Annotated in this window: 54 protein-coding genes, 2 tRNA genes and 1 pseudogene (1 of these 57 only partly in view); 27 read left to right on the forward strand and 30 right to left on the reverse strand. The window is 62.8% G+C overall.

Annotated elements, in window-relative coordinates; translation table 11 throughout:
- Nucleotides 1–108 precede the first annotated feature (108 nt).
- Together AB7F49_RS15140 and AB7F49_RS15145 are read right to left on the reverse strand one after the other, a co-directional pair.
- Nucleotides 109–310: pseudogene (locus AB7F49_RS15140) on the reverse strand (DNA primase); the annotation flags it as partial.
- Nucleotides 311–312: 2 nt separating this feature from the next.
- A complete protein-coding gene (locus tag AB7F49_RS15145) occupies nt 313–4,665 on the reverse strand; it encodes a strawberry notch-like NTP hydrolase domain-containing protein (protein ID WP_428523712.1) in 4,353 nt (1,450 codons plus the stop codon).
- A gap of 167 nt (nt 4,666–4,832) precedes the next feature.
- Here AB7F49_RS15145 and AB7F49_RS15150 point away from each other — a divergent pair, with 167 nt between their 5' ends.
- Together AB7F49_RS15150 and AB7F49_RS15155 are read left to right on the forward strand one after the other, a co-directional pair.
- Nucleotides 4,833–5,147: a type II toxin-antitoxin system RelE/ParE family toxin gene (locus tag AB7F49_RS15150; protein ID WP_428523714.1), complete on the forward strand. Its 315-nt coding sequence runs from the start codon at nt 4,833–4,835 to the stop codon at nt 5,145–5,147.
- A 5-nt stretch (nt 5,148–5,152) separates the two neighbouring features.
- A complete protein-coding gene (locus AB7F49_RS15155; RefSeq protein ID WP_428523716.1) occupies nt 5,153–5,419 on the forward strand; it encodes a helix-turn-helix domain-containing protein in 267 nt (88 codons plus the stop codon).
- A 92-nt stretch (nt 5,420–5,511) separates the two neighbouring features.
- On the opposite strand, the gene AB7F49_RS15160 is transcribed toward AB7F49_RS15155, so the two are convergent.
- The 10 genes from AB7F49_RS15160 to AB7F49_RS15205 form a co-directional block, all read right to left on the reverse strand.
- A complete protein-coding gene (locus AB7F49_RS15160) occupies nt 5,512–6,105 on the reverse strand; it encodes a DUF6927 domain-containing protein (RefSeq protein WP_428523718.1) in 594 nt (197 codons plus the stop codon).
- 85 nt (nt 6,106–6,190) lie between these two features.
- Nucleotides 6,191–6,610, reverse strand: a complete 420-nt coding sequence (locus AB7F49_RS15165; RefSeq protein ID WP_428523720.1) for a hypothetical protein — start codon at nt 6,608–6,610, stop codon at nt 6,191–6,193.
- Complete coding sequence (locus AB7F49_RS15170) at nt 6,603–6,974, reverse strand: hypothetical protein (RefSeq protein WP_428523722.1); 372 nt, start codon at nt 6,972–6,974, stop codon at nt 6,603–6,605. The genes AB7F49_RS15165 and AB7F49_RS15170 overlap by 8 nt, the downstream gene beginning before the upstream one ends.
- Nucleotides 6,975–7,064: 90 nt before the next feature.
- Complete coding sequence (locus AB7F49_RS15175) at nt 7,065–7,373, reverse strand: DUF4326 domain-containing protein (protein WP_428523724.1); 309 nt, start codon at nt 7,371–7,373, stop codon at nt 7,065–7,067.
- Nucleotides 7,374–7,606: 233 nt separating this feature from the next.
- The gene (locus AB7F49_RS15180) at nt 7,607–8,110 is read right to left on the reverse strand and encodes a hypothetical protein (RefSeq protein WP_428523726.1); all 504 of its coding nucleotides are present in this window, start codon (nt 8,108–8,110) and stop codon (nt 7,607–7,609) included.
- An 81-nt stretch (nt 8,111–8,191) separates the two neighbouring features.
- Nucleotides 8,192–8,386 (reverse strand): hypothetical protein, encoded by a 195-nt coding sequence (locus AB7F49_RS15185; protein WP_428523728.1) that lies wholly within the window; start codon nt 8,384–8,386, stop codon nt 8,192–8,194.
- Nucleotides 8,386–8,769, reverse strand: coding sequence for a DUF6915 family protein (locus tag AB7F49_RS15190; protein WP_428523729.1), 384 nt, complete (start codon nt 8,767–8,769; stop codon nt 8,386–8,388). Before AB7F49_RS15190 ends, AB7F49_RS15185 begins: the two co-directional genes overlap by 1 nt.
- 10 nt (nt 8,770–8,779) lie before the next feature.
- Entirely contained in the window at nt 8,780–9,259 is a 480-nt protein-coding gene (locus tag AB7F49_RS15195; RefSeq protein WP_428523731.1) for a DUF6878 family protein, read from the reverse strand.
- Between the two features lie 104 nt (nt 9,260–9,363).
- Complete coding sequence (locus AB7F49_RS15200; protein ID WP_428523733.1) at nt 9,364–11,493, reverse strand: ParB/RepB/Spo0J family partition protein; 2,130 nt, start codon at nt 11,491–11,493, stop codon at nt 9,364–9,366.
- Nucleotides 11,494–11,599: 106 nt separating this feature from the next.
- Entirely contained in the window at nt 11,600–12,562 is a 963-nt protein-coding gene (locus tag AB7F49_RS15205; RefSeq protein WP_428523735.1) for an ArdC family protein, read from the reverse strand.
- A gap of 1,050 nt (nt 12,563–13,612) precedes the next feature.
- On the opposite strand from AB7F49_RS15205, the gene AB7F49_RS15210 reads away from it, so the two are divergent.
- Complete coding sequence (locus tag AB7F49_RS15210) at nt 13,613–17,155, forward strand: AAA domain-containing protein (RefSeq protein WP_428523737.1); 3,543 nt, start codon at nt 13,613–13,615, stop codon at nt 17,153–17,155.
- Nucleotides 17,152–18,912: a phospholipase D-like domain-containing protein gene (locus AB7F49_RS15215; RefSeq protein WP_428523738.1), complete on the forward strand. Its 1,761-nt coding sequence runs from the start codon at nt 17,152–17,154 to the stop codon at nt 18,910–18,912. Before AB7F49_RS15210 ends, AB7F49_RS15215 begins: the two co-directional genes overlap by 4 nt.
- 68 nt (nt 18,913–18,980) lie before the next feature.
- On the opposite strand, the gene AB7F49_RS15220 is transcribed toward AB7F49_RS15215, so the two are convergent.
- Genes AB7F49_RS15220 through AB7F49_RS15230 form a run of 3 tightly spaced genes read right to left on the reverse strand, consistent with a single transcriptional unit; the run spans nt 18,981 to nt 21,282 of the window.
- Nucleotides 18,981–20,393 (reverse strand): exonuclease domain-containing protein, encoded by a 1,413-nt coding sequence (locus tag AB7F49_RS15220; RefSeq protein ID WP_428523740.1) that lies wholly within the window; start codon nt 20,391–20,393, stop codon nt 18,981–18,983.
- Nucleotides 20,394–20,407: 14 nt separating this feature from the next.
- Nucleotides 20,408–20,932, reverse strand: coding sequence for an ImmA/IrrE family metallo-endopeptidase (locus AB7F49_RS15225; protein ID WP_428523742.1), 525 nt, complete (start codon nt 20,930–20,932; stop codon nt 20,408–20,410).
- Nucleotides 20,929–21,282, reverse strand: coding sequence for a helix-turn-helix domain-containing protein (locus tag AB7F49_RS15230; protein WP_428523744.1), 354 nt, complete (start codon nt 21,280–21,282; stop codon nt 20,929–20,931). The genes AB7F49_RS15225 and AB7F49_RS15230 overlap by 4 nt, the downstream gene beginning before the upstream one ends.
- A gap of 164 nt (nt 21,283–21,446) precedes the next feature.
- Here AB7F49_RS15230 and AB7F49_RS15235 point away from each other — a divergent pair, with 164 nt between their 5' ends.
- The 7 genes from AB7F49_RS15235 to AB7F49_RS15265 all read left to right on the forward strand — a co-directional run bounded on the left by AB7F49_RS15235 (nt 21,447) and on the right by AB7F49_RS15265 (nt 27,685).
- Nucleotides 21,447–21,668 (forward strand): DUF2188 domain-containing protein, encoded by a 222-nt coding sequence (locus tag AB7F49_RS15235; RefSeq protein ID WP_428523746.1) that lies wholly within the window; start codon nt 21,447–21,449, stop codon nt 21,666–21,668.
- Nucleotides 21,669–21,748: 80 nt separating this feature from the next.
- Nucleotides 21,749–22,672, forward strand: coding sequence for an AAA family ATPase (locus AB7F49_RS15240; protein WP_428523748.1), 924 nt, complete (start codon nt 21,749–21,751; stop codon nt 22,670–22,672).
- Nucleotides 22,669–23,145, forward strand: a complete 477-nt coding sequence (locus AB7F49_RS15245; RefSeq protein ID WP_428523750.1) for a hypothetical protein — start codon at nt 22,669–22,671, stop codon at nt 23,143–23,145. Before AB7F49_RS15240 ends, AB7F49_RS15245 begins: the two co-directional genes overlap by 4 nt.
- Nucleotides 23,142–23,642, forward strand: a complete 501-nt coding sequence (locus tag AB7F49_RS15250) for an HORMA domain containing protein (RefSeq protein ID WP_428523751.1) — start codon at nt 23,142–23,144, stop codon at nt 23,640–23,642. The genes AB7F49_RS15245 and AB7F49_RS15250 overlap by 4 nt, the downstream gene beginning before the upstream one ends.
- Nucleotides 23,642–24,538: a CBASS oligonucleotide cyclase gene (locus AB7F49_RS15255; RefSeq protein WP_428523753.1), complete on the forward strand. Its 897-nt coding sequence runs from the start codon at nt 23,642–23,644 to the stop codon at nt 24,536–24,538. The genes AB7F49_RS15250 and AB7F49_RS15255 overlap by 1 nt, the downstream gene beginning before the upstream one ends.
- A 34-nt stretch (nt 24,539–24,572) precedes the next feature.
- Nucleotides 24,573–25,298 (forward strand): CBASS effector endonuclease NucC, encoded by a 726-nt coding sequence (nucC, locus tag AB7F49_RS15260; protein ID WP_428523755.1) that lies wholly within the window; start codon nt 24,573–24,575, stop codon nt 25,296–25,298.
- 137 nt (nt 25,299–25,435) lie between these two features.
- The gene (locus tag AB7F49_RS15265; protein ID WP_428523757.1) at nt 25,436–27,685 is read left to right on the forward strand and encodes a DUF2235 domain-containing protein; all 2,250 of its coding nucleotides are present in this window, start codon (nt 25,436–25,438) and stop codon (nt 27,683–27,685) included.
- Nucleotides 27,686–27,977: 292 nt separating this feature from the next.
- On the opposite strand, the gene AB7F49_RS15270 is transcribed toward AB7F49_RS15265, so the two are convergent.
- The 3 genes from AB7F49_RS15270 to AB7F49_RS15280 form a co-directional block, all read right to left on the reverse strand.
- A tRNA-Arg gene (locus AB7F49_RS15270) sits at nt 27,978–28,054 on the reverse strand.
- Nucleotides 28,055–28,199: 145 nt separating this feature from the next.
- Nucleotides 28,200–29,876: a hydantoinase B/oxoprolinase family protein gene (locus AB7F49_RS15275; RefSeq protein ID WP_428523759.1), complete on the reverse strand. Its 1,677-nt coding sequence runs from the start codon at nt 29,874–29,876 to the stop codon at nt 28,200–28,202.
- Between the two features lie 9 nt (nt 29,877–29,885).
- Nucleotides 29,886–31,946, reverse strand: a complete 2,061-nt coding sequence (locus AB7F49_RS15280; RefSeq protein WP_428523761.1) for a hydantoinase/oxoprolinase family protein — start codon at nt 31,944–31,946, stop codon at nt 29,886–29,888.
- A gap of 166 nt (nt 31,947–32,112) precedes the next feature.
- Between AB7F49_RS15280 and AB7F49_RS15285 the strand changes: the two genes are divergently transcribed.
- From AB7F49_RS15285 to AB7F49_RS15300, 4 genes are all read left to right on the forward strand, one after another.
- Complete coding sequence (locus AB7F49_RS15285) at nt 32,113–32,781, forward strand: helix-turn-helix domain-containing protein (RefSeq protein ID WP_428523763.1); 669 nt, start codon at nt 32,113–32,115, stop codon at nt 32,779–32,781.
- A 66-nt stretch (nt 32,782–32,847) separates the two neighbouring features.
- Nucleotides 32,848–34,059 (forward strand): FAD-dependent monooxygenase, encoded by a 1,212-nt coding sequence (locus AB7F49_RS15290; protein WP_428523765.1) that lies wholly within the window; start codon nt 32,848–32,850, stop codon nt 34,057–34,059.
- Between the two features lie 119 nt (nt 34,060–34,178).
- Nucleotides 34,179–34,640 (forward strand): MarR family winged helix-turn-helix transcriptional regulator, encoded by a 462-nt coding sequence (locus AB7F49_RS15295; RefSeq protein WP_428523767.1) that lies wholly within the window; start codon nt 34,179–34,181, stop codon nt 34,638–34,640.
- A 40-nt stretch (nt 34,641–34,680) separates the two neighbouring features.
- Entirely contained in the window at nt 34,681–35,502 is an 822-nt protein-coding gene (locus tag AB7F49_RS15300; protein WP_428523769.1) for a DUF1398 domain-containing protein, read from the forward strand.
- A gap of 187 nt (nt 35,503–35,689) precedes the next feature.
- Here AB7F49_RS15300 and AB7F49_RS15305 read toward each other — a convergent pair.
- Nucleotides 35,690–35,766 (reverse strand) — tRNA-Arg (locus tag AB7F49_RS15305).
- A 166-nt stretch (nt 35,767–35,932) separates the two neighbouring features.
- Nucleotides 35,933–37,393, reverse strand: a complete 1,461-nt coding sequence (locus tag AB7F49_RS15310; RefSeq protein ID WP_428523771.1) for a sensor histidine kinase — start codon at nt 37,391–37,393, stop codon at nt 35,933–35,935.
- Nucleotides 37,394–37,863: 470 nt separating this feature from the next.
- Between AB7F49_RS15310 and rpmH the strand changes: the two genes are divergently transcribed.
- The 6 genes from rpmH to argB all read left to right on the forward strand — a co-directional run bounded on the left by rpmH (nt 37,864) and on the right by argB (nt 42,365).
- Entirely contained in the window at nt 37,864–37,998 is a 135-nt protein-coding gene (gene rpmH, locus AB7F49_RS15315) for a 50S ribosomal protein L34 (RefSeq protein ID WP_428523773.1), read from the forward strand.
- 29 nt (nt 37,999–38,027) lie between these two features.
- The gene (rnpA, locus tag AB7F49_RS15320) at nt 38,028–38,399 is read left to right on the forward strand and encodes a ribonuclease P protein component (protein ID WP_428523775.1); all 372 of its coding nucleotides are present in this window, start codon (nt 38,028–38,030) and stop codon (nt 38,397–38,399) included.
- 6 nt (nt 38,400–38,405) lie between these two features.
- Nucleotides 38,406–40,307, forward strand: a complete 1,902-nt coding sequence (gene yidC / locus AB7F49_RS15325) for a membrane protein insertase YidC (protein WP_428523777.1) — start codon at nt 38,406–38,408, stop codon at nt 40,305–40,307.
- Nucleotides 40,308–40,392: 85 nt separating this feature from the next.
- Nucleotides 40,393–41,043 carry a ribosome biogenesis GTP-binding protein YihA/YsxC gene (yihA, locus tag AB7F49_RS15330; RefSeq protein ID WP_428523779.1) on the forward strand — a complete coding sequence of 217 codons (651 nt, stop codon included), beginning with the start codon at nt 40,393–40,395 and terminating at the stop codon, nt 41,041–41,043.
- Between the two features lie 9 nt (nt 41,044–41,052).
- A complete protein-coding gene (locus AB7F49_RS15335; RefSeq protein WP_428523781.1) occupies nt 41,053–41,412 on the forward strand; it encodes a DUF423 domain-containing protein in 360 nt (119 codons plus the stop codon).
- 77 nt (nt 41,413–41,489) lie between these two features.
- Complete coding sequence (argB, locus tag AB7F49_RS15340) at nt 41,490–42,365, forward strand: acetylglutamate kinase (RefSeq protein WP_428523783.1); 876 nt, start codon at nt 41,490–41,492, stop codon at nt 42,363–42,365.
- A 102-nt stretch (nt 42,366–42,467) separates the two neighbouring features.
- On the opposite strand, the gene AB7F49_RS15345 is transcribed toward argB, so the two are convergent.
- From AB7F49_RS15345 to metX, 3 genes are all read right to left on the reverse strand, one after another.
- Nucleotides 42,468–43,259 (reverse strand): TIGR02594 family protein, encoded by a 792-nt coding sequence (locus tag AB7F49_RS15345; protein WP_428523785.1) that lies wholly within the window; start codon nt 43,257–43,259, stop codon nt 42,468–42,470.
- A 238-nt stretch (nt 43,260–43,497) separates the two neighbouring features.
- Complete coding sequence (metW, locus tag AB7F49_RS15350) at nt 43,498–44,160, reverse strand: methionine biosynthesis protein MetW (protein ID WP_428523835.1); 663 nt, start codon at nt 44,158–44,160, stop codon at nt 43,498–43,500.
- A gap of 22 nt (nt 44,161–44,182) precedes the next feature.
- On the reverse strand, nt 44,183–45,370 hold the full coding sequence (metX, locus tag AB7F49_RS15355; protein ID WP_428523787.1) for a homoserine O-acetyltransferase MetX: 1,188 nt from the start codon (nt 45,368–45,370) through the stop codon (nt 44,183–44,185).
- A gap of 175 nt (nt 45,371–45,545) precedes the next feature.
- Here metX and AB7F49_RS15360 point away from each other — a divergent pair, with 175 nt between their 5' ends.
- From AB7F49_RS15360 to AB7F49_RS15370, 3 genes are all read left to right on the forward strand, one after another.
- Entirely contained in the window at nt 45,546–46,412 is an 867-nt protein-coding gene (locus AB7F49_RS15360; RefSeq protein WP_428523789.1) for a chorismate mutase, read from the forward strand.
- Between the two features lie 96 nt (nt 46,413–46,508).
- A complete protein-coding gene (locus tag AB7F49_RS15365; protein WP_428523791.1) occupies nt 46,509–47,609 on the forward strand; it encodes a pyridoxal phosphate-dependent aminotransferase in 1,101 nt (366 codons plus the stop codon).
- 78 nt (nt 47,610–47,687) lie between these two features.
- Nucleotides 47,688–48,725, forward strand: a complete 1,038-nt coding sequence (locus AB7F49_RS15370) for a prephenate/arogenate dehydrogenase family protein (RefSeq protein ID WP_428523793.1) — start codon at nt 47,688–47,690, stop codon at nt 48,723–48,725.
- A 128-nt stretch (nt 48,726–48,853) separates the two neighbouring features.
- Here the strand turns inward: AB7F49_RS15370 and AB7F49_RS15375 are convergent, their stop codons facing one another.
- On the reverse strand, nt 48,854–49,153 hold the full coding sequence (locus AB7F49_RS15375; RefSeq protein WP_428523795.1) for a type II toxin-antitoxin system HicB family antitoxin: 300 nt from the start codon (nt 49,151–49,153) through the stop codon (nt 48,854–48,856).
- Nucleotides 49,154–49,203: 50 nt separating this feature from the next.
- Nucleotides 49,204–50,313, reverse strand: coding sequence for a DUF2125 domain-containing protein (locus AB7F49_RS15380; protein WP_428523797.1), 1,110 nt, complete (start codon nt 50,311–50,313; stop codon nt 49,204–49,206).
- A gap of 99 nt (nt 50,314–50,412) precedes the next feature.
- On the opposite strand from AB7F49_RS15380, the gene AB7F49_RS15385 reads away from it, so the two are divergent.
- Nucleotides 50,413–50,982 (forward strand): gamma-glutamylcyclotransferase, encoded by a 570-nt coding sequence (locus AB7F49_RS15385; protein WP_428523799.1) that lies wholly within the window; start codon nt 50,413–50,415, stop codon nt 50,980–50,982.
- 34 nt (nt 50,983–51,016) lie between these two features.
- Here AB7F49_RS15385 and AB7F49_RS15390 read toward each other — a convergent pair whose 3' ends face one another.
- The 4 genes from AB7F49_RS15390 to ftsE all read right to left on the reverse strand — a co-directional run bounded on the left by AB7F49_RS15390 (nt 51,017) and on the right by ftsE (nt 54,100).
- Nucleotides 51,017–51,733 carry a lysophospholipid acyltransferase family protein gene (locus AB7F49_RS15390; RefSeq protein WP_428523801.1) on the reverse strand — a complete coding sequence of 239 codons (717 nt, stop codon included), beginning with the start codon at nt 51,731–51,733 and terminating at the stop codon, nt 51,017–51,019.
- 18 nt (nt 51,734–51,751) lie between these two features.
- Entirely contained in the window at nt 51,752–52,405 is a 654-nt protein-coding gene (locus AB7F49_RS15395; RefSeq protein WP_428523803.1) for a YdcF family protein, read from the reverse strand.
- 61 nt (nt 52,406–52,466) lie between these two features.
- Nucleotides 52,467–53,357, reverse strand: coding sequence for a cell division protein FtsX (locus AB7F49_RS15400; RefSeq protein ID WP_428523805.1), 891 nt, complete (start codon nt 53,355–53,357; stop codon nt 52,467–52,469).
- Nucleotides 53,358–53,440: 83 nt separating this feature from the next.
- Nucleotides 53,441–54,100, reverse strand: a complete 660-nt coding sequence (gene ftsE, locus AB7F49_RS15405; protein ID WP_428523807.1) for a cell division ATP-binding protein FtsE — start codon at nt 54,098–54,100, stop codon at nt 53,441–53,443.
- A gap of 174 nt (nt 54,101–54,274) precedes the next feature.
- Between ftsE and AB7F49_RS15410 the strand changes: the two genes are divergently transcribed.
- Both AB7F49_RS15410 and AB7F49_RS15415 read left to right on the forward strand, forming a co-directional pair.
- A complete protein-coding gene (locus tag AB7F49_RS15410) occupies nt 54,275–55,150 on the forward strand; it encodes an MJ0042-type zinc finger domain-containing protein (RefSeq protein ID WP_428523809.1) in 876 nt (291 codons plus the stop codon).
- A 7-nt stretch (nt 55,151–55,157) separates the two neighbouring features.
- Nucleotides 55,158–55,535, forward strand: coding sequence for a response regulator (locus AB7F49_RS15415; RefSeq protein ID WP_428523811.1), 378 nt, complete (start codon nt 55,158–55,160; stop codon nt 55,533–55,535).
- A gap of 42 nt (nt 55,536–55,577) precedes the next feature.
- Here AB7F49_RS15415 and AB7F49_RS15420 read toward each other — a convergent pair whose 3' ends face one another.
- Nucleotides 55,578–56,517, reverse strand: the end of a protein-coding gene (locus AB7F49_RS15420) for a TIGR02302 family protein (RefSeq protein WP_428523813.1). 1,637 nt of this gene lie beyond the right edge of the window; 940 of the gene's 2,577 nt are visible here — the last part of the coding sequence; the start codon falls outside the window, past its right edge; it ends in the stop codon at nt 55,578–55,580.

The raw sequence follows: 56,517 nt of genomic DNA on the forward strand, positions 1-56,517 counted from the left end.
CGGGCCATCACACGACCTCCCGCAGCACGCCGTTATGTTGCGTAGAATCGGCCAATCGGCTGCGGGACAACGCCCCCGTGCCAGGCCGCAACATAATCTTCGCCGCAACATAGTCGGTCCATTTGCCAGCCGCACCCTTGCCCGACTCCGGTCCGCTGAGCCGCACAAACATCGAGCGCCCCGGCGTGTTGTTCACGTCGCCGACCAGCCAGTACCGCCCCACGCGGCGACCGTTGGACAAATATTCGCGGCACACCGCCTCGGCGTCGCGCGCGAGGCGGCGCGCCAGTTCGCCCGCGTGTCCCGGCATGGTCAGGCCGCCCGCTCGGAGATGCGTGCAACGGGATATCGCTCCAAAACCTTGGCCAGCACATCGGCGCCGGCCGCGTCGGTCGGGACGAACATGCGCAGTTTCCAGGAGATGATCTCGTGGAACAGGCCATAAGCCGTGAGCCGCTCCCGCATGGCATCGGTGAATCCGGTCAGTTCGATGCGATTCGCACCCATGACACGCACGCGGCGAAGCTGAAGGCCTTCGGCAAGATCGAGAATGGTATTGCCGTCGAGCAATGCCGCAAGCGCGGCCTCCGGCGTGAGCGCGGAGACGCCGACCTCGGTCGCAGTCGCGACCCAAGCCGGCGAGACCTTGCGGCCGATGATGCGTTCGCCGGCATCGGTCTGGAGCCGATAGACGCGTGTCGACTCATTCGGCAGGCGCTTCCAGATCGGCAACAGGATTCCGGCGACGATGTGGATCTCGCTGTCGGTGAACGCCGGCACGTCTGCCAGCTCGGCTGACCAGGCGCGCGCGAAAGTGTCACGATCGACTTCGTGCCAATGGGTTTGCGGCATGGTCGCGAGCGCCATGACCGGATGTTCCATCGGCCGGATCAGTCGGACGCGGCGCTCGACCTGGCCGTCGTCGAGCATGACGCTGCGGGCCGGCACTTGCACCGCAGCACGGCCGGACTGCGTGTTGACGAGAAACACGGCGCGTGGATCGGCGCGATACGCCAGCGCCTCGTCGAGCGTGACCGGCCGGTTGCGCTGGCGCTGCGTGATCGTGAGGAGTTGCGTCTCGGCTGCGGTGCTGGGATGCGTATAGATCGTCTTCCGCGAGGTGACGGTGAAGCTCTCGGCCGTCAACGTCTCCAGACCGACATCATAGGTGCCGGATGCGATCGCGCCCTCGATGCGGGCCGCAAGCAATTGCTCGAAGGCGACGAACAAGATGTTCTGCAGGCCGATTGTCAGCGCCAGCAGACGGTTGAGGAACGTGGTGATCGGCGGCAACTCGTCCTTGATGCCGTTCGTGTCGGTCAGCTTCAGCCCGGTCGCGTCCTCGAAGGTCTGAAGGGAGCAGCCCTCGACCTTGCCCATGACCAGGAGGAGATAGAGCTGACGCAACGCGTCGCGCGCATAGTGGCTTTCGAGGTTGTCTTCGGCGCGGAACAGGCCCTGCCCGCCGGTCTGGCGCTGGCCCTTGGTGATGGCGCCCAGCGTGTCGAGACGACGAGCGATAGTCGAGAGGAAGCGCTTCTCCGCCTTCACGTTGGTGGCGATCGGCCGGAACAGCGGCGGCTGGGCTTGATTAGTTCGGTTCGTGCGGCCAAGGCCCTGGATCGCGGCATCCGCCTTCCACCCTGCTTCCAACAGATAATGTATGCGCAAGCGCCGGTTCCGCGCTGACAACTCGGCATGGTAGCTGCGTCCGGTGCCGCCAGCGTCGCTGAAGACCAGGATGTGCTTTAAGTCATCCATGAACGCCTGGGTTTCGGCGAGATTGGCGGAGCCGGCGCGGTTCTCGACCACAAGGCGGTCGATGCGATCGGAGCCAGTCTTGCGGATGATACGGCGCGACCGGCCGGTCACCTCCGCCACCAGGTCAGTTCCGAACCGCTGCACGATCTGATCGAGCGCGCCATGCACGGGCGGCAATGACGCGAGCTTCTCAATCAGCCGATCACGCCGTGCGACCGCATCCCGGCACCGGACGGGCTGGCCGTCGCGATAGACCGGGCGCGAAGACAGGTTGCCCTCGCTGTCCTCGAATGGCTCGTAGAGCTGGGTCGGGAAGCTGTGCGCCAGATAGTCGAGGACATATTCGCGCGGGGTGATGTCGACTTGCACGTCACCCCATTCCTCAGTGGGGATTTCGGCAAGCCGGCGTTCCATCAGCGCCTCGCCGGTCGAGACGATCTGGATCACGGCGGCATAACCCGCCTTCAGGTCGCGGTCGGCGGAGGCGATCAGCGTCGGCGTCTTCATGGCGGTGATGAGATGATTGAAGAAGCGCTGCTTGGCGCTCTCGAACGCCGAGCGTGCGGCAGATTTCGCCTGCGCGTTCAGCGTGCCGGTTTCGCCGGTAACGTTTGCCGCCCGCATCGCGGCGTCGAGATTATTGTGAATGATCGAAAATGCGCCCGCATAGGCGTCGTAGATACGGATCTGCTCGTCCGTCAGCTTGTGCTCGACCAGCTCGTACTCGACGCCTTCGTAGGAGAGCGAGCGTGCCGCGTAGAGGCCGAGCGCTTTCAGATCGCGGGCCAAGACTTCCATAGCGGCGACACCGCCTGCTTCGATCGCCTCGACGAACTCTGCGCGGGTGGCAAACGGGAAGTCCTCCCCGCCCCATAAGCCGAGGCGTTGCGCGTAGGCAAGGTTGTGAACTGTGGTCGCGCCGGTCGCCGAGACATAAAGAACGCGCGCGTTCGGCAAGGCGTGCTGCAGCCGCAGTCCGGTGCGACCCTGTTGCGAAGCGGCCTGGTCGCCGCGCTCGCCCTTGCCGCCGGCGGCGTTCTGCATCGCGTGGCTCTCGTCGAACACGATCACGCCGTCAAAGCCCGCGCCAAGCCAGTCGACGATCTGGCACACGCGCGACGCCTTGACGTCCTGGTCTTGAGTCCCCTGGCGCGCATCCGACCGCAGCGTTGCGTAGGTCGTGAACAGGATGCCCTCGGCGAGCCGGATCGGCGTGCCCTGCCGGAAGCGCGAGAGCGGCGTGACCAGGAGCCGCTCCATGCCGAGCGCCGACCAGTCGCGCTGGGCGTCCTCGATCAGCTTGTCCGACTTGCTGATCCAGACCGCGCGGCGGCGGCCTTTGAGCCAGTTGTCGAGGAGGACACCGGCGACCTGACGGCCCTTGCCGGCGCCGGTGCCGTCGCCCAGGAACCAGCCGCGCCGAAAGCGAACGGTGTTCTCGGCGTCGTCGGCCGCCGCGGTGACGAGGTCGAAGGTCTCGTCGACATTCCATGAACCGGCGAGGAAATCCGAATGGGCCTCGCCTGCGTAGATGACGGATTCGAGCTGAGCGTCCGAGAGCAGTCCGTTGGTAACGACGTTCGCCGGTAGATGCGGGCGATAGGTCGGCACGGGAGGTGCGACCGAAGCCATTGCCGCCGACTGCACGAGCTTGGTCGGATGCTCCTGCGCCCTGGAAATACGAATCGACTGAATCGCGTATTCCTCATAAAGCGCATCGGTGATTTTACGCTTTTCCGTCGGTGTCCATGTGACGGGTTCATAGGCGAGTTCGTTCGCCTCGGGTGCCGTTGTCGTTGCGGCAGGTGCGGACGCACGTTGCGCGAGATAGGCGCGGACGGTCCGTGCAGCTGCCGGCCGGTTGGACACCGGTGCGGAAACAACGCCTGCGATCGGCAGACGTGGCGGCACACGCTCGATGATCCAGCCCAGCAGCGTGGCTACGTCGGGCGCCACGCCCGGACTTTCGGGAAATGCCGCTGCATTGTCGGCAGGCAGTCGATCGATCACGGTCAGCCGCGTGTCGGTCGTGGTGCCGTGCTTGACATAGACGGTGCCGTCGATCGCCGCCGAGAACACGACGCGGCCGCGTTCCTGCAAATGCGCGAAGGCATCCGTCCAGGATGGATTATCGGGGGCAAAGCCGGCGCCGGTGATCGCAACCAAGCGCCCACCGTCGGGCAGCCGTGCCAGCGCTGACGCGACATGCCGCAAGGCCGCATCAGCCATGCGGCGATCGACATTGGCGACCGCCGAGAATGGCGGATTCATCAGAACGACGCTCGGCACGATACCGGCATCGAGATGATCGTCGATCTGCGCGGCATCGAACCGTGTCACCGGCGTGCCGGGAAAGAGCCGATCGAGGATGCCGGCGCGCGTGTCGGCGAGTTCATTCAGCACGAGCGACGCGCCGGAAAGCTCGGCGAGAATCGCGAGCAGGCCCGTGCCGGCGGACGGCTCCAGCACAACGTCGAGCGGCGTGATCGCGGCCGCGAGGCTTGCCGCATATCCCAATGCCATCGGCGTCGAGAATTGCTGAAGCGCCTCGCTTTCCTCGGACCTGCGCGTATGGGTGGGTAGAAGGTCCGTCACCTTCGCGAGCATCGGCAGCATCGCTGCCGGGGACGCCGCCTTCGCGCGCATGGCCGGACCGAACCGTCGTAGAAAGAGGATCGTGGCCGACTCGCAGGCGTCGTAAGCGGCCTTCCAGGTCCAGGCGCCGTCAGCGTCGGAGGCGCCGAACGCGCTTTCCATTGCCGCGCGTAGCAGCGCGGCGTCGATGCGGCGGCCGGATTCCAGATGCGGAAGGAGGAGCCGTGCGGCCTCGACGATGCCGGACGCGGAATCGGCGCCGGCGCGGACAAGGGCAGCCGCGATGGCTGACGCGGACGGATGCGACATGATGGGAGCCTCGGGAGAGCAGGGACGGATCGGCCGCCCGAACGCTCTCTCGATCCGCGGCGGCTCCAACCCGTCCCGGCCCGCCTCTTCCTCTCACTTGCTCACCAGCCGGGCGCACGCCGCAGCATCGCATTGACTGACTATGCCACTTTTGGCATATTCGCAGGATGAAGGAAGTGAAGTGGCACGGCAGCAGCCGATCCGATGTCGACGCATTTCCGAAGGACGCCCGGCGCGAAGCTGGATATCAATTGTTTCAGGTTCAGATCGGCGAAGAGCCATCCGATTGGAAGCCCATGACCTCGATCGGCCCTGGCGTTCGTGAGATCAGGATACGTCAGGCTTCCGGCGCCTACCGGATCATCTATCTCGCCACCATAGGCGATGCCGTTCACGTGCTGCACGCATTCCAAAAGAAAACACAGGCAACAGCCAAGCGGGACATCGACCTCGCCAAGGCACGGCTCAGACAGATCAGGTGACGACGATGGCAAAATCCGTATTTCACGACCTGTTCCCGGCGGAAGAAGCGGCGGAGCTTGAAATGCGCGCCAAGCTGCTGTCCGGGATCAATAAGTGGCTGAGCAAGTCCGGGCTGACGCAAATCGAGGCGGCGAAGCGCCTTGGCATCACTCAGGCTCGGGTGTCCGAGATCAAGAACGGAAAGATCAACCGGTTCAGCCTGAGCATGCTGGTTCGGCTTGCGGAGCGCGCAGGTCTGCGCCCCGGGATCAGGTTCCAGAAGGCAGCGTGAGGGCGCTGCCAGAGTTTGTGAGGGCTGTTTGGCCGAGACCCCTGTTCGAGCGCGCCGGGCGCTTCAAACAGAATCCGGGCTCCGATCCCGCATCAGCCCGGATCGATTAGCCGGTAAGTCAGCTTCTTGACGTTCCTGATCCGGTAGAGCCCACCGGTGTCCATGGCGCGGAACAGCACAGTGCGATGGCTGCGCGAGTTAGCCACCACTTCAAAACGATCGAAACTGCGTCCATCTCGGAACGACAGAGCCTGATCGAACACGATGGTCTGTCCGGGACGCGGCGACGGTTTGCGCGACAGGGCACGCCGTGCCGCTGCATTCTCCCGGCAGCGGGCGCGCCACGCCTTGGCGTAAGGATATTCGGTCGGCGTGAGCAGATCGAGGATTGCCTCGGGACAATTGGCTTCATTCGGCCCCACCGTCTCGTCCATGTCCTTGTAGCCGAAGATGTAACCCTCGCGGTCACGCGGGTTGTAGCGGACGAGACAGACCGCGGCGAAGACCATGCGTTCGTTCGTCTCGTGACGAATATGCTCGATGGCAGCGTAATAGACGTTCATGCCAACAAGCGCGGAGCGCAGCACCCTGGACGTCAGTTCCGGCTTTGTGAAGGTGAACTGCGCGTCGAGATACTGGCGCGGACCGGAATAGCCTTTGAGCGATTGCATATAGAGCCAACCCATGACGGGTCTCCTTTCGATATGATTGTTGAATGCGAAAGCCCGGCGCGGCGGCCGGGCTTGTAGTGATGGAGGATGGACGGGAGAGTCAGTTCGCGGGCTCACGCTCGTTGTCGAGCGGGGTCAGCGCGATGCCTTCGTCGGCTGCGTAGTCCTTGGCGAGACCAATCGCCCAGCGCCGCGCTTCCCACAGCTCATCGTTGTAGGATTCCCACTTGTCGGCGACGCGCGCGCAGCCGTCCGCAATCAGCCGCGGCAGCTCGGGATTGTCCACGATGTCCTCGCGCGCCTGTTCGAGCGTGTCTTCAACGGTGAGAACCAGGAGCGGATACCAGCCTGCCGGATTGCGGCAATCGAGCATCATGCGCTGGGCATCGTTGGTCGAGAGGCGGTCGACGGCGTAGCGCCAGGCCCGCTGCCATTGTGCAAGGCGGCAGCGGGTGCGGTAGCGGTGATCGCGTGTCCACAATTGGAGAGTGCGAGCTGTGCCGTGAGCGATGTCAAACATGGCACCGCTCCCGAATCCGCCGCGCCAGTTCCTCCGGGTTGTTGAGAAGGTCGAGCGGCGCGAAATTGTTTGGGCCGCCGACATAGTCCTTCCGTCCCTTGCAGGTACGGAACAGAATGCCGTTCGCGCTGCCCATTACTGATTGGGACACCTGCACATAGAGGCGATCGGTGTGCAGGGTGATTTCGCCGGAGACGGCGATGCCGGCCGGGTTCGATCGCAGGTCGTAGGAGCCTGGCCGCAGGTCGAGCGCTGTTGCAAGGCGGCGGAGTTGCGAACGGGCGCGGCTATGAAAGAGCCGCTTGGCATCCGGGTCGTAGGCGACCGGCTTGCCGAAGTCGAAGGTCGTGGACTTGTTGGGCATAGGAGAGACTCCGAGAGCGGAGCGGGACCATCCCGGCGGCTCGCTCTTTTCGCGCGCCGGGTCGCCCGCCTCCCGGCCTCCCTCTTCCTCTCATGCCGCGGCCTTCGTCGCGCGCCACCACGCGATGCGCTCCTCGCGCGTGGTGTTGGCGAGCCGCAACAACAGGTCGCCGTGGCACGCGCGCGGCGCGCAGAAGCAGACGAGATCGCGGCCGCGAAGCTCGTCGAGCGCGCGCAGCAATTGATGCTGGTCCGCCAGCCAGCGCGCGTATTTAGCGATGACGGTCGTGCGATCGCCGTCGCGGCCGATCCGGAACGGATTGCCCCATTTCGAGCCGCGGCCGATGTAGATTGCGCCGGCCGGAATGCCTGCGTGATGCTTGTTGAGAACGCTGCACATCGTCTGACCTCCTTCGCCTCGCGTTGCGGCGGACTGGCGAAGGGCGCGGAGCAGCATCGGCGGTCACGCGAGGCCGTCAGGCCGGCGCGGGAACGGCTTGCCCGTTGACGGCCGATCCGCCGCGCCCAGACAGGACGCGGCGCAACGCGATGGGACGGAGGAACGGGTGCGAGGGGTCTCACATGATCGCGCGAGGCTCCCGGCAATCGCCGTGCATGTGCGGCGCGCGGGCTTTAGGGCGCGACCTGCGCGATGAACTCCTCGAGGAGATCGCTCGTGGACTTGCCGATGATCTTGTCGGCGGCGATCACGACGACGGCGCCGCCGAAACCGTCGGGCCGCATCCTCGAGCAGGTGAAGGACGATACGGCCGACACGTAGCGAAGCGTCGGCGACCGGCGCACGATATCCTGCATGATAAATTCCCAGGACGTCGTGCTGAGGTCGAGATCGAGATGCGACGGCAGCGGGGCGCCGGATTGCGGGTCAGGTAGATGCTCCTTGACGAAGGAGTTGGCCACGCTCTCGCCGGCGCCCTCAGATGCCGCAAGTGCGGCTTCGAGTGCGGCCCGCTCGACATCGAGCATATCGGCCGGCCCCTGCTTGGAGAAGAAATACCAGTCCTCGCCGTCGCATTCGGCGTCGAAGATTTGAGAGAGAAGCAAACGTTCCAGCGGCGTCATGTCCGCATCGGGAATCGATGGCTGGAGTACGGTCGGGGTGTAGTAGTCGGCCATTGGGATTCTCCTGAAAATATGGCGGCCCGGTCCTCCTTCGACGGAGGCCGATGCCGCTACGGATGGAAACGGAAGTGCTGTTCAGAGCCGCCAGGTCGCAACGATCTCCTGCGCCTGTCGGTGATAGTCGAGCATCTGACGGTAAAACGCTTTGCGCGCCGCGCGACGGTTCGGGTCGCGCAGCGCCTGTCGGTTCAACTTGCGCGACGCGGCGCGCACAACGGCCCGCCAGCCGTCATGCACGGTGACGTCGAGCCGCAGATAGGTGCCGTACATCACGCGACCTCCGTGGCAGGCGGCGCCGCCGCGTGTGGTGCCCCGACCTCGCCCTCGAGCCGACGGGCCCGGCCCATCCACGGCTCGGGCCGGATGCACCTCACCCAGTCGGCGAAGGACGGGATGAAGCCGAGGTCTTCGATGACGTGCTGCTCGCCGACCCAGCGTGTCGGAATCATACGCCCGGTCGAGAGCGTGATGGTGGAGCCGAAGATGGTTTCGGCCATGAAGATGCCCTCGGCATGGTGCCGCAGCGCACGGTGCCGGAAGTCGGCGGTGATCGCCTTGCTGGCATCGAACCAGCTATGGATCGGCAGATAGTCCTCGACCGCCCCGCCCCATTTGCGCACGGAGGACAGCGAATGGTGATAAGGATGCGCCATCTTTGCCTCCTCAGAATACATGCTGGGTGTATTCGGAGGTCTCGACCCGCTCATTGTAGTTGAGCGTGATCGTGCGCTCGGCGACGTCGAAATAGAAATCGCCATAGGCGCCCTCGTTGTTTTCCCATCCGATATGGGTCTCGCGGAGAAAATCGTAGGCGAGTCGTTCGATCGCCTCCGCCATCGGATGGGTCGTGCGGACGATGTCGGAGCTGCCCCATTCGGCACGCGCCAGCTCCATGCTGACCGGGGGAAGCGCGACGTCTTTGTCGCCGGTCTTTGCGGCAACGTCTTCAATTTGGCCGCTGTCAGCGTAGCCGTCGAATGTCACCTCGACTCGGGTGATCCCTGCTCGGGCGAGCGCGTCGAACACGGCAGTCTTGTTCTCGGGGCGAATGGATTCGCACAGCTTGGCGAATGCCAGCTCCTTCGCGAGCCAGGAGGTCGGATCGAGTGCCGGTTCGGAGGCGGAGATGTTGTCGTCAGTCATGATGATGCTCCTGAAAACGATGAAGCCCGGCGCAGAGGCCGGGCTGAGGGATTGATGTTTGTGCGAGCAAGCGGGACGGCCGGAGCCGCCCCGCAAAGTGGGTGTTATTCGGCCGCGACGGCGTGCGGCTGCTCGTCCTCGCCCGCCTCGCCCGCTTCGTCGTCGTCATCGTCGAGGAATTCAGGGAGCGGTTCAGCCGTTGCACGGGAATCATTCGACGCGGAAGAGGCCTCGGCGAGACGGAGCGGCTCGGGGAGCCAGCCGGTGCCGTCGAGCAGCCGCTCGGCCTCCTTCGCCATCTCCGACTTCTTGAGATGGTCGATGAGTTGCGCGGACGACTCGCCCTTCGCCTCGAGCACCGCTTCGAGGATGCGGCTTTTGGTGACGCGGCCGAGATAATTCTCGACCGTCGGCCGCCAGCCGGCCTCCACCATGTCGAGATTGACGGCGCGTGCCAGGCGATCGGCCTGGTCGAGCCGGCGGCGCAGGCCGTGCGACGAGACGCCATTGCCGCCGTAGCGGTCAGCCTTCTCGAACAGCGCGTTCACGCCGTAGGAGACGCAATGAGCGAGCAGTGCCGAGCGGCTGACGTCGTCGAGTGCCGCAAGCCAATCCCACAGCGCGGTCTCGTCGTCCGGCATGTCGGCCACCCAGGCCTTGTGTCGCTCATCGACGGCCTTCGCCGAGGCGCTGTCTTTCAAACCCGGCGCTTGAACCGGCAACTGAACGTGCCGGACCAATGCCTCAACGCAGCCAGGTGTGTAGGCCGTGTAGAAAGCATCGGTGCAGAGCTTGTGCAAGAGCGCTGTCATCGCAACATGGGGATTGTTTGCGACGGCATCGCGCAGCGCGAGCGTGCGATGCGCCGTCAGCTCCATGACGAGGCGGTCGGGCAAGGGCTTGATGCCGTCGTCCTCCTCGTCCTCTGCTTCGGGCTGACTGCCGCCGACCGTGATAACGGTCCGGCGCACTGCGGACGAGCTGGGCTCGCCATCGACGTGGCTCTCGGGGTCGTTGCCCTCTTCGCCGCCGGTCTGATCGACCGGCGCTTCGTCCTCCGGCCGCACGAAGCCGCGTTCGACCAGGAGCGTGCCGTCGCCATCGATGCTGACGAAGGCGCCGGCGCGGGCGATCTCGGCCGGATCGAAGATATGCGGCCGATTGTCGAAGGCGGACAGCGCCTCCTCGATCTCGCCGAGGCGGGCATCGACCTCGTCGGGAAGCTCATCGGCGGTCTGATACTCGGCTTCGAGCTTGGCCTGTTCGGCCTGCAGGGCCTCGATCGTCGCCTGCTCCTCGGCCGTGAGGTCGGCGGGCGTGCCCTCGAGCTGCCGGAAGCCGTAGTCGTGATTGTATGGGAAGCTGACGGCGACCTCGATCCACTTCCAGCCCTCCGCGGCGATCGTATCGGCCTCGGCTTTCAGCTTCTCGGTGACGAGGCGATCGAGCAGCGGCACGTCCTGCAGCCAGCCGCCGTCGTCATGCTCGAACAGATCGCGCAGGACGATACCGCCGGCGGCTTCATAGGCGTCGATGCCGACGAACTGCGCCCGCTTGTCGGAGGCGCGGACCGTATCCTCGGTGAGCATGCGCCGGATCTGGTACGGTTCGTCGTAGCTGGACTTGCTGACGTTCTCCCACACCTGTTCCTGCCGCGCGTGATCGCCGTTGACGGTGAACGCCATCAACTGATCGAGCGTCATGCCGTCGTCGGCATAGATGTCGAGAAGGCTTGGTGACACCGACGCAAGTCGCAGCCGCTGCTTCACGACATTGACGGAGACAAAGAAAATGGCCGCGATCTCTTCCTCGGACCGCCCCTGCTCGCGCAATGTCTGGAAGGCGCGGAACTGATCGAGGGGATGAAGCGCCACACGCTGCACGTTCTCAGCAAGCGAATCCTCTTCGGCCGAGATCTCGGCGCCGGCCTCTCGCACGATGCACGGGATCGGTGCGGTCTTGGCGAGGCGCTTCTGTTTCACCAGCAGTTCGAGGGCGCGGTAACGCCGCCCGCCGGCGGGCACCTCGAACATGCCGGTCTCCTGGCCGTCAGCGTCGAGGACGGGCCGCACGTTGAGACTTTGCAGCAAGGTGCGCCGGGCGATGTCGTCGGCGAGATCCTCGATCGAGATACCGGCCTTCACCCGGCGCACGTTCGACTGGCTGAGCACCAGCTTGTTGAAGGGAATGTCACGCGATGGCGACAGCGTGATCTTCTGAACGGCCTTTGGCATATCAGTTCTCCGCGACGGGCGGCCGAAAGCCTCTCTCTCGACCTCCAACCCGCCGCGGAACCCGCTCCGCCCTCTCACTCTCTCTCGCATCCGCAACGGACGGGAATCACGCGGCCGCAACATCGGCAGCGGCCGTATCTGCTGCTACGCGCAGATCGGCCGTCGGCAGAAAGCCGAGCAGATAATTGGTCGCCTTGGTTGCCTGCGAGGCCGCCCGCACGATCGCGCGGTTATCCTCGCGCAACGCCTCAAGCCACGAGCCGATATAGTCGGCATGGTGCACGGTCGGCACGATGCCGAGCGACGCGCAGGAGAATGCTGCGCAAAGCTCAGCGATCAGCTCCTCGAAGGCGTATTTCTTCGAGCCGTGCGTGCCGGACAGATCGCGGTTCAGACGCGAATGATGACCGCTGGCATGACCGAGTTCATGCAGCGCAGTGCGGTGCCAGTTGATCGGCTCGAAGTACGCCGCCGGTGGCGGCACCTGCACATAGTCTTCAGACGGGATGTAATATGCGCGATTGCCGCCGATGCGGAAGTCGATACCAGTGGCTTTGATCAACGCTTCGACTTGCGGCTCGATAATGCCGGGCGGCGGCGGCGGCGCGACGGTGGCGATCTCCGCGGGCAGCTCGTCGCATTGATCGGTGTTGAAGACCGTGAAGCGCTTCAGGAATGGAATCGCCGGGGCGTCCTCGCCGGTCTCGGCCGCGCGCTTCTTTTCGTCGTTGGGAATGAAACGGTCGGCATAGACGACCGTCGTGCCGCGCTCGCCCTTCCGGACATGTCCACCAAGCGAGAGCGCCTGGCGGAAGGTCAGCCAGCTCTGGCCGGTGAAGCCATGTTCGATGACGGCGCCCCACAAGATGAGCACGTTGACGCCGCTATATTGCCGACCCGTCGAGGCGTTCTTCGGCATGGCGAGCGGCGCTTTCGCCGCCGCCGTGCCCCAGGGCTGGACCCAGGGCACGCGGCCGGCCTCCAGCTCAGCGATGATCTTTTCGGTGATTTCGTCATAGAGGTTCGCCCGGCTCTCGCCGGCGCGCGCCCGAACAGCATGTTTCGACATCGCAGGTCTCCGCGACGGGCGCCGCGAGACTCTTCCGCAGCTTCCAACCCGTCACAGCGGACCCGGCCAGCACTCTCACTCTCCTAAAGCACTCGCGTTAGCGGTCCTGAGACACCGAACGCTTCCGCGAGTTCCGCGTCAGGGATGGACGCCCGAAGGGTGAAGACCCGGCGTAGCCGGGGCTTCAGCGGAGCCGACAGCCCGGTCCCGCAGGGAGACGCCCACTCTTGCTCTCGTCTCGGTGCCATCGGCGCCCTACATTGTGCAATGAGTATGAGCAGCACGTCCGCTGGGCCGATACTGCAGGATGTTGCAGGATCTCGAGCTCGGCATTCCGACACGCCAGACCGAGCTGGACCTATCGGAAGCGGACGACATCAATTGAGCCAGGCTGTATCCTGCGGAGAGGCTTGACGCCTGGGATAAGAAAAAACTGGTGACTTGCCGACGGCCGAAGGAGCTCAGTTAGGTTGAGGACTGCAGCGTCAGGCCGGGTAGTATTGAGGTCTGGCAAAGGGCTACATCGCATGACCGCAGAGCGGGGGCATCTGCACTAATGATCGGAGCCGTTCGTCGCTGGATCGAACACAGGCGGACGCTTCGACTGCTTTGGCGGGCCGATGCAAGAAGATTGATCCAACAAAATGAGGATGGGGCCTACTACATGGCTCAGCGCCTGGCGGCTCGTGCTCGTGCCGCACGGGATCGAGCAGGATTCTTTCATTGGGCCAAAGTTGCCGCGGAGGTTGCGCGGCTCTCAAGCAGGGCGAAGATGGATCAGTTGGTCGTACAGTCGATCATCGACGACGAACTCCGGGCTGGACGTGCGGACCGAAGTTAGACCAAGAGCGGGTCCGGCAGGTGCCTGCCAGCAGCATAATCATGTGGCCGCGCAGTTCCCTCCACGCTATTCTCACACACGGTGGGGTTGAGGGACTCGAGCCTGCACGGTCGCTCAGGCAGACTCTAAGTCTCGAATAATCCGCATGCATTTTTGCTCTGGTCGGGGGCGTTTTCAGGATGGCATCGCGTCGGGCGGGAAAAGGCTTCTTGGCCGCGTACAGCGTCGATGACACCTACCTCTTGCGACCGGACCGTGCCGCAGGGCGGGCAGGAATCCGTTCTGCGCGCGACCGCGATTCACGAGACGTACTTATCAAGGTCTGGCCGCGGACGAAGGGTCTCGACGACAGCGATCTGGAAGATGTGTGGCGGAGCGAAATTCGACAGTTGCAACGTCTAGCGGCTGTACCGCGCGCGGACGACCTTTTCGTCCAAATGACAGCAAGTGGGAAAGATGCGGAAGGCTTCTATCTTACTCTTGATCCCGGTCAGGGCAGCCCGCTTGAAACCTTCCTTCAATCACGCCGAAAGCCGGAAGTATTGGCTCAGGCGAGGCAGGCGCGCTATCGGCGCCTCCTTTGGGCGAACGCACGACGATTGGCCGAAGCATTGGAGTTGCTACATTCGCAAGGAGCCATTCATCGTAATTTGGACCCGTGGGCAGTGATCACGTCGCTGACCGAAGAACCTGACTTCCGCCTTACGGGTTTCGAATGGTCGATGCGGATAGCTACCGTCGCTGGAAGGCATCGGAGAAAACTGGAAGCGCCTCGCAGCGATAACTCCTTTTCATTCGCGCGCGACTGGAGAGATCTGGCGCTGCTCTTTGCACTGTTCCTGGACATACCGAGCGGTCCGCTTGGTGACCTGAAAGTCATCCCGTCTCGGGTTGCCGACCATGCTTCGGCAGCAGAAATCCGACTGCTCAGAATAATGCTTGGTCTGGAGCGGGTCGAGAGGCTCAATGGCGAGTTTGTTTGCGGCCGGATTGACGAGATCACAAGTAGCATTGCGGCGGACGTGGCCGGTAAAGAAGCGCGGTTATGCCTCGCCTTGCGTCTCGGCCAGGATAGCCGGTTAGCCGAGGCAATTCGGCGCGCGTCAAATCAGCAGATCGAGACATCTGACGAACCGGAGCAACTTCGGTTCGTTGAAGATGATCTCGGGCGTCAGCCCCACCTTGTAGCGATCAAGGACGGGGATTCCACGCGGTACGCGCTTCTCGGCCAACTCCTCACTTATCGCCTATCCCCTTACAGACAGCCCGGGACAAACGAAGAGCCGCGTTGGGAGTTCGCGTTTTGCGAGCGAACCGATGCGGACGCCCCTGTATCCGCTGTTGTCGTCGGCGACACACACATTGACTCCGGCGCATTGGAGCTTGTGCGGAATGCTGAAGCGGCGCAGCGATTTCCCCGGCGCAGGGGCAAGGTCCAACGTTGGGACGAATATCAGGCACGCGCTGTTCGATCGGCTGCACGTAAGACAGATCTCGATCGCTTGCACCAATCATTTGCGCTGCTTCTCGTCCTTGAAATGGCCTATGCGGCCGCAGATGTTTTCCCCGTTGAGATCATCTCCAAAGCACCTAATCCGGGTTTGGACGTGCACATCATTCATCTTGTCTCAAGGCAGGATGCTGAACGCGCTAAACTCTCGGATCTTCTGAATTTGGACGCGCCAGCCGTTCGTCTCACGAAAATGCTCGATGGAGACGACGTCCGTGAAGAGGGTGCATGGACGCTCTCCGAACCAGGGATGCTCGGCGAGCGATCGCCCACAACGACAAGCTGGCGCTTCGTGGGCATGGAAGAGCTCGACGACGTTGAATGCCTGAAGTTCGAGGGCACCTCGGCCCCTCCACAGCGCGTTGTCGCGTTCCTGGCGCCGGCCGGACTTAATGGTCGTATAGCCCAATTCAAGCGTCGCTTGAAGGCATTAGCTGCCCTGAGGGAGCATGCCGAACTTCTGCGGATGTTGGTCGATCCTCGCCTTCGTATTCATGACAGCCAAGATCCGCTTGATGAGACCAGCGAGGCATTCAAGAATCTCGACCCTTCCAAGCAGAAGGCGCTGCGGGAAATTCTATCGACGATCCCTCTGTTCTTTCTGCAGGGACCACCTGGCGTCGGCAAGACGTACCTTGTGGGCGATGTCGTCCGGCGCAGGTTTGATGATGAGCCCACTACAAGAATTCTACTCTCAGCACAAAGCAACTCAGCAATCGATCATTTGATGAGTGAGGTACAGTCAATCTTCCGTGGTGTACATGCTGACGCCCGACCATTGATGGTGCGCGCACGCTCGGTCGATGATGATGAATCTGCTGGAGAGCTAGAGATCGACATCCAAGCAGACCGTCTCCTTCAGACCCTTGCCGACAGCGACCTCGTGGGAGAGGCGACAACACACGTTCGCGATCGCGTTCGGGAGCTTGCCGATGCTCGTGCCGTATCTGGGCGCAGCCGCCGCACCTCCGGTGGCACGCTGGGCCGCCGAGCATCGGCGGAATTGCGCGCATTCGAGGGAATGATTCTGCGTGCCGCAAATCTTGTCTTTGCAACGACTAACTCATACGCAGTCGAGCGACTAATCGACGAGCGAGGTCTGTTCGACTGGACGATTGTAGAGGAGGCCGGCAAGGCAACCGGTGGTGAGCTGCTGTCTCCGCTTTTGCTATCGCATCGTCGTTTGATGATCGGCGATCACAAGCAACTTCCGCCATTTGATATCGACAAGATCTCGAAGATTCTCGCGGCGACGGATAGGATCAAGCAGGTCGTGTTGCTCGTCGATGATCTAGTTTCTCGCTATCTCAGGGATCAAGGTATTGACGAGATGCTTCGCGAGATCGAGGCGAGCGAGAGCGATGATGATTTCGGGAGATCTTGCGCGGATACGCTCGAGATTCTTGTACTGTTTGAGACTTTTGTCGAAAGAGAGCTGAAACGCCAGAAAGTTAACGACAAGGCGCGTCCCATCGCCCGGCGGCTGAACGAGCAGTACCGAATGCACCCAGCTATTGCGCGCATTGTGTCGGACTGCTTTTACGATCAGGATCTCATCACCAACCCAAGGAAAGAGCGGGTCTTTCTCACGAGCGCACCTCCGATTGTGTCAACCGATGCGAAGCGACTTCCGGAGAGCCCTGTCATTTTCATCGATATGCCGTATTCAAGGGCAGAAGGGCCTGGCGGACGCGCCGGCGACCGACCGCCTCCCTGGTCCAATCCGCAGGAGGCGAACGCTGTCGTCGAGACCCTTCGCCTGCTCCGAGTCAGGCAATCGGAAAAGCCGTCTTTGGCTGTGCTGTCGCCTTATTGGCAGCAAGTGATGATGCTCAAGCAGCGGATCGAGCGCAACATTGACGGCACACTGTCGCACTTAAAAGAGTTCGCAGCAGCAATTGACTTGGCCGAATTCTGCGGCACGGTCGATTCATTTCAGGGAGGCGAAGCCGATGTTGTCGTTGTTTCGCTGGTTCGAAACAACGCACATTCCACGCCGGCGCGGGCACTTGGGTTTCTGCGCGACAACCGTCGTATGAACGTGCTGCTAAGCCGAGCCAAGTGGCGACTGATTGTTGTCGGAAGCCTTCAGTTTTACAAGGATGTGGTCGAGCGGTCTGCAAAGTTGCCCGACCAGGACGTCGGATTTCTGGGAAAATTCTTTGACTCACTGAATCGAGGGGTCGCAGCCAAGGAAGCGTCGATCGTGCCGTGGGCCCAGTTGAAGGGGAGCGCGTCATGAAGACTGTGTATGTCACATTTCCCGTCTTACGCGGCGCGCGGCGGTTCTTTATCGAGAAGGGGCCGCGATGGAGCTTAATTGAGCATCTCTTGCTCGACGCGGTATGTCGCAAGCCACGAGCGGTTGCGGAGCTTGCCTTGCAGTCCGGACTCCCGCGCAGAGTCGTCGTAGAGGCATTCATTCGCCTTATGCGCGCAGGCTGGGTCGAGATGAGCGTTACCAGCAGTGGTCTGATATTTCGTGGGACAGCGCTTGGAGCCGAACAAGCTCCGAAGGGACAGCTACCTTCGGTCACGGTTATTCAGCCGAAGTATCGAGGTTTTGCAATCGAGCAGGTAACCGGCGGGGTGTTTCGTGGCCGTGAATTGGATGTGCGGCCTCAGAGTCGGTTACCGACATCTTCCGACGACCAAATCGTAATTCACTTGGATGGTTCGCCCATTCATTCGGGCGGAGACCTTAGTGAGGTCTTTACAGCAATTGAGGGCGAAGACGAGCTGATTGTTGGGGTCGACAGAAGCACCGACAAGCTTGTGGAGCGCTATGCAGTGGTCGCGGTGCGTGACGAACTGATTGAGGGCCTACCAGCTCGTGCTTCAAACGGACTTCGAAACTTGATCTGGGCAAGGGCGAAGGAAGTGGCGGTGGCGACAACTGCGCAGCCGAAAATTCTGGCGCAAATCCGCGAGCACGAGCAAGCCACCATCGTTGATGGGGAGGTGTGGGTCTCATCCCCAGCGTTGTATGAGCACGACGACATTATCATAGATGGGGAGGCTCACGAGACGGCACTTGATCGTCTCATTCGAAATGCGACTGAGCGTTTGATCATTCATTCGACGTTTATCACGGAGGCGCGGGCTGACTCGCTATTGCCCAAGCTTCTCGGGGCTGCCGCGAAAGGTGTGTCGATTGACATCTTCTGGGGTCAAGATGACGTGAATTCGAGCACCTCCTCGTCGCGCGTTGCCGCTGAAAGACTACAAAGTTTGGTGGCGCGTGAAGGTCGGTCGGACTCGATCATCGTCCATCCTTTTTCGACCAACTCGCACGCCAAGATCGCCGTCGCGGACAACGGGAAAGGCAGGTGGGTGGCATTGGTCGGCTCGTGCAATTGGCTTGCTTCGGATTTCTCGAGCTTCGAGACATCGATCAGGTTGCGCGATCCCGTTCTCGTCGGTCAGCTCATTCGGCGGTTGGCGGGACTTGCCAGGGGGCGGCCCGGTATTTGGCACGGCGCCGCGATCGAAATGACGGTTCTGGGCCGGCGAGTGGAACGACTGCCGCGCGGCAACGGGCGTACTGTTCCGATGCGCCTCCTATTCGGATCCGATCATGCAAAATTGGCCTTGGAGGCGCGCAACCGTGCGGAGAGGCGAATATTTGCTCTCAGTCATCGCTTGGGAATTGCGGGCCGCCCGGTGACTCTTCTGCCCATGTTGGGGGCGGTTAGAGCGAAGAATATCGATGCGCGGGCTTACTACGGCCGGACTACCGGACCGCTCTCTGGGGTCGATGGAGCGGGCATGGCGCGAGAGTTCGCGGCTGAAGGAGTGGCAATACAACCAGTTCACAAGCCGCGGCTGCACGCGAAGGTACTTGGCTGGGACGATGACGCATTAGCAATAAGCAGCTTAAATTGGTTGTCCGCTGATCCACCAGATGCAGAGCCTTATCGAGAGATTGGCGTCCTGATCGAAGCTCCGCGAATTGCGGACAACTTTATCCGCGTTTTTGAGAACGCCAGATCGATATAGAAGTAGCCGTAGCCTCTAAACGGACTCAGCAACGTCGCGGTCTCTCCCTCTTACTGGCTGGCTCGTAGTTACACTGCGAACTGCTTCGCACGAAAGTCGGCAACCCTGGATTTCCGTGCGACAAGATAAGTCCTGTATTCTGCCAACAGACCTTTCGTATCTGGAGTGCCATCACTCAATAACTCGTCAGTCGTTGACAGGGCTTGATCGAGGGTCACGCCGCCGGCTGCATCGTCCATCAAGCGGTCAGTCAAGCCACGTTCAATATCAAGGCGAAGACTTTCAGTCAGAACAGAGCGCGCCTCGAAGTATATCAGCCGAAGGCCAAATAGCCGAAGGCGATCATCATCGAACGCTTGGACGATCGACAAACGATCCTGCCAGCTCGCATTATGAAACGCGGCCATGCGCGCTTCATCTTGTTGGTCAATGAATTTATCATGGATGCGTCCCTCCGCATGAGCTGACGGCACCCAAGGCTGTCGTGTTGCGACGTAGGCAGAGACAAGCCGCGAACAAAGTGTCGGGTTCTCTTTTACTTGGCGAGCAATAGCTTCGAGCGCTTCTATTTCCTGACCATCGAGCATCAGTTCCGGAGCATCATGGAACGCCGTCAATGTCGGGGCTGCGTTTATTCGGAGGCGACGGACAGGACAGGGCTTTTGGGTGAGTTCGGTCGCCAGCTCATCGTCGGTCATCGCTGCAAAGCGGCCAACGTCGTGACCCAAGCTCAAGCACAACCGGCCGTTAGTCTGATTTGGATCGCGGCCAATGAAAACCACCGGGCTGTGGTATGCCTGATTGGCGAAAAATTCGGTGAGGATGAAGCCGTCTTCAGTTTCAACAAAATCAGCAACAGTTGCCTTCTTTGAAAAGCGTACAAATCTCTGCCAAAGGTCGGGCGAGCGTTCATGTACAAGTCGGCATAGTTCGACCGTGGCAATGACGTCTGACAGGGCGTCGTGCGCCGGTCCAGAGGCGACGCCGTTAGCGAAAGCCAGTTGATCGAGACGAAAGATTGGGCGGCCTTCGGGGCTGGTCGGCACGTTGAGACATGCCGGCGACACGGCAGCAGCGGCCATCACCAATCCCCACACATCTGCTCGGCAGTTGTTGTGATTGCTCGTGAGATACGGGGGATGAAGCGTTTGAAACAGCGCGTGTCGCAGCATCTCTTCGTCAAAACGGATCGAGTTGTATCCGGCAAAAATCGCTGGCGACCACGCACGTAGTTTGTGCTGGAGTGCTCGCACCATGTCGTAGTGCGATGGTAGGCCGGAATCTAACAGACGCTCGATGGGCAGGCCGTTTGTACGTAGAGCTATCGGGTGGGGGACCACATGCGGCAGAAGCCGTGTGCGCGCTTCGAACCGATCAATCTCAATGAGATCCGCATCGGTGCGAATCGCTGCGAAATGCACGATTTGATCAAAACCGTGTTTCAAGCCCGTCGTTTCAGTGTCAAAAAAGACGAAGCTCACAGCTCATCCTGCTGCTAAAAGCGCCCCGCCAACCGAAAGCGCATCGCTGCAGCACTGACACGAAATCGACGAGCCAACGCTGCGATTCGATCATCATCCTCAATGTCGAGTCCTTCGGCATCCAATACGCCAACTAAGAGATCGTGCGGCATCAACAATTCCGACGCAAACGCATTGGCTTCGATCTCAAGTGGATCGAGGCCTTGGGATGAAATGTCGTCGCGAAACAAAACGTGGAAGCTCTTGTCAATGTGGACAGCCTTTCGAATCTCGTCAGCGTGCAGTTCATGGTGAGCGAGTTCATGGGCCGCCGAGAAACGCTGGCGATTCGGATGATGAAGAGCGTTCACGCCAATGATGCCAATCCCGTCCTTTATGTAAGCCATTCCCGAGAGGTCTTCTTCGAGCGGCGCGTACTGCAACACGATGTTTCGTGACTTGATGATTCGCTCCACCGGTACCGGCGCTCCCTTCACGCCGAAATTCCGAACGATAATGCGAGCCGCCTCTCGTGCTCGCTCGGGGTTTGCGGTCCTCATGAGCCGGTCTTCGTAGAGCCACGCTGCGCAAGCGCGTTAGCAATCAGATCGTTTATCTGCGCCTTCCCCCGCGGCGTCACGGTCTCGTCGGACAGAATCATATCAAAGCCCTCCTCGTTTGATCGTTTCGGGGGCGCCGGCAGAAGCTCTGCGGCCTTTGAAAATTCCAGCGCCGTTGCCAAGCGATAGACGTGATGTAGCAGCACGTTCTGTCGACCGCTCTCGATGTTCGCTATCGAGGCCCGCGATATGCCGACCCGGCCCGCGAGCTGGGCTTGGGTAAGCTCAAGGGTTTTTCGCCGAGTGGCAACGGCGCGTCCGAATGCTCGGTAAATAGCTTCATCCGACATGACCCATGTTTGTCCTTCGCAATTCATAATGTCAATATCGCAAACATTATGTGTTTAATACAATCATTACAATGTGCTCATTGACAACATATCGGCATTCTGGAATCCATAGCCAACCGATGGCTCAAAGACTCGGGCGGCGGCGAGCAAGAAGGAAGCTGAGCATGTCCAAACGCATCCATGTCGTTCCCCATGATTCCGGCTGGGCGGCGCGTCGTGAGGGGGCATCGCGGGTCGGATCAACCCACAGCACCCAGGCCCAAGCCACTGAAGCGGCGCGCGGCACGGCTGTTCGCGAGCGCGGCGAGGTGGTGATCCACCGACCGGATGGCCGGATTCGCGACGCGAACTCCTACGGCAATGACCCCTTTCCTCCGAAAGGCTGATCTTGAGGGCCGCGCCTGGTGGGCGCGGCCTTTTTCTTAGGCGCGTTCAACACGCGTGCAGGCGACATAAGGACTCGACGATGCAAAAGCTGGCGGCGGTGCAGAGCGACGATTTCAACCAACCAAAGGGGATCCAGCGGTCACGCCGGCTTCCAGATCCCAAACTCGGCGCTCTCTGGAACTCAATTATCCTCGAAGAGCGATTGAAGGCACAGCTCCTTTCCCAAGCGATGCTGAACTTCACGATGCGCGGGAGAGTCGATCGCAGCGTCATCCCCCTGCATGGCGTCATCCTGCTTGTTGGGCCACCCGGCACCGGCAAGACTTCGCTAGCCCGTGGATTGGCGCATCGAACCGCTGAATCCTTCCAGGGCGCCGGGTTTCGTCTCCTCGAGGTCGAGCCACATACTCTCACCAGCTCGGCGATGGGCAAGACGCAACGGGCCGTCTCGGAATTGTTTTCGCAGTCGATCGCCGAGTCGGCTGCCCGCGGTCCGACCATCGTTCTGCTTGATGAGGTCGAGACGTTGGCGGCTGACCGATCGAAGATGAGCCTTGAGGCCAATCCGATCGATATCCACCGCGCGACCGACGCCGTTTTAGTCCAGCTTGATGCTCTCGCCGAGCAGCATCCGAACCTTCTGTTTCTTGCCACTAGCAATTTCCCGCAGGCCGTCGATGCGGCTTTTACCTCGCGCTGCGACCTTGTTGTTCAGGTTCCCTTGCCCGATCGCGAGGCGTGCGCACGTATCTTGAAGGATTGCCTGACTGGTCTCGGCAAGACTTATCCGGCCATCGCAAGGTTGCAGACGACGGCGGGTTTTGATCGCTGCGCAGCCGAATGCATCGGCCTGGACGGGCGCGCCATTCGCAAGATGGTGGCCAACGCTTTGGCCAGCACACCGCAGACCGCCATGAATCCGGAACGGGTGACGGCCGAAGACTTGCTTGCCGCCGCGCGGGCCGCCAAGGCGGGGCGTATGTCGGGAGACAAAACGTCGTGAGTACTGTCGCCAGTCGCACCTTCAAGAGTACGCCCGAACGAGACGTCGCCCGAACGTGGGCCGCCATCGTCGATCTGCTGACTCAAGGCAGGAGCGGCGATGCGCGTACTGAGCTTCTCGCCGTCGCCGGAATCGCCGCCAGCGTGATCGCGGATCAGGCACCGAAGGACGCCGCGATCACGGTGACCTGCGACGGTCCTCGCACGCGGATCTATTGTCTCTATGACGATGACGCGGTCGAAGGTTCGGATGCCAACGAGGAGGCTCTTGGCTTCGACCCGCTCAAGGGAGACTGGCGCGTTTCGCTCCCCTGTTTGACCGATGATTTGGCCTGGGTCCAGGCCGCCCTGAAGAAACACAGCACCCGCATCACGGCACGCGATCTCGATGAAGCGGTCTCGGGCACGGACGATGCCACGACGACGAAATCGCAAGCGCTCGTGTTCGACCCGAAAGGGTTTCTCGGATCATGACCAGCGTCGCCGTCAACACCTACACCCACTCTGTCACCTATGTGGCGGATAACATCCTCAAGAGCTTGAAGGACATCATCCGGCTTAGTGGTCTCGACCCATCGGAATTCGTCGGTGACTGGGAAACTAACATGCGCGGTGTCCAGACGTGGTTGAACACAGGCGATCTCGAGACGGTAAAGCTGGAGATCTACAACCCGAAAACAGACGCGCTGATTTTCCGCTGGGATATCGACATTTCATACGGCTGGTCCGGCGGGGACGGCAGTTTCTGGACCGATACCGACCAACTCAGATACGCGATCAAGAAAGCGGGGCTAGCGCCAAGCGAAGCCCGCTATCGGTTGCTCGTACACACCAAACCTGGCCGCCCTGACGTCGTTGGCTGGAGCACAACGACCGGACGCTCGACAGATGGGATGGTGCGGCAAAGCCTTGGAACGACCGTTGAGCATAGCGGCCTCGGCGCCAGAACATCGTATTTAAGGAGAGCCTGATGCTCACGATCGACGAGGCATTCCGGAAGTTCAAGAGCCGTTTGGAGTTGAACGACAAGGAACAGGCGAACGCATCGGCGCGGCAGACGGAGGTTCGCGACTATCTGGACACCAAGTTCAAGATCGATCGAAGTTTCCTGACTGGATCGTATGCACGCTGGACCAAGACGAAACCGTTGAAAGATGTCGACATCTTTTTCATTCTGAAATCATCCGAGGATCACTATCGCTCGAAATCGCCCTCGGTCGTCCTGACGGATTTTCGCAACGCCCTGGTCGACAAGTATGGCGATAAGGCCAAGAAGCAGAACCGTTCCATCAACGTAGACTTTGGCGTGAAGGCGGATGCCGACGACAACACGGACTATCGCGTCATCAGCGTGGATGTGGTTCCGGCTTTCGATAAGAATGACGACTTCGAGATTCCTGACGAAGACTTAGGGAAGTGGATCAAGACCAATCCGAAGATCCACGCTGAAAAGGCGACGGCGGCCCACCAAGCCTACTCGAACGAGTGGAAGGGTCTGGTGCGCATGGTGAAGTACTGGAACAACAACCCAAAGCACGGTGAGAAGCCGATCAAACCTTCGTTCCTCATCGAGGTGATGGCATTGCAATGCCTGCACGGGGGCTGGGGCGGAAGCTTCGACCGTGAAATGCAGGGTTTCTTTGCAACCTTGGCTGATCGCATCTTTGATCAGTGGCCGGATCCCGCTGGTCTTGGTCCTGCGATCAGCGATGGCATGGATACCGCACGGAAGACGCGGGCACGCGAGCTTCTGCGTGCGGCAGAACGTGAAGCTACGCTCGCGATCGATCATGTACGCCGAGGCCGCAATGGTGATGCTCTGCGAGCTTGGCGTGAATTGTTCGGCCCGAAATTTCCCCTCTCCTGACGGTTAGCCGCCAAAGCCATAGCGAGGTGTCGCAGTGTCAGAATGGTCCCTCTCCCAGCTTCTTTCCTCGTTGCACGAGGATATCCAACAGCGTCTCGCAACGGTCCGGAAATCGTTCAACCACCCAGGGACCAAGGGCGATGCGAGCGAGAATGTCTGGATTAGCATGTTGGAGACGTATCTGCCGAAGCGCTATCAGGCGGCTAAGGCGCATGTGGTGGACAGCCTCGGGAATTTCAGCCAGCAGATCGATGTGGTGGTCTTCGACCGCCAGTATTCTCCTTTCATCTTCACATATGAGAACGAGACGATCATTCCGGCTGAGAGTGTTTATGCTGTTTTTGAGGCGAAGCAGACGGTGGATGCAAGCCTGGTTGGCTACGCGCAGGATAAGGTTGCAAGTGTTCGTCACCTGCACCGAACAAGTCTTCCTATTCCATACGCGAAAGGCGTCTATCCAGCAAAACCGCTGATCCCGATCTTAGGCGGACTCCTGACTTTCGAGAGTGAATGGAGTCCCGCGCTGGGTTCCTCTCTTGAGAAAGCGTTGACCGCCAACATTGACGACGGAAGAATCGACATTGGCTGCATCGCTTCTCATGGCCACTTCTACTTCGATCAAACGACCGCAAGCTACAGCTTTGTTGGTGAAACCAAACCGGCGACGGCATTCCTGTTCAAACTAATTTCTCAGCTTCAATTCAGCGGAACTGTGCCGATGATAGATGTGGAGGCTTATGGTCAGTGGCTGACAAAATAAGCTACCCGCGCTTGCGCGTCTCACCGAGCCGGACCTCTGGAAAATCGCACCACAAACACTGGTAGTCACCCGAAAATTTGCTGCCTGTGGTTGGGGGCCCGAATCAGGCTAAAAGTCGCTGCCCTATGGGTTGATCGATGCCAAAACGTATCATTCTCTTGTCGGATGGCACCGGAAACGCGGCCGCCAGCATCTGGCGCACCAATGTCTGGCGCACCTTCACCGCGCTCGATTTGACAACGCCTGAGCAGGTCGCCTGTTACGACGATGGTGTCGGAACATCGAGCTTCAAGCCGCTCGCCATGCTCGGCGGGGCATTTGGCTATGGTCTCAAGCGCAATGTCATCCGCTTGTACAAGTTCGCCTGCCGCAACTACGAACCCGGCGCCGAGCTTTATCTTTTCGGATTCAGTCGCGGCGCGTTCACTGTCCGGGTCCTGACGGGCCTCATCGCAGATCAGGGTCTGGTGCGGCCGGAGTCGGAAGCGCACCTGGATGCGACGGCCAACAAAGCCTTCGCCGCCTATCAGCGCGCAAAATTTCATTCGTGGTATCGCTTTGGCAACCTCATCCGATGGCCAGTTGAACTGATCCAGTTCTGTTGGCGCCGCGTCCTTGGCAAGACCGCGTACGATAAATCCCAGAATATCCAAATCCCGGAAATCTGCTTTCTTGGCGTTTGGGACACGGTGGCCGCCTATGGCCTCCCGATGGACGAGATGACGCGCGGCGTCAGTCTTTTCATTTGGCCGCTTGAACTTCCTGACCGCCGCCTGTCTTCAAAGGTCAAACGCGCCTGTCACGCAGTCGCTCTGGATGACGAGCGCACCACGTTCCATCCGGTCCTGTGGACGGAGGAAGGAGAAGCCGGCCGTGCAGCGAACATCGCCGATGAGAGAATATCGCAAGTCTGGTTTTCAGGCGCCCATGCCAATGTGGGTGGCGGCTATCCCGATGACTCCTTAGCGCACGTGCCGCTTTTCTGGATGATCAAGCAGGCGCAACGCTGCGGACTGCAATTCAAGCAATCACCGGATGCGGTCGCGGATATAGAAGCCGGCCAGGACCGCGACGGCCGCCTGTATGACTCGCGAAGCGGCATGGGCGGTTACTATCGTTACGGGCCCCGCAAAATACAATCACTCAGCAATATGAAGTTTTCGCTCACGAGCGGAAACTCCGTCCACATTGCCTTGCCCAAAATTCACGTCAGCGCTCTCGAGCGCATGCGCAATGGCGCCAATCCCTACGCGCCCATCGGGATTCCAGAGAAGTACGCGATCGTTCAAGATGACGGCTCAATCGTGGACGGTTCGACCCAGGAGCCGGCCGCGGTCGCGGCAACACGAAAGGTACAGCAGGAGCCGGTCTGGAATTTGGTCTGGTATCGCCGGATGGTCTACTTTGCCACCCTGGCGGCTTCTTTCCACCTGGTTCTGTTTCCGCTCCTGTACGGCGCGAACAAGGTCGACGAGCTCAGCAGCGCTTTTCGTCCAGTATCTGAGCTGCTGCGTCTCGCAGGTACATTTCTGCCCGGGATCTTCGGGTGGTGGATCAATTCGTTTGCGGCCTTTCCGGGCTGGTTCTTGCTCAGCGCGCTGGCGCTCGCACTCCTGATGTATCTGGGCTCCACGCTCGGCGCCGCCATTACCGGCCGCATGCACTGCGTATGGCGTGCAAACGTGCCGCGGCCGGGCTTGGCCCAACGATTATCAAATTACTTTTTGTACTATTACCGCACGTGGCTCCGGCGTTTCATCCTCGTATCCGTGAAGCGCTATCTGCTGCCAGTCGCATGGGCGGCGTTCCTGCTGTATTTCGGGGCGGCGCTTCTAAGCCACATTGCCTTTAACTTCTGGGATGCCTCAGCCTTCATTTGCAAGGCACATCTGGAAACCAAAGGCCTTGCGCCTGATGAGAAGGTCGAGCTCACCTTCCCGAGCAACTCAATGTGTTTGGCTACGGCCATCGGACTTGAACGGGGCGCTCGGTACGCGATTAATATGGTAAGAAGCGACGATTGGGGGGACGGTACGTTCACATCGCCAATCGATGGTTACGAAATTTCGGAACTGCCCGACTGGGTTGAGCGCCTCAAGAGCTTCGCTCTCCTTCCTCTGCGCCGCGTGTTCCTACGCGAATGGTTCCGGCCGATTGCACGCATCGGCGCCTATGGCAATGACGAATATTTTCTCGATCCGCCCGCCGACGACCCTGCACAAACTAAAACCAAAGAACTGCTGTCTGCATTTACCGCGCGCAAGAGCGGCGAGCTCTTCCTATATGTCAACGACGCAACCATTGGCCTGCCGTCTTGGGCAAAATACTTCTACGAGGACAATCGAGGGACGGCCAAGGTGACCGTACAACGGCTCAGAGGTCGATAGCCCTGCTTCGCCGTTGCTATGACGGCTACAATTCTTGCTGCGGTGAGTCGGCGCTGGAGCTTCCAGCAGGGTTCTCCCGCTATTGCGATTTGGCCCGCGAGATCGTCCAGCGTATTCGCGGCGCGGCGCGGGGTTGGCGTGCGAACTCCTCGGCTCACCAATTCAGAATGTTGAGACCCGGCGAAAATTTTTTTGGAAAATTCCGCAGACTAAATCGCAGACTAATTCGATTTCTAGTCTGCGGAGTCTTTGGAGATCAATCTAAAAAGTGAAGATTACTCATAAGCTTAGATGGCGCGCCGGAAGGGATTCGAACCCCTGACCCCCAGATTCGAAGTCTGGTGCTCTATCCAGCTGAGCTACCGGCGCCAGGGCGGGAACGGGCCCGACGGGCTTTCAGTCTTGGATTCCATCGCGAAAGTCAATGTTCGTCGCGACGACCTCAACGCGTCGCGACAGCATCCCGACGGGTCCGTCGCATCGCACTGGAAAGCGCCGGCTCCAGCCCCGTCGATCACGAGTAAAGTTCCGTCGCGGCCGCTGCCGACACCTTTCCATCGCTTACATCGTCGCCCAGCAATTGCCGGTCGCGTTCGGCCGGATTGCCGTTGCCGCCACCGCCCGCGGTGGAAATCACGACGCGGTCGCCGGTCTGCAGCGTCGTCACGAGCTTCGAGGGGATGATCGTGATTTCACCTGACGCCGCGCGAATCTCCGACTCGGCCATGCCGCCCGGCCCGCCGCCGTCGGAACCGCCGGCCGCGCAATAATGCCGCTCTCCGCGATGCGTGAAACGCACCTCGCCTTGCAGGATTTCATATTCCTTCATGATTCCGAGCCCGCCGCGCTGCCGGCCGGCACCGCCGGAATCCGGCTTGAGCGCGATCCGGTGAACGCGGATCGGGGCCTCCATCTCCATCGCCTCGGCGGACAGATTCATGCAATTGGTGACGTCGGTTTCAATCACATCGACGCCGTCGGTCCGGATACCCGCGCCGCTCCCGCCGGCGATCATCTCGCCGGTCACAAATGTCGTGCCGTCGGCGCGCTTGCCGCCGAACATGATGGCAAGCATCTCACCGCTTGCATCGGCGGGAATGCGATCCGGAATGACCGGCCGCAGCGCGCCCAGGATCGTTCCGGTGATCCGCTTGATGGTGGCGGTCCGCGCATTCACCGCCGCAGGTTCGACCGGATTGACGATCGAGCCCTTCGGCAGGTTGAGCGTGATCGGGCGGAAGCAGCCGGCATTGCTCGGGATCGCCGGATCGGTGATGGCGCGGATCGCGAAGCAGGCGGCCGCGAGCGAGCCCGACGGCACACAATTGAACGGACCTCGCACCTGATCCGAACTGCCGGTGAAGTCGCAATCGAACTGGCCATCACGGATCGTGACGGCGACCTCGAACCGGATGCGCCGGTCGAGATCGATTCCGTCATTGTCGTTGAAATCGACGTAACGATAGGTGCCCTCGGGCAGCTTGCGCAACGCTTCCCGTGTCATCGTCTCCGAGCGCGCCAGCAGCGTTTCAAAGACCACCGGCAGCGCGTTGTGGCCGAGCAATGCGGCCAGTTCCGACAGACGACGCACGCCGACATTGCAGGCCGCAATCTGCGCATTCAGGTCCCCGATCACCGTATCCGGGATCCGGACATTCTGCCGGATCATCGCGATCAGGGTCTCGTTCATCTGTCCGTCGGAGCACAGCAGCAGCGGCGGAATGCGCAGACCCTCCTGGAAAATCTCGGTCGCATTGGTCGGCACCGAACCCGGCGACAAGCCGCCGACATCCTGGTGATGCGTCATGGTGGCGGACAGCGCGATCGGCCGCGCCCCCGAAAAGATCGGGCGGATGACCGCAATGTCGGGAAGATGCGTGCCGCCGAGATACGGATCGTTCATGATAAAGGCGTCGCCCGGCTGCATGCGGTCGGGTGGGAAGGCCTTCAGCACGGTCGCCACGACGGGAATGAGGGTGCCCAGATGAACCGGGATGGCGCAGGCCTGCGCCAGCGTTTCCCCGGTCAGCGTGAACAGGCTCGCTGAGGCATCGAGCCCCTCCTTGACGATCGGCGAAAAGGAGGACCGCAGCAAAGTCTGCTGCATCTCCTCGGCGATGCCCTCGAGCTTGTTGCGCACGACCTCGAGCGTGATGGGGTCGATCGCCGGTGTCACCCTGGATTCAGACATCGCCGATTTTCACTGTCGTTCGAGGACGAGATTGCAGGCATGGTCGACCCGCCCCGACCAGCCCGGCTCGATCAAGGTCGTGGTGTCGGATTGCTGCACCAGTGCAGGCCCGGAAAATGCGAAGCCGATTGCCATCGCATCGCGGGCAAGCACGCGCGCTTCGACCGCCTCCGAAATGCCGGCGACATGGATGCGCCGGGACGGCAGATCGACGGTTGCTCCCGAGGCTGCAAAGCGCATCTCCTCGATCATGTTGCTGCCGCCCGCCTGATGCACCGCGCGCAATGCCGTGATCCTGGCCGGAGCGCGGAACGCATGACCATAGACGCGGTCATGCGCGATCAGGAAGTCTTCATAAAGCGCCTCCGCCACGTCCGGGCGCGCTTCGTCGAGCGGAATTTCCAGCGTAAACGACTGCCCAATGTAGCACATATCGGCGAAATGAGTGATTGCGACATCCCGGCGCGCGACATGCTCGTTCGCCATGAGGGAGTGGGCGCGGGCATCGAGTTCGCGCAGGCTGTCGCGAAGTGCCGCGACATCGAGCGTGGCGATGGCCGATGCGAATGCGGCCGATATTTCGTGCTCCACCGGCGCCGCGAGCAATCCCGCTGCGGCAAGCACGCCCGGCAGACGCGGCACCACGACCCTGCGCATCCCGAGTTCGCTCGCCAATGCCGTGGCGTGCAGCCCTCCCGCGCCCCCGAGCGGAACCAGCGAATAGCCGCGCGGGTCGATCCCCTGACGGACCGATACCTGGCGGATGCCCTCCGCCATCTGCGCATTCAACACGCGATGGATACCAAGCGCTGCGGCCTGCATCGACATGCCAAGCGGACGGGCGACGGTGGTTTCGATGACCTCGAAGGCAAGCCGCGCGTCGAGTTTGAACGTACCGCCCGCGAAATAGTCAGGATCGAGATAGCCGAGCACCACCGAGGCGTCGCAGACGGTCGCCTGCGTGCCGCCGCGTCCGTAGCAGGCCGGGCCCGGCTCCGAGCCCGCCGATTGCGGACCCACCTTCAGACCACCGGCGGCGTCGATGCGCGCAATGCTGCCACCTCCCGAACCGATCGTGTTCACGTCCACCATGGGCGTGCGCACCACGAATCCGCCGACATCGCCCTCGGGCCGGATCAGCGGCTTGCGTGCGCTGATCAGCGCGATATCGGCGGAGGTGCCCCCGACATCGATGGTGATAAGATCGTCATCCCCGGAGGCGGATCCCGCAATGCGTCCGCCGACAACACCGGCCGCCGGCCCGGACAGGAAGAGCCGCACCGGCCGCCCGCGCGCAACCATGGCGCTGGTCAATCCGCCGCGCGATTGCATGACCTGAAGGGGCACCGGCGCGCCGCTTCGGGCCAGACCGTCTTCGAGACGTGCGAGATAGCGATCGACGGTCGGCTTGAGATAGGCATCGAAGGCGGTTGCAACGGTGCGCTCATATTCACGGAAGGCCGGATCCACTTCATGCGACGTGGAAACCAGCATGCCCGGGTGCCATTGCGTGATTAGGTCCCTGGCACGCCGCTCATGGCTCGGATTGGCGAAGGAGAACAGGAATACGATTGCAATCGCCTCGACGTCGTGGGCGACCAGTTCATCGACCGCGCGCCGCAACCCCGCCTCGTCGAGGGGGGTCACGACCTGACCGGTCGCGGACATCCGCTCCGCGACTTCCTTGCGCACGCGTCCGGGCGCGAGGAAAACCGGTGTCTGCGGGCGCAGCAGCACATCGTACATTTCGCGGCGCGATTGCCGCCCGATCTCAATGACGTCGCGGAAGCCCTGCGTGGTGACGAGGCCGATGCGGGCGCCCCTGCGCTCCAGCACGGCATTGGTCGCAACCGTGGTGCCGTGCGCAAACCGCCCCAGCGCTTCCGGCGACACCGCGCGTTCCCGGCGCAGCACATCCAGCGAGGCAAGCACCGACGCGCTCGGGTCCGCGCGCGTCGTCGGCACCTTCATGATATGAAGGGCTCCACCCGGCTGGCGGCACACGACGTCGGTGAAGGTCCCGCCGACATCGACACCGATCTCCCAGCCTCGGTCGGAGGCGCGATCCATAGGCTAATCCTGTCATGTCGGGAACGGCCAGGCCGTCACTGCAAAACAGATATCCATAGTGAACTATATGTGATAGTGTTCACTACAGATCGCCCTTCGTCAAGCGGCGTCCCTGCTGCTATTCGAATCTGAAACACGAACTTAAGACCCTGCGGGCTTCGGCATCATGGACATCACATCGCCAAGCACAAGGATTGACGCTTCATCGGACAGGCCCGTTCCGGACGAGGCCGCTGAAAACCGCTGGCTCGGGCTGCGGCTGCGGCAGAGTCGCAGGCAGCGCCAGCTTTCGATCCGCGAGTTGGCACTCAAGACCGGACTTTCCGTCGGAATGGTCAGCCAGATTGAACGCGGGCTTTCCACGCCCTCGCTGCGCTCGCTGCGCCTGCTGGCCAATACGCTGGAGGTACCGATTTCGTGGTTTTTTCCCGACAGCCCGCAGGCGATGGCAGAGCGCCGCTATATCGTGCGCAGCGACCAGCGTCGCAGGCTCAATGTGCCGCATGTCGGGATCGTGCAGGAGGTGGTGAGCCCGAAAGATCCGGGAGCCATCGAGATCTATGAAATCATCCTGGAGCCGGGCGCTTCATCCGGCCCGGAAGCCTATCGGCACAACGGCGAGAAAGCAGGCCTCGTCTTGACCGGCATGCTGACGATCCAGCTCGACGGTGATCAATATGTGCTTGAGCCGGGCGACAGTTTCCGGTTCCCCAGCACCCTGTCGCACCGGTTTGCCAATCCGGGCAGCGCCCAGACCCGCCTGATCTGGATCGTTCTGTCGGCGAATGTATCCGATCATGGCTCCCGAGAATCGCCAAGTGTTCATTCAAATTGAAATTTCTTGAAATATTTCATTTGGTGTGCGAAGTTCGCACTCCCGCTTGCGGTCGCTCTGGGCACAATGGCATCTGATTCCGCAAACACGCTCCCAGTCCTGATTGTCGGCGGCGGGATCGGCGGTGTCGCTACCGCGCTTGCCCTCTCCAGGCGCGGTCGGCCGGTTCAGGTGCTGGAACAGGCCCACGAATTTCGCGAAATCGGAGCCGGCATCCAGATGCCGCCGAACGCGTTCAAGGCATTCGCCGCGCTGGGCGTACTTGACGCGGTTCGCGCGGTTGCTGCCTACCCGGACGATCTGAAGTTCGGCGACATGCTCACCGGCGAGATCGTGTATCGCGCACCGATCGACGACGGCTTCATTTCGCGCTTCGGATATCGTTACGCGCTCCTGCATCGCGCCGACATTCTCGAATGCCTGGTCGCGGCCTGTCGCGAATCCGATCTGGTAACACTGACTCCTGGGGAAAGGGTCACGCGCTTCACCGATGTCGGCGACAGAGTCGTGGTCGAGACCGCGGCCGGCACAATCTACGAAGGCTGCGGACTGGTGTGCAGCGACGGATTATGGTCGCTCGGACGCGCCGCACTCATCGACGACGGATTGCCTCCGACCGATGGCTATGTGTTGTGCCGCGGCGTCGTGCCGGTGGAGGACATTCCCGAAGAACTGTATTCGAAGACCGTCACGATGTGGGGTGGACCGGGGCTCGACTTTTTCCACTACCCGCTGCGCCGACACGAGATATTCAATATCGGCGCGAGCTATTTCGATCCGCACATCCAGCCCGGACCGAATTATCCGACGATCACCAGAGAGCACTTTCTCCGGCAGTTCAAGGATGCATGCCCGCATGTAAAGGCGCTGCTCCAGCATATCGACGTGAGCCGGACCTGGGTGCTGCACCACCGCCTGCCGGTCAAGGACTGGTCGAAGGGCCGGGTTACCTTGCTGGGCGACGCCGCCCATCCGACCAGCATCTACATCTCTCAGGGCGCATGCATGGCTCTCGAAGACGCGGTCATTCTCGCCGAGATCGTCGGCGAGACGTCGTCGATCGAGCAGGCATTCGAGCAATACCGGAACGCGCGTTATCTTCGCACCGCCCGCATCCAGTTCACATCGCGGGAGTTCGGAAAGCTCTATCATGCCCGCGGCGTGCAGCGGGAATTGCGCAACCGGCTGCTGTCCCAAGCTGGCCCCGGAGCACTTGCGGACGCGCTGGCATGGCTGTGGGGAAGCGACCTTTCTGCAACCCAAGAAGGGGTTTGCTGACGCGCCGTTGCGACGTCGGTTCATGGCGATGGCGGCGAAGGCGGAGACATCCGGGCCGCGAAACTGATTGACTAGGAAACTTTATCGCGGTAGTTTCCTAGTCAATCAACGAGGTTCCGATGCGTTCCGCTCCACCGACCTCCGAACTGACCGACCATATCGGTTACTGGCTGCGCTACGTGTCCAATCATGTCTCGCAGGCGTTCGCCCGCAAGGTCGAAGCGCATGGCGTGACCGTGGCCGAATGGGTGCTGATGCGCCAGCTTTTGAACGAGGACGCCATTGCGCCAAGCCGCCTCGCCGAGCGCATGGGCATGACGCGCGGTGCGGTTTCCAAGCTGGCCGAGCGGCTGATCGCCAAGTCCATGCTGGTGCGCGAAGCCGACCCGAATGACGGCAGGGCACAGACGCTTGCTCTCACCCGAACCGGCCGGGCAATGGTGCCCAAGCTGGCAGCTCTGGCCGACAACAACGACAGCGAATTCTTCGACCACCTTGCGCCGACGGATCGCGCGGCGCTGCTCCGCATCCTGCGAGCGATCGTCGAGAAACGCGGGCTCAAATCCCTGCCGGTCGACTGACGACGTCCATCGCGAAACCTCACGACGAAAGAACATCGATATGAACACGAATTGGCAAGACGTGGCACGCGCCACGCTTGAAGGCTCGGAATCGGGCGCAATGACTTTCGCCGAAACCCTGCGAATGCTGGCTGAAGCCGGGGTCGAGGGCTACGCCGTCGATTTCCGCCGCTCGACCCGCACGTATTATACGCCGGAAGGAGAGGCTGTCGAATTGGGTACGGAGCGGACGCCGGCTCGCGTCGCCGAGCCCTTCGACGCCGCAGTCATCAAGGCGGCGCTGCGCGAGGCCCAGGCGCAGAGCCCCGGATACACCTACAGGGGCTTCTGCGCCAAGGTGGCCGGAGCAGGCTGTGCCGGCTATCTCGTCTCTCTCATTGGCAGGCGGGTGCTGTATTACGGCCGCACCGGCGAGACGCACACCGAGTATTTTCCCGGCTCCCGGCCGGCGTCCAGCACAGCCACCGTTCGCTCCGTCACCAAGACCGTGCGGCTCGACTGCGACCCGCAGGCGGCCTTCGAATTTCTGGCCGACCTCGGCAACTGGCCTCGCTGGGCGGTGGTGAATGTCAAAGCCACCAGCCGGTCCGCCGATCCGGACTGGTGGGACATGGTCACTCCGCGCGGCGCCGCCCGACTGCGCATGCGATCCGATGCGCGCTACGGCATCCTCGATCACGACTTCGTCGATGCCCAGGCGAGCTGGACAGTGCCGGCGCGTGTGATTGCCAACGGCTCCGGCGCCGAGTTCATGATCACTTTCTTTCAGCCGCCGGCCTTCACGGACGCATTCTTCGACCAGCAGATCGAACTGGTCGACGTCGAACTCGCGAAGCTCAAGGAATTGCTCAAGGTTGCATGAAGCGAACGCGCGCTCGCTTCACCGATGAAGGCTGAACGCTGAATTCGCAACGCCGGTGCAGACTCCGAGGCGTGAATTTCAGCGCCGGTGATATCGGCGACCGCCGCAATTGGAGAGAGCGATCGATCCTGCGGCGCGCGAAACCAGTCGCGGGCAGGATTGAAAGCGCGGCGTGGCAAGTTGAAAATGGCGCGCCCGAAGAGATTCGAACTCCTGACCCCCAGATTCGTAGTCTGGTGCTCTATCCAGCTGAGCTACGGGCGCATTGCCACGCGAGGGGCGACCTGAGCATGATCCCGAAACGCCACCTGCTATCCATCGCACGATAACAGACGAAAAATCGGTCACGCAGGGCGCTGGGCCGGCGCAACGGCGGATAGCTATCGTCCCCCTTCCCGGATGGCAAGGCTTTTCGCGGCAATGACCGCGGTCAGGCGCTTGCGCGCTCCTCCCGCCAGGCGTCGAGATCCACTGCCTGGTCCGGAATGGTGAGATGGAAGGTCGCGCCGATCGTACCCTCGACGAGGCGAATTTCGCCACCATGCGCACGGACGAGTTCGGCCGCGATCGCAAGGCCGAGGCCGGTCCCTCCCGGACGGGCCGATCCGGAAAACGCCTGAAACAGGTGCTCGCGCGCCCGCGGCGGAAAGCCCGGGCCGGTATCGGAGACCTCGATGACCGCCACCCCGCCCTCGCGCCGCCCGGTCACGCGGATCTGATCGCGCAGCGGATTGTTCGGGGCTCGCGCCTCCAGCGCCTGCACCGCGTTGCGGGCCAGATTGAGCAGCACCCGGAACATGTGATCGTGATCGGCGTCCATCTCAAGGCCGCGTTCGATCGACACGATCCAGCCGATATTGCTGTCGGCGGTCAGTCCGAGGGTTTCGCGCACCTCTTCGACCAGCGGCTCAACCGGGATCATCCGCCGGTCCGGAGGCGCCTCCTGCGCGCGTCCATAAGACAGCGTCGACTGGCAGAATTCGATGGCACGCTCCAGCGTGCGCAGCAGCTTCGGCGCAAACCGCTGCACCCGCGGATCGCGCACGCTGGACAATTGATCCGACACGAGCTGCGCCGAGGCCAGCATGTTGCGCAGATCGTGGTTGATTTTCGACACCGCGAGTCCGAGCGCCGCAAGCCGCGAGCGCTGATGCAGCATCGAAGTGAGATTGCTCTGCATCGAGGCAAGCTCGCGCTCGGTCACGCCGATCTCGTCGTTGCGCTTGGACACCTTGATCGTGCGCGAGGGATTTTCCGGGTCGGCACGAAAGGACATGATGTTGCGGGTGATGCGCCGCATCGGCCGCACAAACATGAAATGCAGCGCGAGATAGACCAGCGCCAGCGTCGAGGCCGAAATGATCAGCGAAGCCACCAGGACGTTGCGCGAAAAACGCAGCATGGCGCGCTGCAGCGGCTCGTTGCGGATCAGAATTTCTAGGAACTCGCCGTCGCGGGGCGCGGGACCGATCACCCGCAGGATGGCATCCTTGGAGTCGAACAGCCCGTGATACGCGCCGGCCACCGCATCGAACCAGCCGACCTCACGCAGATCGAAATTCTGGTGAGTTTCCGCGGGCATCTCGGAGACCGCGAGCAGCCGCCTGGTCTGGCCGGTCTTCATCACCACCGCCTGCGCACCGATACTTGCGAGGATGTCGCGGGCCAGGTCGTCCGGCACCATCCCGCTCGGCGCGGCATACAGGACCAGCGCCGCGGTGCGCGCCGCGGCGAGCCGATCATTCAGCCAGTTGAGCCGGAAGATCGAAACCGACGGGACATAAATCAGCACCTGCACGATCATGACGAACAGGATCGTGAGAATGAGGAGCTTGCCGGAAAGCCCGAAGCGCGGGGCGCGAACCGGGCCCTGATCGTCCAGATCGGTCATCAATGCTGCCTGTACGGGGCCGGACGGAATCAAATCCGGCCACAACGTCCTCATCCCATGATGAGGCCCAACCATGAACACGTCAAACCGGGCGGAAAAATTACCGCCCTGCGACCTTCCGCCTTGGTTAAGAGCGCTTGCGGGCGAGCCGATTTTGCAGGTCGGAGCCGTGCCGGGACCTCCGGACGCGACGAAAGTACCTGCCGTTGGGCCGAAAGCCATCGAGGCCAGGCCGCCGGCCCCCTTATGTCGATGAGGGATCGAAGGAAATCCGGACGCCCCGCGGCGGTCTGGCGGCGCGGCGGCCGCATTGACGACAAGGCGGCCGGTCCCGTATAAGCGCCCGGAATTCCGGCATCGGCGGCCTTCTTGCGGCGAGACAGTTTTGCTGCGACCCGTGGCCGCCTCCATGCAGGTGCACACCACCCGAACGATCCGGCATCGCGCCGCGACCAGCGGAGACTTTCCCCGTGAAACGGACCTATCAACCCAGCAAACTCGTGCGCAAGCGCCGGCACGGCTTCCGCGCCCGCATGGCCACCACGGGTGGCCGAAAAGTGGTGGCGGCCCGGCGCGCGCGCGGTCGCAAGCGCCTGAGCGCCTGATCCGGGGCGGCCCCGGAAGGCCGGCCCGCATGGAGCGCCTCAGGCAACGCGCGGATTTCCTGGCCGTCAGGGGTGGCGTCAAGGTTCCGTCTGCCGGGTTCGTCCTGCAGGCCCGCGACCGAAGCGACAAGGGCCCGCCCCGGGTTGGCTTCACGGTTTCCCGCAAGGTCGGCAACGCCGTCATCCGCAACCGTGTCCGCCGCCGTCTGCGCGAAGTGGTACGGCTCAGTTCGGAGGGTGCGTTGCAGGCCGGACATGATTATGTGCTGGTCGGGCGGCGGGCGGCATTGTCCGCCGCTTTTTCCGAACTGGTAGCGGATTACGGCCGCGCGATCAGGCGCATCCATACGGTTCGGCGCAAGCCAGGATCAATGCAGGTTAACCCCGGACCCGTGAGCTAAGACGACATGATCAGCGACCAGAAGAACATGTTTCTTGCGATCGGGCTTTCGCTGCTCGTGATCCTGGGCTGGCAGTATTTCATCGGCGGCCCGCAGCTCGAACGGCAGCGGGAGGAGGCAAGGCTTCGCCAGCAGCAGCAGGCCCAGCAGCAGGCGCAGCAATCCGCCCCCGGCACGGTCCCCCAGCCCGGCGTCACCAGCCAGCCCGGCACGACACCACAGCCCGGCGCCGCGACAACGCCGGGAGTTCCGGGACAGCCGACCATCCCCGGACAGACCTTTACACGGGAAGCCGTGCTCGCCGCCTCGCCGCGCGTCGCGATCGAGACGCCGACCATCAACGGCTCGGTATCGCTGCGCGGCGGCCGCATCGACGACGTGTCCCTGATCAAATATCGCGAGACCGTCGACCCGAAATCACCGGCCATCGTGCTGCTCGCACCCTCCGGCAGCCCGCATCCGTTCTACGCGCAGTTCGGCTGGGCCAATGCCGCCGGCGGCAAGGTCAAGGTTCCCGACGACACCACAGTCTGGACCCAGCAGGGCGCCGGTGCGCTCGGCGTCGGCAGGCCGATCACGCTCACCTTCGACAACGGCGAGGGCCTCGAATTCCGGCGCATGATCAGCGTCGACGAAAATTACCTGTTCACCATCGAGGACAATGTCATCAATCGCGGCAGCGAGCCGCTGACGCTCTATCCCTATGCGCTGATCTCGCGCCACGGCAAGCCGGAAATCCTCGGCTATTACATCCTGCATGAAGGCCTGATCGGCGTGATGGGCGACAAGGGCCTGCAGGAGGTGTCCTACAGCAGCATCGAGAGCGACAAGCAGCTCGCCTTCAATGTCACCAATGCCTGGCTCGGCATCACCGACAAATACTGGGCGGCAACGCTGCTGCCGGAGACCAACGCCAAGCTGCAGGCAACCTTCTCGGCGCGCGACCACAACAACCGCAAGGTCTATCAGACCGACTACCTGCTCGATCCCGTCACCATCGCGGCCGGCGGCACCGGCAGCGCCAAGGCGCGGCTGTTCGCCGGCGCCAAGGAGGTCGCGCTGATCGACGGCTACGACAGCACGCTGAAGCTCAACCGTTTCGAACTGCTGATCGACTGGGGCTGGTTCTATTTCATCACCAAGCCGCTGTTCTGGATGCTGGACTTCTTCTTCCGGTATTTCGGAAATTTCGGCGTGGCGATTCTGGCCGTAACCGTCATCATCAAGATCGTCTTCTTCCCGCTGGCCAACAAGTCCTATGCCTCGATGGCGAAGATGAAGACGGTGCAGCCGCAGATGATGGAGCTGCGCGAGCGCTACAAGGACGACAAGGTCAAGCAGCAGCAGGCCTTGATGGAGTTGTACAAGCAGGAGAAGATCAACCCGCTTGCGGGCTGTCTGCCGATCCTGATCCAGATCCCGGTCTTCTTCGCGCTCTACAAGGTGCTGTTCATCACCATCGAGATGCGGCATGCACCGTTCTTCGGATGGATCAAGGATCTCGCGGCGCCCGATCCGACGACGATCTTCAACCTGTTCGGGCTCATCCCCTGGAATCCGGCCAGCGTGCCGGTGATCGGCCTGTACCTGATGATCGGCATCTGGCCCATCATCATGGGCATCACGATGTTCTTCCAGATGAAGCTGAACCCGTCGCCGCCGGACCCGACCCAGAAGATGATCTTCGACTGGATGCCGCTCTTGTTCACCATCATGCTGGCGAGCTTCCCGGCCGGTCTCGTGATCTACTGGGCCTGGAACAACACGCTCTCGGTGCTGCAGCAATCCTACATCATGAAGAAGCACGGCGCGAAGATCGAGCTGTGGGACAATCTGGCGGAAATGGTCGGCAAGAAAAGACCGCAGACGCAGGACAACCAGCCGCCGGGCGACAAGAAGAAGGCGTAAGGACAAAGAGGCGCGCAGCAAATGCGCATCCTGTGACTACGTCATCGCCGGGCATGCCCCGGCGATTTCGTTTATGGTGACGAGCATGACGCTCAAGAGCGACTTCACCCGCAGCGAGATCGAGGCCGGGCGCAGGCTGTTCGCTGGCGACTGGCAATTCATGTGGGCGGCCGCTTCGGTGGAGACCCTGCCGCCGATGAAGGGTCTGGAGATCGCGTTTGCGGGCCGCTCCAACGCCGGCAAATCCTCGCTGATCAACGCGGTCACCGGCCGCAAGGCACTGGCGCGCACTTCGCACACCCCGGGCCGCACCCAGGAAATCATCTTCTTTCAGGGGCCGGACGATCTGCGCCTCGCCGACATGCCGGGCTACGGCTATGCCGAGGCGCCGAAGGCCAAGGTCAAAGCCTGGACCGAACTGATCCATGCCTATCTGCAGGGCCGCGCCAATCTTGCCCGCGTCTATGTGCTGATCGACGCCCGCCACGGCATCAAGGACGCCGACAGGCCCGCGCTCGAGCTGTTGCGCAGCGCCGCGGTCTCGCATCAGGTCGTGCTGACCAAATGCGACCAGGTCCCAAAAAAGGAACTGGCTGCGCGCATCGCCGAGCTGTCGCAGGGCATCGGCAAGAGTGCTGCGGCCTTTCCGGATATTATTGCGACCTCGTCGCGCGAGGGCACAGGCATTCCGGAACTGCGTGCGGCCATCGCGCGCCTGCTGGCCGAGCGCAAATAGGAGATCCGCATGCTTCAGGCCCTGATCGGAATCGCCGCCCTGTTCGGCTGCGCTGGCATTGTGTTCGCGGCCGCCGGCGCCCATGCCAAGCCGGGTACCGGACTCGACAGCGCCGGACACATGCTGCTGTTCCATGCGTCCGCGGTGATGGCGGCCTGCGCCGGGATCGCATCGGGGCTGATCAGCCGGCCGCTGGGGCTCGCGGCTGTGATCGTGCTGCTGGTCGGGGTGGCGCTGTTCTCCGGCGACCTCGCGCTGCGCGCCTATGCCGGACACCGCCTGTTTCCGATGGCCGCGCCCACCGGCGGCATGGTCATGATCGGCGGCTGGGCGCTGCTGGCGGTGTCGGCGTTCGTCGCGATGCGCTGATGTCGTCGGCCCCTTCCGCATCGGCCATCGTCCCGCTAAAACCCCGCCGAAAATCTTCCTGCAAGGACGTCCCGCCAATGACGGTTTCCCCTTTCGATCAGGCCCGCATTCTGTCCGAGGCGCTGCCGCACATGCAGCGCTACGACGAGGAAATCGTCGTGATCAAATACGGCGGCCACGCCATGGGCGAGGAGGAAGCGGCGCGCGCCTTCGCCCGCGACATCGTGCTGCTGGAGCAGACCGCGATCAATCCGGTGGTGGTTCATGGCGGCGGTCCGCAGATCGCGGCGATGCTCGGACGTCTGGGCATCAAGTCGCAATTTGCCGGCGGCCTGCGCGTCACCGATGCGGCGACGGTCGAAATCGTCGAGATGGTGCTGGCCGGCTCAATCAACAAGCAGATCGTCAGCCACATCAACCAGGCCGGCGGCAAGGCCGTGGGGCTCTGCGGCAAGGACGGCAACATGGTCGTCGCGCGCAAGGCCGGTGGGCCGAGTGGCGCTGCCGTCGCCGACGTGGTCGATCTCGGTTTTGTCGGCGAGCCCGACAGGGTGGACACCACCGTGCTCGACCAGATCATCGGCCGCGAACTCATTCCCGTGCTGGCGCCGATCGCGTCGGGGCCGAACGGCGAGACCTTCAACGTCAATGCCGACACTTTCGCCGGCTATATCGCGGGCGCCCTGAAGGCCAAGCGCCTGCTGCTCCTCACCGACGTGCCGGGCGTGCTCGACAAGAACAAGAAGCTGATCCCCGACATGTCCGTGAACGACGTGCGCAAGCTGATCGCCGACGGCACCATTTCCGGCGGCATGATCCCGAAGGTCGAGACCTGCATCACTGCGCTCGAACAGGGCGTGGAGGGCGTGGTCATTCTCGACGGCAAGCAGAAGCACGCGGTGCTGCTGGAATTGTTCACCGACCACGGCGCCGGCACGCTGATCCACCGCTGACCGAAAAGCCACGGCCGCCAAATGGCGGCCGTGGTCCCTTCCCCCTCGTGCTGCGCTACGCGATACTGAAGGCGCCCACGACGGAGCAATTCCAGCGGGCGATCAAGGCATCACATAGGCGTAAATGCGGCCACGCGGATAAACCGACTCGCCCACCTTCCGGTTATGATTTCCCGAAATGATGATCGGGTTGCCGGATCGGTCGATGCCCGACACGATCCCGACATGGCCGCCGCCCTTGCCGCGCGACATCACGGCGATGGCGCCGACCTGCGGACCCGCGACGCGGCGGCCATAACTGGCGAAGGACCGCGCCATGTTCGATCCGGTTCCGCGCCGGCCCGACTTCTCCAGCACCATGTTCATGAAGCGGGCGCACCAGAGCGCGCCCATGCCGGTCGGGTTGGTGCCGAGATAGCTGCGTGCCTTTGCGACCAGCGACGACGATCCGAAGCCTGCCATCGGCATAGCCGAGGCATGCGAGGAGCGGGCGGCCTGCGATACCTGGGGCGTGGCCCGGCTCACGCTACGCCAAGAACGCGGCGCCTGCGCTACCGCTGGCGCAGACCTGCGGGCGGTCCGCCAATGCCGCCGGTTCCTCGTGACGTGGCCGGTGCGCGCCTTGCCGGCGCCGCGCGCCAGATGGGCGTACTGGTTGCCGGCCCCGAATATGCCGCCCATCGCGGCGGCCGGCGCGGTGGCCGTCACGCTGTGCCTCGCAACCTTGTGCTTGTAGCGCCGCGCTTCCGCCGACGTCTGCGTGAGGAGGATGGCCGCTGTGACCGCCGCGGTGACGGCAAGGATTTTCGACTTCGTTACGCTTCTTGCTGGCGCGTTTTCCTTGCGCGAACCGGTACCCGCTTCGCTCGAAAACGCCATATGCTTGCACTTCATCAATGGTCAGTCCCACTTCTTCTTGCCCCGTTGCACCCACCGCACGCGAGCGCGCGGCACTCATGAAAACGCCGCCGTGACAGTCACGGCGGCGAGGCATGCGCGATGCCGGGCGATGCGGGCCGGAATGGGACCGCAATCCGGCAGCGTGTTCACATGAGCTTACGGGGTGAAACATTCGCGCGCGTGAGAACGCAATGTGGCGCGCACGATGCGACAAAAGTCGCAGACACAATCGTTAACGCTTGCGGCTCAGCAGGAATACCGCCTGTTCGCCGAACAAATTCCAGAACCACCACGGCACGTTGATGCGAAGCTTGCCGCCCCACGCGTTCAGAGCGACCGCAGCCTCCATTTTTACGCCGACCTCGTTACAGAGGTCGCGAAAATCGCGGATCGTGCAAAAGTGAATGTTCTGCGTGTCGTACCAGGTATCGGGCAGGTTCTTGGTGCGCGGCATGCGTCCGAGGAAGAGAAGCTTGAGCCGCATCTTCCAGTGCCCGAAATTCGGGAACGACACGATGGCGCGTTCTCCGATCCGCAGCATGTGCTCGAGCACCACGCGCGGCTGCCATGTGGCCTGCAGCGTCTGCGACAGGATCACATAGTCGAAGGCATCGTCCGGATAATCGGCGAGATCGGTGTCGGCATCGCCCTGGATCACGGCCAGGCCCTTGGCGACGCAGAGATTCACCCCTTCGCGGGAAATCTCGATACCGCGACCGTCGACATCCTTGGTCTCGGTCAGGATTTTCAGAAGCTCGCCATCGCCGCAACCGACGTCCAGCACCTTGGCGCCGGGCTTGACCATCTGCGAGACCACGAGCAGATCGACACGCGCACCGGACGCGTTGCGCGCGGCATGCGCGGTGGCCAGTTCGCGTTGCGGACGGGCGTGCATGTTCATGACTCTATACCCGGCCCTATCCTGCGGCCAGTCCGCGTGCGCGCGCAGCACCGTCGAGGAACCCGCGGATGATCGCGAACAATTCCGGCTCATCGAGGAGGAACGCATCATGGCCCTTGTCGGTGACGATCTCGGCAAAGGACACGCGCGCACCGGCGGCGTTCAGCGCATGCACGATGGCGCGCGATTCCGACGTCGGAAACAGCCAGTCGCTGGTAAACGACACGACGCAGAAGCGCGTCGGTGAATTCTTGAAGGCATTGGCGAGGATGCCGTCACGCTCCGCCGCGATGTCGAAATAATCCATCGCGCGGGTGAGATAGAGATAGGAATTGGCGTCGAAACGCTCGACGAAGGACGAGCCCTGATAGCGCAGATAGCTCTCCACCTCGAAATCGGCGTCGAACGAAAAGGTCGGATTGCTGCGATCCTGGAAACGCCGGCCGAATTTGCGATGCAGTGCCGCGTCCGACATATAGGTGATGTGCGCGCCCATGCGCGCGACCGCGAGCCCGCGATGCGGATTGGTGCCCTCGATCAGATAGCGGCCGTGACGCCATTCCGGATCCGCCATCACCGCCTGGCGGCCGACCTCGTGGAAGGCGATGTTCTGCGCGGAATGCCGCGTGGCGCAGGCAATCGGCAACACGCTGAACACGCGCTCCGGAAAGCTTTCGGCCCATTGCAGCACCTGCATGCCGCCCATCGATCCGCCCGCAACGGCAAACAGCGTGTCGATGCCCAGATGATCGATCAGCATCGCCTGCGCGCGCACCATGTCGCGGATGGTGATGACCGGGAATTCCAGTCCGTAGGGTTTGCCGGTCCGCGGATCGATCGAGGATGGACCGGACGAACCCATGCAGCCGCCGACCACATTCGAGCAGATCACGAAATAGCGCTCGGTGTCGATCGGCTTGCCGGGGCCCACCATGGTTTCCCACCAGCCATTCTTGCCGGTAACCGGATGCACGCTCGCGACATGCTGGTCGCCCGTGAGCGCATGGCAGATCAGGATGGCATTGCTGCGCTGGGCATTGAGCCGGCCATAGGTCTTGTAGGCGATCTGGAACGGCGACAGCGCGATCCCGGAATCGAGCTTCAGCGGGCGCTCGGCGCCGAACCGCACAACAAGCGATTCCCGCGGGCTCTCCGCCTCCAGCGCGCGGGAGCTTTGCGTGGACTTGAGATCGGCCTCGACCATAACTCGTACCCGGCATGACTCACTGGCGTACCTGGCCTGACTGGACCGGCAGCCAGGGCCACCGTCCCTCCGGCCGGTCGTTCTAGGTAGGGCTAACCACCATTAAGTCAATGTTTTCTTTGATTTTGAAGCCCTGCCCACCTAATCATGCAAGTCCGTCGTTAACGAGCACGCGATGCCAGAACCCGCCCCCAAAACTGCCCCCTCGCTTGCTGCACTGCGCGCGGAGATCGACCGCATCGACGAGGCGATGCATGCGCTGCTGATCGAGCGCGGCGAGATCATCGAGAATCTGATCCAGGTGAAAGGTACGCAGGAATCCGGTTCCGCATTCCGCCCGGCGCGCGAAGCATCCATGATGCGCAGGCTGGTGGAGCGGCATCGCGGTATCCTGCCGCTCGATACCGTCGAGAGCATCTGGCGCGTTATCATCGCAACCTTCACCCATGTCCAGGCGCCCTATTCGGTTCACGCCGACCTCACCGTGGGCGAGGCCGCGATGCGCGATTCCGCGCGCTTCCATTTCGGCTTCACGGTCCCGTTCGTGCCGCATATGGGCGCCGGTCCGGCGATTGCCGCGGTGGCCACTTCCAAAGGCGACCTGGCGCTGGTGCCTGCCGTCTCGATTGCCGGCGCGGGCGCCTGGTGGACGTCGCTGGAGGCCGAGACGGCGCCGAAGATCATCGCGCGGCTGCCCTTCGTGGAGCGCCCGGACCACCCGGCCTCGCTGCCGGTTTTCGCGGTTGCCCATCCCGCCGCCGATGCGGTGACGGCCGAGGTCGAGGTCCACAGCGTGCGGGTTTCGGGGTGGGGGGCCGCGGCTGCGCGCACTCTCGCCCCGCTTGCCGAGGTGATCGCCGAACCGGACGGCGCCTTCGACGGCGCCGCGCTTCTGATCTCGGTGCCGAAGGGCCAGACGCTTGCCGCCATCGTTGATGCGCTGGTCAAGGCCGGCGCATCGGTGCGCTCGACAGCCCTCGTCGGCAGCCATGCGACCCGCTATACGCTTTCCGGCGAAAGGCCCGTTGTCGCCGCGCGCTGACATGCCGCCTTTTTCGCCCGCGAAAGCGGTCGATCAAGACCCCGGAGCAAGTGACCGGATGCCCGCCTGCGCGGGACAGGAAGAAGAGGACTTGAAATGACTGTCGCAACGCGTCCGCAGCCGCGCCCCGGTGTTCTCGATATCGCCGCTTACGTGCCTGGCAAATCCTCGGCCCCGGGCGTCGACAGGATCCACAAACTGTCCTCCAACGAGAGCCCGCTCGGCGCCAGCCCGAAAGCGATCGAAGCCTATCAGTCACTCGCGCATGACTTGCAGGATTATCCGGACGGCGCCGCGACCGCCCTGCGCGAAGCGATCGGGCACGCCATGGGGCTTGATCCCGACCGCATCATCTGCGGCGCGGGCTCCGACGACCTGATCAATCTGCTGGCCCGCGGCTATCTCGCCGATGGCGACGAGGCGATTCACACCACGCACGGCTTTCTGATGTACCCGATCGCGACGCTCGGCGCCGGTGCAAAACCGGTGGTGGCGCCGGAGACGAAATTCACCGCCGACGTCGACGCCATCCTGAGGGCGGTGACGCCGAGGACCAGGATGGTCTTCCTCGCCAACCCGAACAATCCGACCGGCACCTACATTCCCTTCGACGAGGTGAAGCGGCTGCATGCCGGATTGCCACCGCATGTGATGCTGGTGCTGGACGCAGCCTATGCGGAATATGTCCGGCGCAACGATTACGAGGCCGGCATCGAACTGGTCGCGACCTCGGAGAATGTGGTGATGCTGCGCACCTTCTCGAAGATTCACGGGCTCGCGGCGTTGCGGCTCGGCTGGATCTACGGGCCTGCGCATATCATCGATGCACTCAACCGCATCCGCGGTCCGTTCAACGTCAATGCGCCGGCAATCGCGGCCGGCATCGCTTCGATCCGCGACAGCGCGCATCTCGACAGGGCGCGCGCCCATAACGAAAAGTGGCTGCCCTGGCTGACCGCGGAGATCGAGAAGCTTGGGATCGCGGTGACGCCGAGCGTCGGCAATTTCATCCTGCTGCATTTTCCCGAAACGCCGGGCAAGACCGCGGCCGAAGCCGACACGCTCCTCACCTCGCGCGGCGTGATCATGCGCGCGGTGCGCGCCTACAAGCTGCCGAACGCCTTGCGCATGACGGTGGGCAGCGAAGAGGCCAACCGGCTGACGGTGAAAACGCTCGCCGAGTTCATGGGGAAATGATGGTGACACCTGGCTCGTGTCCCGGGCGCGATGCAGTACGAAGTGATGCATCGCAGAACCGGGACCCACAGATAGCAAATGCGTCCCGGCTCTGCGGGGCACCGCTTGCGCGTTGCGCCGCGTCCGGGACACGAGACTGAGATGACCACCGCTCCCCCCATCTCCCGCCTTGCCGTGATCGGCGCCGGCCTGATCGGCGGATCGGTGGCGCGTGCGGCCAAGGCTGCCGGCGCGGCGAACACGGTCGTCGTCACCGACCGATCGCTCGAGGTACGCAAGCGCGTGCGCGAGATCGGCAGGAGCTTTGCCGACGAGGTTGCCGAAACCAGCGCCGGTGCCGTGAAGGATGCGGACCTCGTCGTCGTTGCCGTCCCGGTCGGGGCCTGCGGTCCGGTCGCCGGTGAAATCGCGGCGGCGCTCAGGCCTGGTGCTATTCTCTCCGATGTCGGTTCGGTGAAGGCTTCGGTCGCGCGCGAGATGGCCCCCTTCGTGCCGGACGGCGTTCATTTCATTCCCGCGCATCCGGTGGCCGGCACCGAGAATTCAGGCCCCGATGCGGGCTTCGCCGAATTGTTCGTAAACCGCTGGTGCATCCTCACGCCGGTGGAAGGCACCGATCCGGCCGCGACTGACGCGCTGCAGGCATTCTGGGAGAAGATCGGCGCCAATGTCGCGGTGATGACGCCGGGGCATCACGATCTGGTACTGGCGATCACGAGCCACCTGCCGCATCTGATCGCCTACACCATCGTCGGCACCGCCAACGAACTTGGCGACGTCACCGAGTCCGAAGTGCTGAAATTCTCCGCCGGCGGCTTTCGCGACTTCACCCGCATTGCCGCGTCGGACCCGACCATGTGGCGCGACGTGTTCCTGCACAACAAGGAAGCGGTGCTGGAAATGCTCGGCACCTTCAACGAGGACTTGTCCAAACTCACGCGCGCGATCCGCCGTGGCGACGGCGAGGCGCTGTTCGAGCATTTTTCGCGGACGCGGGCGATCCGGCGCGGCATCGTCACCATCGGCCAGGATTCGGCTGCGCCTGATTTCGGCCGCCCGCACGGACCGTTGCCGATCGCGCCGATCGTACGGCCCTATGCGTCGGACGATGATTGATACGATAAGGTTGCGCTTGAGGACGCCGCAGTCGCCCGATCAAAGCAGCTTGAGGAACTCATCGACTTCAAACCCGCCGCGCTCCAGAGCCGCCACGACTTGCCGCGGCTTCAGGCTCGGCAAACGGCTCATACCCTCTCGCCGGTCCTTGCACTAAGCTGCTCGAATATCGGCTCAGCCTCGCCGTCGCTCTGCAACGCTTGCGCCAGCCGACTGTATCGCGGCGCCAAGGTCGGCGTATCGCTCTCGGGGATCGGTTCCCGCTTTTCCAAAATCACTTCGATCAGCCCATCCATGGCGTCGAGCGCCATCCGGCGCGCCTCGTCAAGTGTTTCGCCATAGGTCGCGAGGCCGGGGAGGGCCGGACAGGTCACGGTGTAGCCACCCTCCGGCTCCGGATTGAACACGAAAGTGTAGGTTCTCGTCATGCCGCCGATCGCCTTGTATCAACACTATAGCACAGTAGCGCGTCGGCCCATCAAAACAGCGGCGCGGTCTGTCCGAGTTTCACCGGTCCCAGCGTCGCAACGCCGTCCTTGAAGCGCAGCGGCATTCTGGTGGCGCGCCGGCCTTCCAGTTCGACCTGCTCGCCCAGCAACTGCACCGCGCCCGCGATCGCGCCCGGGGCCATGTTGTTGAGCAGGCTCAGCGCCGCACCGAGACGGTCACTTCGGCTGCCTTCCCGTCGCGCCAGCGCTTCCAGCCCAAGCGCGGGCAGAATCTTCTCGACCCCGGTCGCGGTCACCGTCAGTTCGCCATCGAGATAGCCCCGCCTGGTCAGTTTCAGGGTGCCAGTCGCAACCGCCAGAAGATCGCCCTGTTTCAGCCGCGCGCTGCGAACCTCGATGCGGCCATTGGACTGCTGAATTTCCCTGAATCGCTCCGGCCATGATTTCGGCTGGAAATTGCGCAGGCCCGTGAGCCGGGTATCCCCGTCGAAATCGAACGGCTGCGCCGCGAGCGGATTCCATTCAGGCGCCGTCGCGCTCCTGAGCGACGCGGCGATGTCGATCACCGGATTCTCCCGCACCGTTCCGGATTCAAGCCTGCCGTGCAACTGCGCCCGATCGGCCGTAAACAGGCGCTGCGGCCTGTCGGCGTCGGTCCGCTCCAGCGCAAGCTGGTCGGCTGCGAAGGAGACCCGTTTCGGGTTGCGCGGCGTGCCGCGTAGGCTGACGCGCGCCAGCGACCATTGCGCCGTAAGCCTCGGCGGCTGACCCGGATCGGCGATGGTGAGCGGACCATCGACCTCCGCGATCACGAGCGTCGGCTGATACACCTGCACCGCCGCCAGCACGGATTTTGCGGCGAGATGAAGCGGCGGCTTTGTGTTGGCAAGTTCCGCGCTTGCCTGATTGCAGCGAAACTCGATCCGGAACGGAAAGCCGCCAAGCGATTGCCGGTCGCAGGCATAGACGCGACCGCCGCGGGCTTCGCGTTCGATCCAGCCCGCGATCGTGTCGCGCGCCCGGTCCGCGGCGTAGAACCAGAACGCGCACCATCCGGCCGCGATAATCACCAGCACCAGCGAGGGTATGAGCCATCCGATCGAGCGGCGGCGGCGCGGGGGCGCCGGGTAATGGTCCATGGGATCGTCCTCTTTGCCCCTTATAGGCTGCCAGAAGTTGATCGAATACGGCCTTTCGATGTTTCCGGCGGCCGTGCTAATTGCTGTTTCGCAGATGCGATGAAGCTCACGACTGACCAAATTCCCGAAGATTTGTGGGTTTTCGGCTACGGCTCGCTGCTGTGGCGGCCGGGCTTTTCATTTCTGGAAAAGCTGCCGGCCCGCCTGACCGGCCTGCACCGATCGCTCTGTGTTCTTTCCTTCGTCCATCGCGGCACGCCTGAAAAACCTGGGCTTGTGCTCGGGCTCGACCGCGGCGGCGCCTGCCGCGGCATCGCGTTCCGGGTGGCCGCCGGCGATCGGGAGGCCACCATCCGGTACCTTCGCGAACGCGAGCAGGCGACCGCGGTGTATCTTGAGGTTCTCCGCAACGTGACATTGCTGGGCAACCCGGACCGGACCGTCGAGGCGCTCACCTATGTCGTCGACCGCGGCCACCCACAATATGCCGGCAAGCTCTCGCTCGACCAGCGCGTCCATCTGATCCGCCAGGGCCATGGCCGCTCGGGTGCCAATCCGGACTATGTGCTGGCAACGGTGGCGGAACTCGAACGGCTGGGCTGCCGGGATGCGGAACTGCACGCGCTGGCGGAACGGCTGAAGGGCATGGGGCACGCTGCGGTTCTGTAGGGCGCAATCGCGAAAGCGCATGGCGCCCTGCGGGTCACCGGCTGGCCATCGCCACAAGCTCCGCGGTCCTGCTCTCGATTGCGTCCTGCAAGCGATCGTAAAAGAGCTGCCGGTCGAGCCCCGGCTCGATCGGGCGCAGAAACTCCACCCGGACCACGCCCGGATAGCGCCGGAACGAGCGCCGCGGCCAGAACAGTCCCGAATTCAGCGCGACCGGCACGCACGGGATACCAAGCTCGGAATACAGGAACGCCACGCCGAACTTGTATTTCGGCTCGGCGCCCGGCGCCCGCCGCGTACCCTCGGGAAAGATGATGATCTCGCGGCCCTTCGCGGTTTCGGCGCGCGCCCGCTCGGTCATCGCGGCCAGCGCCTGCGAGCGCTTTCCGCGATCGACCGGGATCATCCGCGCCTTCGCCGCGCACCAGCCGAAAAACGGGATCCACAGCAGCTCGCGCTTGAGGATATAGGCCGGGTCCTTCAACACGGTGATGAGCGCGAAAGTCTCCCACATCGACTGGTGCTTCGACGCAATCAGCGCGGCGCCTGACGGGATGTTCTCGAGGCCGCGAAACTCGCAGTCGATGTTGCAGATGATCTTCAGAAGCCCGAGATTTACGCGGCTCCAGTTCTTCACCATCGCCAGCAGCGCGCCGCGCGGCATCAGCAATGTCGGCATCGCAGCGATGAGATAGACGAACAGCACCAGATAGAAGGCGATGTTAAAAGCAACGGAGCGGATGACGATCACGGCTTCAGTCCGAATGGATCACGCAAAAAACCGGTCGAAAAGCGGCACCTGGATGCGCGCCACCGCGGCCACATATTTCACATACTCGGTGAACAGAAGCCGCAGGGTCGGGCCGTGCGCCCAGCCCGCCTTCAGCTGCTCGCTGATCACGGGAAACTCGATCAGCTGGGTTTCCGGAAGCTGATGCGACAGTTCCGCCATCGCGCGCGGCATGTGATAGCTCGAGGTTACGACGATCAGCGACTTGAAACCGCGGTCCTTTACCCAGCGGCGCGTCTCGGTGGCGTTGGTGATGGTGTTGATGGCGGTACGGTCGAGGTCGACGCAGCAGGCAATGATCTTCTCGTGCTCCGGGCGAAGCCGCGCGATTTCGCGCTCGCTGGTCATGGGGTTCACGCCGGAAATGAGCAGGCGCTGGCCGCGGCGTCGTGCGAGGAGGTCGATCGCATCCTCGATCCGCGAAGCGCCGCCGGTGAGCACGACGATCCCGTCGGCCTTCTCGGTGAAGACCATCTCGGCAGAGGGCAGGCGAGCCACGAACCAGACGAACCCTGCGCAGAAGACCGCACCGGCCAGCACCGCGATCCCGAACAGCCAGCCCAAAAGCCGCAGCGGGCCCGGGCGGGCCCGCTTGTGCGCGCGCAACGGCTGATGTGATTCGGCTGACGGCATCGGTCTCAACCTTTACCAGAATAACGTCAAATGGGGCCGCGGAATGATGGTTCTGCGGTGCTCAGATCGAGGCGATGGTCTGGTTCACCGTCCGCCGCGAGGCCTCGGACGCGACCGCGGCAATCACCACGATCTGTGCGAGAATGACCAGATATCCGGTCAACCCCATCGTGATCGAACCGAACAGCGCGGCGAATTGCTCGGCTCCGGCGTTGCCCCGGATCATCGCTTCCACCGGCGCAATGAGCGCGAACAGCAGGATCGCGGCAAGCCCGCCAAGAACACCTCCTTTCAGCCCAAGCCAAAGAAAGTGCCGCTGAAACTGCCCGGCAATGAACCGGTCCTGGGCTCCTACAAAGTGAAGTACTTCGATCACCGGGCGGTTGGCGGCCATCGCCCCGCGGGTTGCAAAATTGACGCACAGGATCGTCACCGCGATCACGAGCCCGAGCACGGCAATCCCGACGAGCATCACGAAATCGGCGATCGCGCGCATGCGGCCGATCCAGCCGCGGTGGTCGTCGACCGACGCGGCCGGCACCTTGTCGGAAAGCGCTTTGCGCAGCGCCGCCACATCGACATCCGCACCGGAGGCGAGCTTGACAACGATGACGCGCGGAACGGGAAGTTCGTCAAGCTTGAGGCCGCTGCCGAACCAGGGCTCCAGCAGTTTTGCGGATTCCTCTCGTGAATAGGGACGGACGTCCGACACCCCGGTGAATCCTCGTGCAAGATCGGCCGCCTCCTTCACCGCGTTGTCGAGATTGCCCCCCTCGACCGGCCTGATCTGGATCGTCACTTCCCGCAGGATTTCGGCCTGCCAGTCGGCGGCATTCATGCGCACCAGCATGACTGCCCCCGTTGTCAGCGACGCGAGGAACGTCATGATCGCCACCACCGCAACCAGCGCGCGCCCGCCGATCGACTGATGCGGTACGAGCGGCGATTCCATTCTTGGCAGCGGCGCCTCGGGCGTCGCCCGCGTTTCCCGTGCCGTCGGTTCTGCTCTCTTGCTCGCGCGCGCCATGTCCCGCCTCAATCGTAGAGATGCAGGCGTCCGCCATGAAGCACAAGCCGGCGCGCGTCAAACTGGTCCATCAGTGCGATATCGTGGGTTGCGATCACGATCGAGGTGCCGGACTTGTTCAACTCCTGGAACAGGTGCAGGAGCCGCTTGCCGAGGCTCGGATCGACATTGCCGGTCGGCTCGTCGGCGAGCAGGAGATGCGGGCGCGCGATCACCGCGCGGGCGATCGCCGCGCGCTGCTTCTCGCCGCCCGACAGGACCGGCGGGAGCGCCCACATGCGATCGCCGAGGCCGACCCATTGCAGCAGCTCGATGACCTCGTAGCGATAGGTATTTTCCTGCCGGCCCATGATCCGGAACGGCAGCGCCACGTTCTCGTAGGTGGTCATGTGGTCGAGCAGGCGGAAATCCTGGAACACGATGCCGATGCGTCGGCGCAAAGCCGCGAGACTGTCATTGTCGAGCGTCGAGGTGTCCTGGCCAAACAATGTGATGAGGCCGCGCGTGGGTTTGAGTGAGAGAAACAGGAGCTTCAGCAGCGATGTCTTGCCGGCGCCCGAGGGGCCGGTCAGGAACTGGAACGAGTTCGGCTCGATCCGGAAGGTCAGGTCGCGCAGGATTTCCTGACCCATTCCGTATCGCAAACCGACATTCTCGAATCGGACCACGCGGCGCTCCGGTCTGTCCCGCCAATCGGTGATTTCTTTGCGGTCATTCCGGGGCGCCGGCCGGCGCGACCCCGGGATGACAGGGACATGGGAAGCACAGTCCGGTATGGTTTCCAATCCGTTAACGAACCGCTGCTAGCGTTCGGCCGAGGAACAGGCCGGCGCGAATCAGCAATGCTTATCGTTTGCCCCAATTGCGCAACATCCTATCGTGTGACGGCGGACCACCTGGGCGACACCGGGCGCGAGGTGCGCTGCGTCAATTGTCACACCGTGTGGTTCGAACAGCCGCACCAGCCGGTCGCCCCGACAATGGGCGAGGCTCCCCATCCTCCCGCAATTGACCCAACGGCAATTCGACCGCCGCTGGACGACGTGATCGAGATCGGGACCGGAAGCCAGCCGGCCGATGACTTCGCCGATTCGCCGGAAATCGTTCTCCACCCCGAGACGGACCTGCCGGTGGAACCGGTGCCCGGGCATTCGCAAAACCGCGCGATCGAGGAAATGCCGGCCGAGAGGGCGCCGATGGGGCCGCCAAGGCCGGTCGAACGCGTCGCGGCCTTGCGGGCCAGGAGACGGCCGGCGACACGCAGGCCTGCCCTGTCGCGCCACGCCCTGCCCGCCTCGATCTGCGCCCTCATCCTCATGCTCGCCTGCCTGGTGGCGGCGCGCCAGCAGGTCGTGCGCTCTCTGCCGCAGACCGCCTCCCTGTATGCCGGAATCGGATTGCCGGTGAACCTCCGGGGCCTGGCCTTCGAGAATATCAAGACCATGCGCGACATGCAGGACGGCGTGCCGATGCTGGTCGTCGAGGGCGAAATCGTCGGCACCACCGCGCGGCATGCCGAGGTGCCGCGTCTGCGCTTTGCGGTCGTCGATGGCGCCGGCAAGGAAATCTACGCCTGGACCACACGGCCTGCACGCACCTTGCTGCCGCCCGGCGAGACCATGCCGTTTCGCTCGCGGCTTGCGTCGCCTCCGTCCGAGGCCAGCGGCATATCCGTCCGTTTCTTCAACCGGCGCGACGCACAGGCCGGATTCATGTGAGGCGATCATGGCGCGAATTCTGCTTGCGGAAGACGAAGAATCCCTGCGCGAACTGGTCGCGCGGGCGCTGAAGCATGACGGGCACGAGGTGGTCGCCAATTGCGACGGCGCCGCCGCACTCGATGCGCTGATGCGCGACGGCGGGCGCTTCGATCTGCTGCTGACCGATATCAAGATGCCGGTCATGGATGGAATTGCACTCGCGCTCGCGGCAAGCCGCGATTTTCCGGCGCTGCCGATTCTGCTGATGACCGGCTACGCCGATCAGCGCGAACGCGCCTGTGGCCTGGAGCTTCTGATCCGCGACGTGATCGCTAAGCCGTTCACGCTCGTCACCATTTGCGGCGCGGTGCGCGATGCGCTGGCGATGCCGCAGATGCATTGAGCGCGGCGGCGGCAATCAGCGCCACCGGCACGGCGGCAGCCGTCAAAAATCTTTCAGCAGGCGCTCGATATAGTCGAGTTCGAGCTGCGGTCGCGCCGGATCGGAGAAGCGCCGGCGGAGTTCGTCGAGAATGCGGCGTGCCCGCTGCACATCGATCTCGCCCGGTACCTTGACGGTTGCGTCGTCGCTATAGTCGCGGCCCTGGCGCATCGGGCGGCCGAGCGGATCGGTTTCCTGCTGCGCACGGCCCTGCTGGCGCCCGGGCTGGCCCGGTCCCGGACCCATGCCGGGCTGCTGCTGCATCGCCTGCGCCATGCCCTGGGCACCACGCCGCAAGGCTTCCAGCGCACGGCCCTGCGAGCCGACTGCGCCATCGGAATTGCCGTCGCCGAGCTGGCCCTCGGCCTCGCCCATGGCCTCGCCGGCCTTGCCGAGCTGATCCATGCCGTCCTGGCCCTGATCGCCCTGCTGGCCCAGACCGCGCTGACGCAGCTGCTCCAGCAGCTTTTGCAATTGCTCGCGCAATGCCTGCTGGTTCTGGCGCAATTCGCCCATGCCCTGTTCATTCTGCTGACCGCCGCGCTGGCGCTCGCGGCGCTGATCCTGGCCCTGGCGGAAGGTCCGGTCGCGCAATTGCTGCTGCTCGCGGATCATGTTGCCGAGCTCATCCAGCGCCGACATCATGTCGTCCGGGTCCTGGTCGCCCTGCTGGCCTGGCCGTGCCATCTGCAGATTCTCGAGCATCTGCTGCAATTCCTGCAGCAGACGCTGCGCCGCGTCCTTCGCACCCGAACGCGCCAGCTGCTCGAGGCGATCGATCATGCTCTTGAGGTCCTGCGAGCGCAGATTGCGTGCGTTCGGATCCATCTGGCGCGCGATCTGCGGATTCTTGCGCATCTCCTCGGCCAGCGCCTGCAGGAACTTGTCGAGCGCGGCGCGCAGCTCGTCGGTCAGCTTCTTGATCTCCTCCTCGCTGGCGCCG

The organism is Pseudorhodoplanes sp. (assembly GCF_050250235.1).
Taxonomy (GTDB): Bacteria; Pseudomonadota; Alphaproteobacteria; order Rhizobiales; family Xanthobacteraceae; genus Pseudorhodoplanes.

Bases quoted from the DNA above. Each gene is read 5' to 3' on its own strand.
- AB7F49_RS15145 (WP_428523712.1), bottom strand. From the start codon at position 4,665: ATGTCGCATCCGTCCGCGTCAGCCATCGCGGCTGCCCTTGTCCGCGCC.
- AB7F49_RS15150 (WP_428523714.1), top strand. From the start codon at position 4,833: ATGAAGGAAGTGAAGTGGCACGGCAGCAGCCGATCCGATGTCGACGCA.
- AB7F49_RS15155 (WP_428523716.1), top strand. From the start codon at position 5,153: ATGGCAAAATCCGTATTTCACGACCTGTTCCCGGCGGAAGAAGCGGCG.
- AB7F49_RS15160 (WP_428523718.1), bottom strand. From the start codon at position 6,105: ATGGGTTGGCTCTATATGCAATCGCTCAAAGGCTATTCCGGTCCGCGC.
- AB7F49_RS15165 (WP_428523720.1), bottom strand. From the start codon at position 6,610: ATGTTTGACATCGCTCACGGCACAGCTCGCACTCTCCAATTGTGGACA.
- AB7F49_RS15170 (WP_428523722.1), bottom strand. From the start codon at position 6,974: ATGCCCAACAAGTCCACGACCTTCGACTTCGGCAAGCCGGTCGCCTAC.
- AB7F49_RS15175 (WP_428523724.1), bottom strand. From the start codon at position 7,373: ATGTGCAGCGTTCTCAACAAGCATCACGCAGGCATTCCGGCCGGCGCA.
- AB7F49_RS15180 (WP_428523726.1), bottom strand. From the start codon at position 8,110: ATGGCCGACTACTACACCCCGACCGTACTCCAGCCATCGATTCCCGAT.
- AB7F49_RS15185 (WP_428523728.1), bottom strand. From the start codon at position 8,386: ATGTACGGCACCTATCTGCGGCTCGACGTCACCGTGCATGACGGCTGG.
- AB7F49_RS15190 (WP_428523729.1), bottom strand. From the start codon at position 8,769: ATGGCGCATCCTTATCACCATTCGCTGTCCTCCGTGCGCAAATGGGGC.
- AB7F49_RS15195 (WP_428523731.1), bottom strand. From the start codon at position 9,259: ATGACTGACGACAACATCTCCGCCTCCGAACCGGCACTCGATCCGACC.
- AB7F49_RS15200 (WP_428523733.1), bottom strand. From the start codon at position 11,493: ATGCCAAAGGCCGTTCAGAAGATCACGCTGTCGCCATCGCGTGACATT.
- AB7F49_RS15205 (WP_428523735.1), bottom strand. From the start codon at position 12,562: ATGTCGAAACATGCTGTTCGGGCGCGCGCCGGCGAGAGCCGGGCGAAC.
- AB7F49_RS15215 (WP_428523738.1), top strand. From the start codon at position 17,152: ATGAAGACTGTGTATGTCACATTTCCCGTCTTACGCGGCGCGCGGCGG.
- AB7F49_RS15225 (WP_428523742.1), bottom strand. From the start codon at position 20,932: ATGAGGACCGCAAACCCCGAGCGAGCACGAGAGGCGGCTCGCATTATC.
- AB7F49_RS15230 (WP_428523744.1), bottom strand. From the start codon at position 21,282: ATGTCGGATGAAGCTATTTACCGAGCATTCGGACGCGCCGTTGCCACT.
- AB7F49_RS15235 (WP_428523746.1), top strand. From the start codon at position 21,447: ATGTCCAAACGCATCCATGTCGTTCCCCATGATTCCGGCTGGGCGGCG.
- AB7F49_RS15240 (WP_428523748.1), top strand. From the start codon at position 21,749: ATGCAAAAGCTGGCGGCGGTGCAGAGCGACGATTTCAACCAACCAAAG.
- AB7F49_RS15250 (WP_428523751.1), top strand. From the start codon at position 23,142: ATGACCAGCGTCGCCGTCAACACCTACACCCACTCTGTCACCTATGTG.
- AB7F49_RS15255 (WP_428523753.1), top strand. From the start codon at position 23,642: ATGCTCACGATCGACGAGGCATTCCGGAAGTTCAAGAGCCGTTTGGAG.
- AB7F49_RS15265 (WP_428523757.1), top strand. From the start codon at position 25,436: ATGCCAAAACGTATCATTCTCTTGTCGGATGGCACCGGAAACGCGGCC.
- AB7F49_RS15275 (WP_428523759.1), bottom strand. From the start codon at position 29,876: ATGTCTGAATCCAGGGTGACACCGGCGATCGACCCCATCACGCTCGAG.
- AB7F49_RS15280 (WP_428523761.1), bottom strand. From the start codon at position 31,946: ATGGATCGCGCCTCCGACCGAGGCTGGGAGATCGGTGTCGATGTCGGC.
- AB7F49_RS15285 (WP_428523763.1), top strand. From the start codon at position 32,113: ATGGACATCACATCGCCAAGCACAAGGATTGACGCTTCATCGGACAGG.
- AB7F49_RS15290 (WP_428523765.1), top strand. From the start codon at position 32,848: ATGGCATCTGATTCCGCAAACACGCTCCCAGTCCTGATTGTCGGCGGC.
- AB7F49_RS15295 (WP_428523767.1), top strand. From the start codon at position 34,179: ATGCGTTCCGCTCCACCGACCTCCGAACTGACCGACCATATCGGTTAC.
- AB7F49_RS15300 (WP_428523769.1), top strand. From the start codon at position 34,681: ATGAACACGAATTGGCAAGACGTGGCACGCGCCACGCTTGAAGGCTCG.
- AB7F49_RS15310 (WP_428523771.1), bottom strand. From the start codon at position 37,393: ATGACCGATCTGGACGATCAGGGCCCGGTTCGCGCCCCGCGCTTCGGG.
- rnpA (WP_428523775.1), top strand. From the start codon at position 38,028: ATGGAGCGCCTCAGGCAACGCGCGGATTTCCTGGCCGTCAGGGGTGGC.
- yidC (WP_428523777.1), top strand. From the start codon at position 38,406: ATGATCAGCGACCAGAAGAACATGTTTCTTGCGATCGGGCTTTCGCTG.
- yihA (WP_428523779.1), top strand. From the start codon at position 40,393: ATGACGCTCAAGAGCGACTTCACCCGCAGCGAGATCGAGGCCGGGCGC.
- AB7F49_RS15335 (WP_428523781.1), top strand. From the start codon at position 41,053: ATGCTTCAGGCCCTGATCGGAATCGCCGCCCTGTTCGGCTGCGCTGGC.
- argB (WP_428523783.1), top strand. From the start codon at position 41,490: ATGACGGTTTCCCCTTTCGATCAGGCCCGCATTCTGTCCGAGGCGCTG.
- AB7F49_RS15345 (WP_428523785.1), bottom strand. From the start codon at position 43,259: ATGAAGTGCAAGCATATGGCGTTTTCGAGCGAAGCGGGTACCGGTTCG.
- metW (WP_428523835.1), bottom strand. From the start codon at position 44,160: ATGCACGCCCGTCCGCAACGCGAACTGGCCACCGCGCATGCCGCGCGC.
- metX (WP_428523787.1), bottom strand. From the start codon at position 45,370: ATGGTCGAGGCCGATCTCAAGTCCACGCAAAGCTCCCGCGCGCTGGAG.
- AB7F49_RS15360 (WP_428523789.1), top strand. From the start codon at position 45,546: ATGCCAGAACCCGCCCCCAAAACTGCCCCCTCGCTTGCTGCACTGCGC.
- AB7F49_RS15365 (WP_428523791.1), top strand. From the start codon at position 46,509: ATGACTGTCGCAACGCGTCCGCAGCCGCGCCCCGGTGTTCTCGATATC.
- AB7F49_RS15370 (WP_428523793.1), top strand. From the start codon at position 47,688: ATGCGTCCCGGCTCTGCGGGGCACCGCTTGCGCGTTGCGCCGCGTCCG.
- AB7F49_RS15375 (WP_428523795.1), bottom strand. From the start codon at position 49,153: ATGACGAGAACCTACACTTTCGTGTTCAATCCGGAGCCGGAGGGTGGC.
- AB7F49_RS15380 (WP_428523797.1), bottom strand. From the start codon at position 50,313: ATGGACCATTACCCGGCGCCCCCGCGCCGCCGCCGCTCGATCGGATGG.
- AB7F49_RS15385 (WP_428523799.1), top strand. From the start codon at position 50,413: ATGAAGCTCACGACTGACCAAATTCCCGAAGATTTGTGGGTTTTCGGC.
- AB7F49_RS15395 (WP_428523803.1), bottom strand. From the start codon at position 52,405: ATGCCGTCAGCCGAATCACATCAGCCGTTGCGCGCGCACAAGCGGGCC.
- AB7F49_RS15400 (WP_428523805.1), bottom strand. From the start codon at position 53,357: ATGGAATCGCCGCTCGTACCGCATCAGTCGATCGGCGGGCGCGCGCTG.
- AB7F49_RS15410 (WP_428523809.1), top strand. From the start codon at position 54,275: ATGCTTATCGTTTGCCCCAATTGCGCAACATCCTATCGTGTGACGGCG.
- AB7F49_RS15415 (WP_428523811.1), top strand. From the start codon at position 55,158: ATGGCGCGAATTCTGCTTGCGGAAGACGAAGAATCCCTGCGCGAACTG.